The sequence below is a fragment of the Streptomyces sp. NPDC057287 genome, assembly GCF_042667905.1.
Lineage (GTDB): Bacteria > Actinomycetota > Actinomycetes > Streptomycetales > Streptomycetaceae > Streptomyces.
In genome coordinates this window covers 101,419-156,068 of record NZ_JBHUYV010000011.1, presented here as the reverse complement: position 1 = coordinate 156,068, position 54,650 = coordinate 101,419, and the positions used below count along the sequence as shown (strand labels likewise).

Here is a 54,650-nt window from a genome sequence, read left to right as displayed (position 1 = left end):
CGAGCGGCGCGAGCGCGTCGAGGCGACCCTCGACACCTACCTGGCCGCGATCGAGGCGCGCCCGCAGGTCTACCGCTTCCTGATGCACCCGTCCGACGACGCCGCCCCCTCGCCGGAGCAGGGTTTCGACGTCGGCAGGCACTCGGCCCCGCTGCTGCGCCGCCTGGGCGAAGAGCTGGGCAAGGTGATCGCGGAGCGGGTCGATCTCGGTCCGGACAGCGAGCAGATGGCCCGCATCTGGGGTCACGGCATCGTCGGCATGATGCACGCGGCGGGCGACTGGTGGCTGGGTGACCGTCCGTGCTCACGCGAGCAGCTGGTGCGCAGCCTCGCGGACCTGCTCTGGGGCAGGCTGGCCGAGGCGGGCGACAGGCCCGGCGGCCAGGGGTTCTGAGACGCCTCGCCCGCCGGACCGCGGTTCAGGCGGTGTCCCCGCGCCCCCAGGGCGCCCGCCGGGCCGCGCGCAGCGCCCTGGCCCGGCGCAGGCCCGTCAGCCGGTCCGTGTAGATGCTGCCGTCGAGATGGTCGCACTCGTGCTGAAGGCAGCGGGCGAACCATCCGGTGCCGGTGACCCGAACCGGCTCCCCCGTCACCGTCCGGCCCTCGACCACCGCGTGGTCGAAGCGCGGGGTACCCGCCTCGAGCCCCGGAAGCGAGAGACAGCCCTCCGGTCCGCGTACGGTGATGCCGTCGGCCTCGACGAGCACCGGATTGACGAGATGGCCCAGGTGCCGGACCTCGTCGTCGTCCGGGCAGTCGTATACGAACACCTTGAGCGGGACGCCGATCTGGTTCGCGGCGAGCCCGACACCGTTCGCGGCGTACATGGTGGCGAAGAGGTCCTCCACCAGCCGGGCGAGCGACGGGCCGAAATCGGTGACGTCGTCGCACGGGCTGTGGAGCACCGGGGCGCCGAACAGACTCATGGCACGAACGCGTCCGGAACTGCCGGGGATCGGGCGGTTTCGCATGGGGAGAAGCGTACGTTCCACGTGACCTCCACGTTCCCCGTGGTGCCGAGGTGCGGGCGGCGGGCCGGACATCGATAGGCTGGGTGCGGACTTACGCAAGGAGGATCTAGGACGATGGCAGGCAACACGGAACCGTTGTCGCCGCGGGCCAAGCTCGCCGTGACGGCGGGCAAGGCCGCGGCGGCGGTGTCGCGCGCTGCGGGGCGCGGCAGCGGATCGGTGATCGGCGGCCGGGTGGCGCTCAAGCTCGACCCCGACCTGCTCGGGCGGCTGGCGCAGCACCTGGACGTGATCCTCGTGTCGGCGACGAACGGCAAGACGACGACGACCCGGCTGATCGCCGAGGCGCTGCGGGCCGCCGGGCCCGTCGTGTCCAACGCACTCGGAGCCAACATGCCCGCGGGGATCACCTCCGCGCTGGCGGGCGGCTCCGACGCGCGGTACGGCGTGATCGAGGTCGACGAGAAGTACCTCGCCGGCGTGGCACGCGACACGACGCCGAAGGTGATCGCGCTTCTCAACCTCTCCCGCGACCAGCTGGACCGCGCGGCGGAGACCCGGATGCTGGCCGAGAAGTGGCGTGAGGGCCTGTCGGGCTCCAAGGCCGTGATCGTGGCCAACGCCGACGACCCGCTGATCGTGTGGGCCGCCTCGTCCTCCCCCAATGTGGTGTGGGTCGCGGCGGGACAGGCGTGGAAGGACGACGCCTGGTCGTGCCCGTCCTGCGGCGGTGTGATGCAGCGCCCGGGTGACGACTGGTTCTGCGGCGAGTGCGGCTTCCGCCGCCCCGCCCCCAGCTGGGCACTGAACGGCGACTACGTCCTGGACCCGCACGGTTCGGCGTGGCCGATCCACCTGCAGCTGCCGGGCCGGGCCAACAAGGCCAACGCCACGAGCTCGGCCGCCGTGGCCGCCGTCTTCGGCGTGCCGCCGCAGGTCGCCCTGGAGCGCATGTACCAGGTGCAGGCCGTGGCGGGCCGCTACGACGTCGTCACCTTCCTGGGCCGCGAGCTCCGGCTCCTGCTGGCGAAGAACCCGGCGGGCTGGCTGGAGACGTTCTCCCTGATCGACCCGCCGCCCACTCCGGTGATCCTCTCGGTGAACGCCCGCGGCGCGGACGGCACGGACACCTCCTGGCTGTGGGACGTCGACTACACCCAGCTCTACGGTCACCCGATCTTCGTGCTCGGCGACCGCAAGCTGGACCTGGCGGTCCGGCTCGAGGTGGCCGGACTCGACTTCCGTGTCTGCGAGACCCTGGACGAGGCCGTCCAGATGGCTCCGCCGGGCCGTATCGAGGTCATCGCCAACTACACCGCCTTCCAGGATCTGCGCCGTCGTGTCGGCAACTGACCCCCGCGCGGGCTCCCCCCGGAGAGGACGAAGCATGAGCAACAACAGCCTGCGGCTGGTGTGGGTCTACCCCGACCTCCTCAGCACCTACGGCGACCAGGGCAACGCCCTGGTGGTGGAGCGCCGGGCACGCCAGCGCGGTCTCGACGTGTCGCGCGTGGACGTGCGCAGCGACCAGCCCGTCCCGACGTCGGGCGACATCTATCTGATCGGCGGCGGTGAGGACCGGCCGCAGCGTCTCGCCGCGGAGCGGCTGCGCCGTGACGGCGGACTGAGCAGGGCCGCGGCGAACGGCGCGATCATCTTCTCGGTCTGCGCCGGCTACCAGATCCTCGGCCACGAGTTCGTCAACGACCTCGGCGAGCGCGAGCCCGGCCTCGGGCTGCTCGACGTCGTCTCGACCCGCGGCGAGGGCGCCCGGTGCGTCGGCGACGTGCTCGGGGACATCGACCCGAACCTGGGCCTGCCGCCGCTGACCGGTTTCGAGAACCACCAGGGCGTCACCCATCTCGGCCCGTCGGCGCGCCCGCTCGCCCGGGTGCGGCTGGGGCGTGGCAACGGCACGGGGGACGGCACGGAAGGCGCGTACAACGACACCGTCTTCGGCACCTACATGCACGGGCCGGTCCTGGCACGCAACCCGCTGATCGCGGACCTGCTGCTGAAGCTGGCCCTGGACGTGAACGCGCTGCCGCCGAGCGACGACCGGTGGTACGAGGCACTGCGCGCCGAGCGGATCGCCGCGGCGACCCAGCCGGCCTGACGCATTCCGGACGGACCGGCCCCCTCCCGGGGGCCGGTCCGTGCGCGTCGGGGCCGGTGTACATCCGGTGGCCGTCCAGCAGTCGGACAGTGGGTTCGGTCCGGCCACCCCGCGCCGGTAGGGTGGCGGGGTTCCAACCGGACGACGTGGTCCGGCGTCGGCCCACGTTGCAAAGGTTTCCCGGGCAATGCGAATTGGTGTGCTCACCTCCGGCGGCGACTGCCCCGGCCTCAACGCCGTCATCCGTTCCGTCGTGCACCGCGCGGTGGTCGACCACGGCGACGAGGTCATCGGCTTCCACGACGGCTGGAGGGGCCTCCTCGAGTGCGACTACCGCAAGCTCGACCTCGACGCGGTCGGCGGCATCCTCGCCCGCGGCGGCACGATCCTCGGCTCCTCCCGCGTCCAGCCCGCACATCTGCGTGACGGCGTGGAGCGCGCGAAGGGCCATGTCGCCGATCTCGGCCTGGACGCGATCATCCCGATCGGCGGCGAGGGCACGCTGAAGGCGGCCAACCTGCTCTCCGACGCGGGGCTGCCCATCGTCGGTGTCCCCAAGACCATCGACAACGACATCGCCTCCACCGATGTGACCTTCGGCTTCGACACGGCCGTCGGGGTCGCGACCGAGGCGCTCGACCGGCTGAAGACGACGGCGGAGTCGCACCAGCGGGTCCTGATCGTCGAGGTCATGGGGCGGCACACGGGCTGGATCGCGCTGCACTCGGGCATGGCTGCCGGCGCACACGCCATCGTCGTTCCCGAGCGGCCCTTCGACATCGACGAGCTGACCGAACTGGTCGGTCGGCGCTTCTCGGACGGCAAGAAGTTCGCGATCGTCGTCGTGGCGGAGGGCGCCAAGCCCCGCGAGGGCTCCATGGACTTCAACCAGGGCAAGACGGACATCTACGGTCACGAGCGCTTCGCCGGTGTGGCGACGCAGCTCTCCGGTGAGCTGGAGCACCGCCTCGGCAAGGAGGCCCGCCCGGTCATCCTCGGCCATGTACAGCGGGGCGGGACCCCGACCGCGTACGACCGCGTCCTGGCCACGCGCTTCGGCTGGCACGCGGTGGAGGCGGCGCACCGCGGTGAGTTCGGCATGATGACGGCGCTGCGCGGCACGGACATCACGATGGTTCCGCTGGCCGCGGCCGTGGAGACCCTCAAGACGGTCCCGGCCGAGCGCTACGCCGAGGCCCAGGTCGTGCTCTGACCGTCACGACGCCCCGAGAACCGCCCCCGGCCGCACCCGCGGCCGGGGGCGGTTCTAGTCTGGACCGGACAACCGGCACGAAACGGGGACGTCCCCAGCGGGAGTGAACAGATGGATCACAGCGGGCACGGCATGAACATGGATCTGCCGCCGTTCACGCTGGGACGTGGGCTCGAGTTCTCCGCGGACCCGTTCTTCCTGATCGGCTGCGTCGTCGCCCTCGCCCTGTACGGCTACGGGGTCCTGCGACTGCGCGCGCGGGGCGACGGCTGGCCGGTCAACCGGACCGTGTTCTTCGTCCTCGGTGTGCTGTCCATCGCCCTGGTGATGTGCACGGGTCTCAACGACTACGGCATGGTCATGTTCAGCGTGCACATGGTGCAGCACATGGTGATCAGCATGGTGTCGCCGATCCTGCTGCTGCTGGGCGCCCCGGTGACCCTGGCGCTCCGGGCGCTGCCGGTGGCGGGGCGGGACCGCACGGGCCCGCGCGAACTGCTGCTCAAGCTGCTCCACAGCCGCTACATGAAGATCGTCACGCACCCGGCGTTCACGATCCCGCTCTTCATCGCGAGCCTGTACGGGCTGTACTTCACCCCGCTGTTCGACTTCCTGATGGAGTCGAAGACGGGCCACATCGCGATGATGGTGCACTTCCTCGCCGTCGGCCTGGTGTTCTTCTGGCCGATCATGGGCGTGGACCCAGGCCCGCACAGGCCCGGATACGTGATGCGGATGCTGGAGCTGTTCGCGGGCATGCCGTTCCACGCGTTCTTCGGGATCGCGCTGATGATGGCGACCCAGCCGATGGTGAAGGCGTACGAGGATCCGCCCGCCTCGCTCGGTATCGACGCGCTGGGCGACCAGTCCGCTGCGGGCGGGATCGCCTGGGCGTTCAGCGAGATCCCGTCCGTGCTGGTGCTGATCGCCCTGGTCTTCCAGTGGTACCGCTCCGAGCAGCGGACGGCCAAGCGCTCCGACCGGGCCGCCGACCGGGACGGCGACCAGGAGCTGAAGGCGTACAACGCCTATCTCGCCTCATTGCAGGCACGCGGACAGTAGCGGTGGGCACGCCCGAGGGGTGACCATGGCTTCAACGGCCGTGCGGCCGATGAGGAGCGTGCGCTCATGCCTGGATCCACGAAAACCATGGGAGTGCTCACGGTCGGCGCGCTGGTCGCGGTGACGGCGTACACGGTGGCGCTGGGGAGCAACGGCTGGCTCTGGTTCGGCTGGGTGGTGCTGGGGCTGGCCACCCTGGGGATGGTCGCCACCCGCGACACCTGAGGCGTGAGCCTCCCGGTCCTCGGCACTGCCGGGGACCGGACCGCCCGGGCGGCGTACGGCTGCGTGCGGGGGCGATCCGGCGGTGCCAGCATGGTGGCGAGGTGTGGCGCGTGGCCCGCCGGCTCCGGCCGGTCCGGTCTGTCGCGTGTCGTCGTCGTCGGCGGGAAGTGGGTGCTTCGCATGGACAGGTCCGGGCTGATCGAGGCGATCGGGCGCAAGACGGCGGGCGGCGGCGGGCTGCCGGACGACGAGATCGGCCGGGTCGTCGACGCCCTGTTCGGCACGGTGGCGGAGCCGGGTGTGATCGCGGAGGCGCTCAGAGCGGGCAGGGCGGTCACCCTGGTGGGTTTCGGCAGTTTCCACGACGTGGGCGGCGAGGCCTCGCTGCGGCCGGGCAAGGCGCTCAACGAGTTCGTCCACGACCGGGCCGGGTGAACGGGGCACCGGTCCGATGGCCGTCCTGACCTTGCGGGCCGAAGGCGCCGCGCCCCCCGAGGAGGTCTGGCTGCGCTACGTCACCCCTGCCTGCTGGCCGTCCTGGTCGCCGCAGATCAGGGGGGTACGCGTGGACGGGGAACGCATCGCGGCGGGCACACGGGGAGAGGTCGTCTCGCTGTTCGGTGTCACCGCGGCATTCGTCGTCGAGTCCGTGGACGACGAGCGGTGGCGGTGGGCGTGGAGGGTCCGGCTCGGCCCGGTGCGCCTGCGGCTGTGCCATGAGGTCCGGCGCCTGCCGGGCGGATCGGCCACGGTCCTCCGGATCGAGGGCCCGGCCGCCGCTCTCGCCGCCTACGCCGGTCCGGCACGGTGGGCACTGGGGCGCCTGGTCCGGGGGTGACTGCCGGCGGCTGCCCGGTGCGGCACGTGCGGACCGCGTGTCCGGATGTGACAGGAAGCCGTCATTGCGGCCCCGGGACCGGGACGGCGAGGATGAGGACATGCCCCTCACCCACCGTGTCGTGATCGCGGTCTTCCCGGGCGTCGACCTCCTCGACGTCACCGGCCCGGCCGAGGTCTTCGCGCTGGCCAACCGGGAGACCGAAGGCCGCGGCCCCTACCAGGTCCTGCTCGCGGGCCAGGTCGCCGGAGCGGTGCGGACGTCGGCGGGCGTACGGCTGCTGACCGATCTCGCCTTCGACGAGGTCGGCGACCGGGCGGACACACTGGTCGTGCCCGGCGCCGCCGACATGACGGACGAAGGCCCCACCGCACGCGTCGACCCCGAGGTCGTGGCGTGGGTGAAGGCGACCGCCCCGCACGTAGGAAGGGTCGCCTCGGTGTGTGTGGGCGCCCATGTACTGGCGGCGGCCGGTCTGCTGGACGGGAAGACGGCGACGACCCACTGGTCGACGGCCGCTCAGCTCGCGGCGGACCACCCGGCCGTGACCGTCGATCCGGACCCGATCTTCGTCCGGGCCGATCACGGCCGGCTGTGGACGGGTGCCGGCATCAGCGCCTGCCTGGACCTCGCGCTCGCCCTGGTGGCCGAGGACCTCGGGGAGGAGGTCGCGCTGGCCGTCGCACGCCAGCTGGTGATGTTCCTCAAGCGGCAGGGCGGGCAGAGCCAGTTCTCCGTACCCCTGAGCCGCCCCGCGGCCTCCCGTCGCGACATCGACGAGCTGCGGTCGTGGATCGCCGGTCATCTGGACGCGGATCTGTCCGCCCGGGCGCTGTCGGCCCGTATGCGTCTGAGCGAGCGGCACTTCGCCCGTGTCTTCACCAAGGAGACCGGGGCAGGTCCGGCCGCCTACGTCGAAGCGGCCAGGATCGAAGCGGCCCGACGTCTCCTGGAGAGCACCGACCACACACTCGGCCAGGTCGCGGCAGCAGCCGGGCTCGGCTCGACGGAGACCCTGCACCGGGCGTTCAGGCGGCAGCTCGCCACCACGCCCTCCGCCTACCGCCGCCGGTTCAGGACCGGGGCGGCCTGAGTTCCACCCCCGATGAGACCGGCCCCGGTGCACAGGCACCGGGGCTCGCACAGCCATGCCGTTCACCCAGGGAAGGACCCCCGATGACCCCGAACCAGCCCTCCACACCTCTGCGCGCTCTCCTCGGGCTGGACGACCAGCCGCCGCGCCTGGACGAGTCCGCGCTGATCATGATCGATTTCCAGAACACCTACCGGGACGGCGTGATGGCCCTGGAAGGCGCCGAGCAGGCCCTCGCGGCCGGTGCGCGTCTCCTCGGGCGGGCGCGCGCGGCGGGTTCGCCCGTCGTCCACGTCGTCCACGACGGCGGCGAGAACTCACCGTACGACCTCGGTGCCCATGTCGGTGCCATCAGCGACGAGGTCGCCCCGGTGGAGGGTGAAGCGGTCGTGGTCAAGGAGCACCCCGACGCCTTCCACGCCACCGAACTGGAGAAGACACTGTCCGGGCTCGGCTTCGGGGCGGGCAGCGGCCGGAACCTCGTACTGGCCGGCTTCATGACCCACATGTGTGTCAACTACACGGCGCAGGAGGCCTTCAACCTCGGGTACCGGCCCACCGTCGTCGCCGAGGCCACCGCGACCCGGGCGCTCACGGCCCCGGACGGCACCGTCGTGCCCGCGGCCACGCTCAAGACCGCCGCGCTGACCATGCTCACCGACGTGTTCGCGACGGTGGTCCCGACCTCGGACGCCCTGCCGGGCTGACCGGGGGCCGGCCCGGCCGTCACCGGGTCGGCCGTCACGCCGGACCGGGCGTCGCACAGGCGGCGTTCCTCATCGGTGACTCGGCGACGCAGATGACCACACCGCTCCGGCACAGCCCCGGAGGGCCGCTTCCGCGCGAGGTGCCGGGTCGCGAGGGCCGGGGTCCGTGCCGAGCGGCTTCAGCGCGCCAGGACTTCGTATGCACTGGAAACAAAGCTACGATCGATCACCGACGAGCAGACGGGTCGTACAGGCTATCGACTGATGCCACATCAGATGAGACGACGAGGAGCGGGTACCCGTCCGAGGAGGGCCGGGCCGCGGTCGACCGCACGATCGGGTCGGCCGGGAGACGACACCACGCGTGACCTGACAGAACGCGGCCACCGGCCCGGTCCGGAAGGCCAGGAGGGAAGCTGTGTTCTATTACGTCCTGAAGTACGTCGTGCTGGGCCCTCTGCTGCGGCTGGCGTTCCGGCCACGCATCGAAGGCCTGGAACACATCCCCGACGACGGCGCGGCCATCGTGGCGGGCAACCACCTCTCGTTCTCCGACCACTTCCTGATGCCGGCGATCCTCAAACGCCGCATCACGTTCCTCGCGAAGGCCGAGTACTTCACCGGCCCTGGCATCAAGGGCAAGCTGACCGCGGCGTTCTTCCACAGCATCGGGCAGATCCCCGTGGACCGCTCCGGCAAGGAGGCGGGACAGGCCGCCATCCGTGAAGGGCTGGGGGTGCTGAGCAAGGGTGAACTGCTGGGCATCTACCCGGAGGGCACCCGCTCGCACGACGGACGGCTGTACAAGGGAAAGGTCGGGGTCGCCGTGATGGCGATCAAGGCAGGAGTACCGGTCATCCCCTGCGCGATGGTCGGCACCTTCGAGATCCAGCCGCCCGGACAGAAGGTGCCCAGGATCAAGCGGGTCAAGATCCGCTTCGGGGAACCGCTGGACTTCTCGCGCTACGCCGGCCTGGAGGACCAGAAGGCGGCGATCCGCGCCGTGACGGACGAGATCATGTACGCCATTCTCGGGCTCTCCGGCCAGGAGTACGTCGACGAGTACGCGGTCAAGGCGAAGGCGGCGCAGGGCGAGGAGTCCAGGAAGTTCCCCCGTCGGCCACGCTGAGCGGGGAATCTGCTGAGGGCCGATTTCCCTGGCCCGACCGCCGAAGCGACCGTAGCGTCTTCCGTATGAGCAGAGGACGAGCGTTCGTGCTGGGCGCGACGGGACAGATCGGCCGGGCCGCTGTGAGGGCTCTCGCCGAGGACGGCTGGGACGTGACCGCGGCATCCCGCAGGGGCGGCAGGGACGATGCCTGGGGCGACGACGTCCGCGCGCTCGCACTCGACCGCGAGGAGGAGGGGGCTCTCGCCTCCGCTCTCGGCGACGGGTGCGACGTCCTGGTCGACATGGTCGCCTTCGGCCCGTCCCACGCCGCGGAGTTGACGGGTCTCGCGGACCGGGCCGGATCCGCGGTCGTCATCTCCAGCGGCGCGGTGTACGAGGACGGGCGGGGGCGCAGTTTCGACACACAGGGCGATCCGGACGGTTTCCCGGAGTATCCGGTGCCCATCCCGGAGACGCAGCGCACGGTCGCCCCCGGGGACGCGACGTACGGGACACGGAAGGTCGCCCTGGAGCGCGAACTGCTGGCGGCCGGGGAGGCATTGCCGGTGACGCTGCTCCGGGCGGGCGCGATACACGGGGCCCACTGCCGTACGCCGCGCGAGCTGTACTTCGTCAAGCGCGCGCTGGACGGGCGCGGGCGGCGGGTGCTCGCGTACGACGGGGCGAGCCGCTTCCACCCGGTCCATGTGTCCAACCTCGCCGAGCTGATACGGCTGGCCGCGCTGCGGCCGGCTTCACGGGTGCTCAACGCGGGCGACCCGCAGGCACCCACCGTCGCCGAGATCGGCACAGCCGTCGACGGCGTGCTCGGCACGGAGAGCGAGACGGTGCTGGTGGCGGGCGCGCCGCCCCGGGACCATGTCGGCGACACACCGTGGTCCGGTGCGCATCCCGTCGTCTACGACATGGCGGCCGCCGAACGGGAGCTGGGCTACCGCCCGGTGACGGGGTACGAGGAGTCCCTGCCGGAGACCGTCGGCTGGCTCGCCGCGCAGCTCCACGCACGCGACTGGAGAGAGGCCTTCCCGAAGATGGTCCGGGCCTACGGCGAGACGCTCTTCGACTACGCGGCGGAGGACGCCTGGCTGGAGCGGTTCGACCGGCGCGGGTGAGAGCACGGCACCGGGACGGGGTGGCCCCGCACCGGGAGGGGTGAACGGGCGGCCGCCGGGAATCATCGGCCGCCCGCTCACGTTCAGGTGGTGATCACGGCATCGGCGTGGCGTGCGGGGTGCACGTCACATCGCGCCGGTCGGTCTCGCCCGTGAGCAGGTAGGTGTCCACCCGCTCGTTGATGCAGGGGTTGACCAGCCCGGTGACGCCGTGCGAGCCGGCACCCTTCTCGGTGATGAGACGGGAACCCTTGAAGCGCTTGTGCAGCTCGACGGCGCCCTCGTACGGAGTGGCGGCGTCACGCGTGGACTGCACGATCAGTACCGGAGGCAGCCCCTTGCCCGTACGGACGTCCAGGGGTGTCTGCTGCTTGGACGGCCAGGTCGCACAGGGCAGGTTCATCCAGGCGTTGGCCCAGGTCATGAACGGGTGGTCCTTGTGCAGCCGGGTGTTGTCGCGGTCCCACTTCTTCCAGCTGGTGGGCCACTGGGCATCCGCGCACTCGACCGCCGTGTAGACGGCGTTGCCGTTCTCCGAGCTGATGTTGCCCGCGGTGTCCGACAGGTCGGGTCCCGCGGCGTCGATCAGGGTCTGGGTGTCGCCGCCGAGATAGTCGCTCCAGATCTGGGCGGTGGGCGCCCAGGCGGAGTCGTAGTACGGCGCGCTCTGGAAGAATCCGATGAGCTCGGCGGGGCCGACGACGCCGCCGATCGGGTTCTTCTTCGCCGCCGCGCGCAGCGTCAGCCACGCCTGCTCGACCTTCTCGGGCGTGTCACCGATGTGGTAGGCCGCGTCGTTCTTCGCGACCCACGCCTTCCAGTCGTTCCAGCGGGTCTGGAAGGCGATGTCCTGGTTGAGGTTGGCCTCGTACCAGATGTTGTCCTTCGCGGGGTCGACCACGCTGTCGACGATCATGCGGCGTACGTGCGACGGGAAGAGCGTGCCGTAGACCGCGCCCAGGTAGGTGCCGTAGGAGACGCCCAGGAAGTTGAGCTTCTTCTCACCGAGCGCGGCGCGGATGACATCCAGGTCGCGTGCGGTGTTGGGCGTGGTCATGTGCGGCAGCATGTCGCCGCTGCGCTCGGCGCAGCCGTCGGCGTACTCGGCCGCGAGCTTGCGCTGGGCCCGCTTGTCGGCCTCGCTGTCCGGGACCGGATCGGCCTTCGGGGCCTTCACGAACTCCTGGGGGTCGATGCAGGAGATCGGCGCCGAGTGGCCCACCCCGCGCGGGTCGAAGCCGACGAAGTCGTACGCCTTCGCGGCCTTCGTCCAGAGCGGGTTCTTGGTGACGATGCGCTTCGGGAAGGCCATTCCCGAGCCGCCGGGGCCACCGGGGTTGTAGACGAGTGCGCCCTGGCGCTCGTCCTTCGTGCCCGTGCTGACGTGCCGGTCGACCGCGAGCTTGATCTGCTTGCCGTTCGGCTTGCTGTAGTCGAGCGGGACGCTCACCCATCCGCACTGGATGGGTGCGGCGATCGCCCAGTCGGCCGGACAGTCCGTCCAGTCGATACCGGTCCGCGCGGCCCGGGCGGCCGCGGTCTGGACGCCGCGTGCCTCCTGGTCCCCGTGGTGCCGGCCGGCTGCGCCGGCGGCAGGTGCGGCTATCGCCCCCGCTATGAGCGTGCCCGCGATCAGAGTGCCGGCCGAGCCGAGCACCGCTGTGCGCTTCAAGTGGAACCTCCCCCTGTGTGATGCGCCGCCCGCAGCGGCGCGTTGGTTCATGTGTCCAGGCGAAACCTTTCGTCTGTGAGGTTGCTGAGAACAAGGCGTACGCATGTTTCTTTACCGAACCAATAACCGGTGCCCGGTGCCCGCTGAGCGAACTCAGCTCCTCGGCACGGCCCTTGGCTCCTTCAGAAGCCCCTGCAGCGCTTCGTCCAGCACCGCGCGCAGCAGCCTCGCGTCTGCGGCGAGCGCCGTCACGAGGACGGCGGGGCCCGCCAGCGGGGTGAGGGCCGCGGTGGGCCCGAGCAGCCTCGGCGCGGGAAGGCCGTCCTCGAACGCGGGGTCGACGAGGAGCAGCTGCCCCACGGCCCGGTGGCCGCCCAGCACGGCGGCTCCGTCCCACCCGCCGGGCGCTCCGGGCCCGTACGCCAGCTGCTGGTCGAGCAGCGGCCGTCCGGCCCTGCGAACCGTCAGGCGGGTCGAGAGCCGGCCGGTGCTCTCGCCGTGGCGGCCGAGGATCAGCTCCTCGCGGAGCACCAGGCGTGAGGTGCGGGCGAGTTCGGCCCGGGTGGTCATGTCGAGGGCGCTGCCGCACGCGGAGACGAGCTGTTCGGGGAGCCAGTGGAGCTCGGCCTCCTCCCCCACGCTCAGCCGCACGTCGTACGCCGCGGGGCCGGTGTCCGGGCCGGCGCCCGGGAGCGCCACGGTGGCGGCGGCGGAATCCACCGTCATCCGAGCGCCCTCATCGGCCCTGACCTCGACCGCGAGCCGGTCCCCGCCCAGGGGTGCGCTCATGGCGCCGACCACGGTGACGCGCGCGCGGGCGGTGTCCGGAGATCTGGTGCGGCGCAGGGCGAGCGGCCCGTCGCTCTCCAGCACCGGAAGTGACGTGGATCCCCGTCCGTCGGCGACCGCTGTGATCCGCGCGGTGGCCGTGACGCTCATGCGGCCCAGTCCGCGAGCCGCGCCCGCACCCAGTCCGCGACGGGTGCGACGCCGTCGGGACCGGTCAGCGAGGTGAACACCACGGGCAGCTCCCCGCGCTGCGCGGCGGCGTCGCGGGCCATCCGGTCCAGGTCGGATCCGACGTAGGGGGCGAGGTCGGTCTTGTTGATGACGAGGAGGTCGGCGGTGGTCACACCGGGGCCGCCCTTGCGCGGGATGTCGTCGCCACCTGCGACGTCGATGACGAAGACCTGCGCGTCGACGAGTCCTTTGGAGAAGGTGGCGGTGAGGTTGTCGCCGCCGGACTCGACGAGGATCAGGTCGAGGGGGCCCACGGCGTCCTCCAGGTCCTCGACGGCTTCGAGGTTGGCGGAGATGTCGTCGCGGATCGCGGTGTGCGGGCAGGCGCCCGTCTCCACGGCCTGGATCCGCTCGGGCGGCAGTACGGCGTTGCGGAGCAGGAAGGCGGCGTCCTCGCGGGTGTAGATGTCGTTGGTGACGACGGCGATGGAGATCCGGTCACGCAGAGCACGGCAGAGGGCGGCGACGGTGGCCGTCTTCCCCGAGCCGACCGGTCCTCCGAGGCCGATGCGCAGGGCGCGGCGCGTGCCGTCGGGGCGTGCCGCGTCCGCGCTGACTGCCGCGGGGCCGTTGTGTGCGTGGTCGAGGTGCATGGGTGCGACTCCTGATGCTGACGGGTGGGGTGAGGTAGGCGGGTTCAGGACGCGAACAGGCGGACCGGCCAGGCCGCGTGGGCCTCGGCCGAGATGTCGAGCAGCGGCGCGGAGGCGGCGGGCAGCGCGTCGATCCCCTGCAGTGCCGCCTCGGCCGCCTGCTCGGCGACCCGGTCGAGGGCGGGCGCGAGCCCGGCCAGCACCGCCGTCGCTTCGAAGGGGTCCAGGGAGAGCAGGCGGACCACGGCGGTGGCCGGGCCGCTGACCGCTTCGTACGCGACGCAGTGCGCGGCGTCCGCGGGGCCCAGGCCCGCCGCTCGTGCCGTCAGGCCGAGGACGACGGGCTGGTGGGCACCGCGAGGCCGGGCTTCGGCGAGCGCGGCCAGCTCGGGGCTGGGCCAGGTGGCCCGCGCCGCCCTCATCAGCTGCCGGCCGAGCTTGCGCGCGACGTTCCTGAGCGCGGGTGAGGGAGTCCGGGCGTCGGCGGCCTCGTCGAGCGCGAGCGGGTCGAGGCCGTGGGCCGCCGCCGCGGCGAGTGCGGCGGAGGTGAGTCCGGTGGTGTGGAGCCTGCCCAGGCAGAACTCCGACAGGTCCTGGGCGTTGCGGATGTGTCCTGCCTTGACGGCCGGTTCGGCGCCACCGGAGTGGGCGTGGCCACCGGCGGGGAACCGGCCGTCGGCGAGGACGAGCAGGGCTGCGCGCGTCGTCATGAAGTGCTGTCCTGTCCTCAGAAGAGGAAGTAGCGCTGAGCCATGGGAAGTTCAGCGGCGGGGGCGGGTTCGACCGGATCGCCGTCGATGGTGACGGCGAAGCTGTCGGGGTCGACCTCGACACGGGGCAGGGCGTCGTTCTCCCGCATGTCCGCCTTGGTGACGCCCCGGGTGCTGGTGATCGGCACGAACGCCTTGCCGAGCCCCAGGCGTCCGGGCAGGCCGGCCTCGATGGCGGCCGAGGACACGAAGTTGATGGAGTTGGACGCGGGGGCCCGGCCCACGGCACCGAACATCGGCCGGGGCATGACCGGCTGCGGGGTGGGGATCGAGGCGTTGGCGTCACCCATCTGCGCGTACGCGATCTGTCCGCCCTTGATCACCGTCTGCGGCTTGACACCGAAGAAGGCCGGGTCCCACAGCACGAGGTCGGCGAGCTTGCCGGTCTCGACGGAGCCGATCTCCTTGTCCAGCCCCTGGGCCACCGCGGGGTTGATGGTGTATTTGGCGACATAGCGACGTGCCCGGTGGTTGTCCGCGGCACCGTCGCCCGGCAGGGCGCCCCGTCGTCGCTTCATCACGTGGGCGGTCTGCCAGGTACGGAGGATGACCTCGCCGATGCGGCCCATCGCCTGGGAGTCCGAGGAGATGATCGAGATGGCCCCCAGGTCGTGGAGGATGTCCTCGGCCGCGATGGTGGAGGGCCGGATGCGGGACTCGGCGAAGGCGAGGTCCTCCGGCACCGTCGGGTTCAGGTGGTGACAGACCATCAGCATGTCGAGGTGTTCCTCGATCGTGTTGACGGTGTGCGGCCGGGTCGGATTGGTGGAGCTCGGCAGGACGTAGGGCTCCGAGACGACACTGATGATGTCGGGAGCGTGCCCGCCGCCCGCCCCCTCGGTGTGGTACGCGTGGATCGAGCGTCCCGCGATGGCGGCCAGGGTGTCCGCGACGAATCCCGCCTCGTTGAGCGTGTCCGTGTGGATGGCGAGCTGGGCGCCGGTCTCCTCGCAGACGCTCAGGCAGGCGTCGATGACGGCGGGGGTCGCACCCCAGTCCTCGTGGATCTTGAACCCCAGCGCTCCGGCGCGCAGTTGGGAGTGCATCGCCTCGCGGGACATCGTGTTGCCCTTGCCGAGCAGACCGATGTTGACCGGGTAGCCCTCCAGCGCCTCGAACATCCGGGCGAGATGCCAGGGCCCCGGGGTGATCGTCGTGGCCTTGGTGCCTTCCGCCGGGCCCGTGCCGCCACCGACGAGGGTGGTGATCCCGGAGGACAGCGCCTGGTCGACCAGGGTCGGCGAGATGAAGTGGACGTGCGCGTCGATGGCTCCGGCCGTGACGAACTTGCCGTTGCCCGCGATGATCTCGGTCTCCGGTCCGATCACCAGATCGGGGTGCACGCCGTCCATCGTGTCCGGGTTCCCGGCCTTGCCGATGCCGGTGATCCTCCCGTCCCGGATGCCGATGTCCGCCTTGACGATGCCCCAGTGGTCGATGATGACGGCGCCGGTGATGACCGTGTCGGGGGCCCCTTCGGCGCGGGTGGTGCGCGCCTGGCCCATCGATTCACGGATCACCTTCCCACCGCCGAACACGGCTTCGTCCCCGGCACGTCCGGGGCCGCCGGAACGGTCCTCCTCGATCTCGACGAGGAGATCGGTGTCGGCGAGCCGGATGCGGTCACCCGTGGTGGGCCCGAACAGGTCTGCGTACACGGGGCGGCTGAGCTCAGGCATCGAGGGGACCTCCGGTGTCGCCGCGCAGTCCGGGGACGATGCGCAGGCCTGCGAGCGGGACGAGTTCGACGTCGAGGGGGATACCGGGCTCGAAACGCACCGCGGTGCCGGCGGCGATGTTGAGCCGCAGCCCGCGGGCCGCGGGGCGGTCGAAGTCCAGGCCGGTGTTGGCCTCGGCGAAGTGGTAGTGCGACCCCACCTGGACGGGCCGGTCCGCGGCGTTGAGGACGGTGAGGCGGGTGACGGGGCGTCCCTCGTTGAGCGGCACCGTGCCCTCCGCGTACAGGATCTCTCCGGGAATCATCTGCTGCTCCCCCGTCAGACGATCGGATCGTGGACGGTGACCAGCTTGGTGCCGTCCGGGAAGGTGGCCTCGACCTGGACGTCGTGGATCATCTCCGGGATGCCGTCCATGACGTCGTCGCGGGTGAGGACCTTCCGGCCGGAGGCCATCAGTTCAGCCACGGTCCGGCCGTCGCGGGCGCCTTCCAGAAGGTGCGAGGTGATCAGAGCGATCGCCTCGGGGTGATTCAGCCGCAGTCCGCGCGCCCTGCGCTTCTCTGCGACATCGGCCGCCACATGGATGAGCAGGCGTTCCTGTTCGTGCGGAGTCAGTTGCACGCTTCCACCCTCTTCTCTTCCGCCCGGTACCTGCCCCGGGCGCAGCGGGACCCTATCCCGCCTTCAACACTCTGTTGAACGATGAAGAGGATTCCGCGGTCAGGTATTGCACGTTAGGGCGGAAGTTTTTCCGGCGCGTTAACTGATCTTTTGCGGATCCGTGGATATCGGGCCGCGCAACCGGTTCCCCGGGACCTCGGCTGCGTCGCGGCCGAACAGCACCTCCTGCGCGACGAAGCTCCGGGCGGTGGCGTTCCTCGTGCGGGCTGCATCGCCGCCGGGCACATCGGAGTGCGTGACACCGGCCGACCGGTGGTGGCCGTCCCGCTTCCACGCGAGTTCACGCTCCGGCTCTTCTCCCTGCCGACGGACAGGGCGCGCCGGGCGGCCGGCCCGCGGGCATCGCAGACGCGGCTCCGGCCTCCGATCAGCTGCGGAAACGGTCCGTACGCCGCGGGGGAGCCATCGAGATCACCGGCACGAGGACGCGCCCCGCAGCACGCACCGCGATCGATGACGGGGTCGTATACGGCGCGTCACGGGCCGTAGGCCGTACCTACCCGAAGCTCGCCTCGGGCGGCACCGGGCCCGGCGTCCTTGAGCGTGCACCGGGCCTCAGCGGCCGGACGGCTCGTCACGGTCGTGACCGCGGTGCTCCGCCGCGATGCCGAACCGGCTCCGTTCGCCCGCAGTGGAAGGCACCGAGTGGATCGAGGACACCGAGCGGATCACCTGCTCCTCCGATGCCGGCTCCTCGTTCTCGAGTCGCTGCAGATCAGCAGCCGACACCAGCGCCACGAGCGGCTTGCCGTGGCGGGTGACGACCACCCTCTCCCCGCCGTAGACAACGCGGTTGATGAGCTCGGCGAGCTCTGCGCGGGCTTGCGTCACCGGAATCTCGTAGGCCATGGTCCCCATCATAACCTTCTGTACGTCCTGTACATTTTTTACGTACGAGTCGCACCGGTTCGCTCCTGCTGAGGATTCCGAGGAAAGGCATCGTCATGTTCCGACCCGCCGCCCGCCACGTCCTGCCCGAGTTCACCGAGCGCACCGCATACGGATCCCGGAGCACGGACCCGTACTCGAAGCTGCTGTCCGAACGGATCGTCTTCCTCGGCACACCGGTCGACGACACCGCGGCGACCGATCTGATCGCACAGTTCATGTACCTGGAGCACGCGGACCCCGACCGGTCCCTCTCCCTCTACATCAACTCGCCGGGCGGCTCCTTCGGCGCGATGACGGCGATCTACGACACCATGCGCTTCCTCGCCTGCGAGGTGGAGACGTTCTGTCTCGGCCAGGCCGGTTCCAGCGCAGCGGTACTGCTCGCGGCCGGCGCTCCGGGACACCGACATGCCCTGCCGGGCGCCCGGGTAGTCATTCAGCAACCCGCCCTGGACGAGCCGGTGCAGGGGCAGCCCTCCGATCTTGAGATCAGGGCCCGTGAGTTGACGCGCGAGCGCGAGCTGCTCACGGACATGCTGGCCCGTCACACGGGTCGCTCCACGAGGGAGATCAGCGCCGACATCGAACGGGACACCATCCTCGACGCCCCGGCCGCCCTGGCGTTCGGACTGGTGGACCACGTCGTGGAGAACCGCACGCCGTCCCAGCCGCCGCATCCCGCGAGGTGAACGCCAGATGCTCCCACCCCAGCTCCCGCCGCTTCCCGCACTGACCCGCGCGGAGGCCGAGTTCATCGACTGCTACCTGGAAGTGCTCGACCAGCTCGGCCGCATCAATCCCGCCCGGAGCAGCGACACGTACGGAGCGCTCCGGGCGGCTCAGGCCCTCGCGTCCCGGGCCACCGCCCTCCGCGACGCGCTCGTACTGATGCACGACCGGGGTGAGTCACAGATCCACGCGGACACCCTGGCCAGGGCGCTGCGACTGCTGGACGGCGAGCGCCGCGCGGGGCGCGTCGCCGTGCCTCCCGCCTCGACGGGCTGAGCGGTCCAGCCGTCCGGCTCGGCAAGGGACCGCTCCTTCGGCGCTCCTTTCCGACACGCCCGGCGGGCCGATGAGTTTTTCTCGCTCGTTCGGCGTAGAAGCTCCCCCGCCCGAGGGACAGCCCAACTTGCGCAACGGACGCGGACGCTGAACGGAATGCATCGTTCCGCTGCTGGTACGCGGCTGGTCGGACCCGGCCGTCACGGCTCGCGGCCGGGTGCGTCCACCCGATCGGATCAGTCGTGACGACTCTCACATATCGCTACTTCAACCAGGAAATCCGGCAGTGCGTGCGTAAAGATCCCTGGGACGACAAGCCCCCGCCACCGCGGCGGGGCGGTCCGGGCGGACGCCGAGTCCTGCCGCTGTCCGGATGCCTGGTCGACAGAAGTGGATCGGCAGGAGTGGAGGACCCGAGCACAACGGGCCGACCGGAGATCCGGGCGGCCCTCGGGGTGAAGCCGCTTCGCGCGGCCGGGCAACTTCGCCAGCCCGAACCCGACAGGTCATCCTTCACAGGCGGCTGACGAAGGGTTGCGCATGACTGCGCAGGTTCATGTCCCGTCTCTGTTCGCCCGGGTCGGCACGGCCTCGGCTCTGACATTCGCCGTAGGCACCACCGTGCTGGCCCCCGGTTTCGTGAGCGACGCCGAGGCCGCCACCCGATCGGCGACGGCACTCAAGGTCGCCGCTTCGAAGAAGGGGGCGCCCTACAGATGGGGTGCCACAGGCCCTCACCGGTTCGACTGCTCCGGCCTCACGCTCTACTCGTTCAAGAAAGCGGGCAAGAAACTACCCCGCACGGCCCAGCAGCAGTACAACAAGACCCGCCATATCTCCAGGTCGCAGCGGAAACGCGGCGACCTGGTCTTTTTCCACGCGGGCCGCAGTGTGTACCACGTCGGCATCTACGCCGGCAGCGGGAAGATCTGGCACTCACCGAAGACCGGGGCCGTGGTCCGGCTGGAGAAGATCTGGTCCGGCAGCGTCTGGTACGGGAGGGTCCGCTGACCCTCCCTCCCGCCAGGTTCAGCGCAGCAGGGGCCCTGCCACCAGCACGAGTCCCAGTGCGGTGAGCGCCGTGCCGCTGCCGCCCTCGATCGCACGGGCGGCACGCGGCCGGCGCAGCCACCGGCCCAGGCGGTCCACCAGGAGGGCCACGGCCGGGAACCAGACGAGCGCGAGCAGCACGACCACCGAAGCGAGCAGCAGGGTTCTGGGCAAGGGCGGCTGTCCGTCGGGAACGAACTGGGGCAGCAGGCTCAGGAAGAGGACGGGCGCCTTCGGGTTCAGGGCGTTGGTCAGGAAGCCCTGGCGCAGCGAACGCCGGAGCCCCGGCCGCGCTCCGCCCCCGTCCTCCACTTCGGCACCCGGGCCGGCGGCGGCCCGCCGCCGCATCGCGAACAGGCCGCTGAGGCCCAGGTAGAGCACGTACGCGCCGCCGAGCAGCTGAACGGTACGGAAGAGGACGGGCATCGTCACGAGCACGGCGGCGAGTCCGGCGACGGCCAGGGCGGTGTGCACCACGAGTCCTCCGGCGACTCCGACCGCGGTGGCCAGCCCGGACCGGCGGGATACGAGCGCGTTGCGTACGACCACGGTGAAGTCGGCGCCGGGCAGCGCCACCATTCCCGCGGCCACGGCGACGAAGGCGAGCAGTTGTGCGTCCATGGGGTACACCCTGACCGCACGAGCCCTTTAGCGTGTACTTGCAATCTTCTTGGTCTGCCAAAAGGAACGCTTAATGTACGACCCGACACGGCTGGCCGCACTGGTGGCGGTGGCCGAGGCAGGCTCCATCACGCGGGCCGCCGCCCGGCTCGGTTACACCGCGCCCGCACTCTCGCAGCAGCTGGCCAAGCTCGAACGGGAAGCGGGGGCAGCTCTCCTCGTCCGTCACCACCGGGGGGCGCGGCTGACGGCCGCCGGTGAGCTGCTGGCGGGGCGGGCGCGCCGTGTTCTGGACGAGATGGACCAGGCACGGCACGAGCTGGCCCGGCTCGCGGGGCTGTCGGGCGGCCGGTTGCGGGTCGGCACGTTCGTGACGGCCGGGATCCACCTGCTTCCGCCGGTGCTCACCGCGTTCCGACGCGCCCACCCCGACGTGGAGCTGACCGTCACCGACTACGAGCCTCCCGCAGGGGTCGCCGCCGTGGCGGCGGGTGACGTGGACCTGGCGCTGACGCATGCGTACGAGCCGGCGGCAGCCGCGCCGATGCCGGCGGGGCTGTCCGCCGAGCCACTGCTCGTCGAGGAGCTGGTGCTGGTCACCGCGCCCGGGCAGATGCTGTCCGAGGGCAGCGGGCCGCTGCCCGTCGCCGAACTGGCGGGCCGCCCGCTGATCAGCAGCGCGCCGGAGCACCCGCCGCGGCGCGGGGTGGAGCGTGCGCTGGCAGAAGCGGGGGCCACCCCCGCCGTGGTGTGCGAGTCACCCGGCTACGCCCTGGTGTGCGCCCTGGTCAGCGCGGGCCTCGGCGTGGCGGTGGTGCCGGAGATGGTGGCAGCGATGTCGCCGGCCCCGCTGGCGGTGCGGCGCCTGGAGCCGGCCGCTTTCCGGCGGACGATCTCCGTGGTGCACCGGGGGGACAGGAACACCCCGGCGGCGCAGACGCTGATGGCGCTGATGCGCAGCGGCTTCGGGCGGGCCTCTGCTCCGTAGGGACCTCGCCGGGCAGCATCAGGCCTGTGCGGGAACCGGCCAGGGAAGCGCGATCGACACGGTCTTGCCCCCGTCCGGGGTGGGGCTGACGCCGAGGCGGCCGCCGTACTCCTTCGCGAGCGCCCGGATGATCACCATGCCCCGGCCGTTGTCCTGCCGGACGGCGGCGGGAAGCCGCTGGGGCCAGCGCGGGTGGCTGTCCGTCACCCCGAGGAAGAACTCCACGTCCCGGTCGAGGCGGAGGTCGACGGTGAAGGTGGGCGACAGGCCGAAGGTGTGCTGGACGGCGTTGGTCGCGAGCTCCGAGACGATCAGCCGGATGGTGTCGGCCGTGTCGCCGCCCTCGGCCAGGCCCCATTCGGTGGTTACGCGGGCCACGAATCTGCGGGCCGCGGAGACCGAGGCCGGATCGCTCGGCAGAGTGACGGTTGCTTCCTGATGGTCTGCCATGGCGACGCCGTCCCTTTCCCGCCCTGACCGGCCCACGGCCGGCCTGGATTGTGCTTCGCGCCAGACTGCCACCGATGCCGCCCTCCATGACGGCGATCCACCAAGATATGCATATATCTATCGCTCATTACGGTGAACTCCGCCCCCCGACCCGCATACCGGCGCAACACTGGCCCCTTTCCGAGCCGGACCCGCCTGGGCGGCTCTCCGTACAACGGGAGGAGTCCGCGATGCGGAACGGCCCTGTGGTTCGCCGTCGCAAGCTCGGCGAGGAGTTGCGCAGCCTGCGCCACACCTCGGGACTCACGAGCCGGGACGTCGCCGGGGTGCTGGGCTGGCACCAGTCGAAGGTGAGCCGGATCGAGACCGGGGCCAGCGGGGTCACGCCCGGTGATGTGACGCGCCTGCTGGACGCCTACGGCGTGGACGACAGGCAGCTGCGGTCGCTGCTCCAGGCGCTCGCCGGTTCCGCGGGCGGCGGTGGAAGCGGCTGGTGGCACGCCTATCGCGGGCTGATCCCGCCCCAGTACCGCGACTTCATCAGTCTGGAGTCCCAGGCGGATGCCGCCCGCACCCTCGAGACGTCGGTGGTGCCGGGGCTGCTGCAGACCGCCGACTACGCGCGAGCGGTGACCCGGTCCTCGCTGGACGGGTTGCCACCCGCACAGCTCGATTCCCTGGTCGAGGTCAGGCTCGCGCGGCAGAGCGTCCTTCAGTCTCCCCGTCCGCTGCGGCTCAGCGTCGTGCTCGACGAGGCCGTACTGCGGCGGGAGGTCGGCGGCGCCCGGGTCATGGAGCAGCAGCTGCACCATCTGGCCCAGGCCGCTCAACTCCCTCACGTGACACTCCAGTTACTGCCGTTCAAGGCGGGCAGTTACATCGGCCTCACCGGACCTTTCGTAATCTTCTCTTTTCCGAGCACTTCTGATCTGGATGTGGTCGTTCTTGACCATTTGACGAGTAGTCTCTATCTGGAGCGGAGAGAAGACCTTGAGGCGTACAGCTCGGCCTTCCGCACGATGCAGGCCCACGCGCTGTCGCCGGAGCGTTCGCTGGACCTCATCGCCGCACTGGGACGCGGCGGTCAGGCGGAGCCTTCAGACTGCCCGAGGGGGGCACGATGTCCGACCGTCTCGCACAGCCCGCACCCAGGTGGCGGCGCAGCAGCCGCAGCACCGGGATGAACAACTGCGTGGAGACCGCGCCGCTCGGCGGTGATCAGCTCGCCGTACGGGACTCCAAGGACACGGGCCTGCCGCCGCTCCGTTTCTCGGCGCCGGCATGGACGTCCTTCGTCGCGGGACTCCACGGCCTCCCGGTCGGCTGACCTCCTGGGCCGACCTCCTCGGCCGACCGGGAGGGGCGCCGCCTTTCCCGGTCGGAGGAGGCGGTCAGCCGACCGGGAGGGGCGCCGTCGCGACGAGCGTTCCCACGGCGCTCCCGATCTGCCCTTGCGTCAGGTCGGCCCGGGCGGTCAGCCTCAGCCTGGAGATCCCGTCCGGCACCGACGGCGGCCGGAAGCACCCGACCGCGAGACCTGCCGTCCGGCAGTCCGCCGCCCAGCGGACCGCGGACTCCGCCGAGGGCGCGCGGACCGATACGACGGCGGCGTCGGGACGTACGGCGGTCAGACCGGCCGCGGTCAGCCGGCCGTGCAGTTCGACGGCGACCGCCCCGGCCCTGGCCGCGAGCCCGGGATCGCGGCGCAGCAGCCGCAGAGCCCCCAGCGCCGCGCCGGCGGCCGCAGGCGCCAGGCCGGTGTCGAAGATGAACGTACGGGCCGTGTTGACCAGATGGCTGATGACCCGGGCGGGCCCGAGCACCGCTCCGCCCTGGCTGCCGAGCGACTTGGAGAGCGTGAGCGTGGCGACGATGCCCTCCTCACCCGCGAGTCCGGCGGCCGCGAGCGCGCCGCGCCCGCCTTCGCCCAGGACCCCGAGTCCGTGTGCGTCGTCCACCAGGAGGGCGGCACCCGCGTCTCGGCAGGCTCCGGCGAGTCCGGCCAGCGGGGCGGCGTCGCCGTCCACCGAGAAGACGGAGTCGGTCACGGCCAGCGCCCGCCCGCCGTGCGTGTGGAGCGCCTTGCGCACCGCCTCGGGGTCCGCATGCGGCACGACGGCGGTGGCGGCCCTGGAGAGCCGGCAGCCGTCGACGATCGAGGCGTGGTTGCCGGCGTCGGACACGATCAGCGAGTCGTGTCCGGTGAGCGCGGTGAGCGCGGCGAGGTTGGCCGCGTACCCGGAGGAGAAGACCAGGGCGGCTTCGAATCCGCAGAAGTCGGCGAGTTCGCGTTCGAGCTCGGCGTGCAGCGCGGTGGATCCGGTGACCAGCCGCGAGCCGGTGGCACCCGCGCCCCACGTCCGTGCCGCCTCGGCCGCCGCCGCTGTGACCTCGGGGTTCCTGCTCAGGCCCAGGTAGTCGTTGCTCGCGAGGTCCAGCAGTTCGGTCTCGGCGGGGCGGGGGCGCAGCGTCCGGACGAGTCCGGCCTCGGCACGGCGCCGGGCCTCGTCGTCGATCCAGTCGAACGGGGCGTAGGACATGGGCGGGTCCCTTTTTGTAGGCAGCTCACAGACCCTAACCGGGTGCGCAACAGGCCAGGGTGTGGCAATACACACAGCATCGACCGGTCCTACTGTCCGGTTCCTCCTTGGCCGATGGTGGTGCGGTACGTCAGGATCAACGCCATGGACCTGCTGAATACGCTGGTGGAAAAGGGGCTGCGGCGCGAACTGCCGACCCGTGACGAAGCGCTCGCCGTGCTGGCGACCTCCGACGACGAACTGCTCGACGTGGTGGCCGCAGCCGGAAAGGTGCGCCGCCAGTGGTTCGGGCGGCGCGTCAAACTCAACTATCTGGTGAACCTGAAGTCCGGGCTCTGCCCCGAGGACTGCTCGTACTGCTCGCAGCGCCTCGGCTCCAAGGCCGAGATCCTCAAGTACACCTGGCTGAAGCCGGACGAGGCGAAGAAGGCCGCTGCCGCGGGGGTGGCGGGCGGTGCGAAGCGGGTGTGCCTGGTGGCCAGCGGGCGCGGCCCGACCGACCGGGACGTCGACCGGGTGTCGCAGACGATCGAAGCCATCAAGGAGCAGCACGAGGGCGTCGAGGTGTGCGCCTGCCTCGGGCTGCTGTCGGAGGGCCAGGCCGACCGTCTGAGGTCCGCGGGCGCCGACGCGTACAACCACAACCTCAACACGTCGGAGGGGACGTACGGGGACATCACGACCACGCACACGTACGCGGACCGGGTGGACACCGTGCAGCAGGCCCAGGCCGCCGGGCTCTCGGCGTGCTCCGGTCTGATCGCGGGCATGGGCGAGACCGACGCCGACCTGGTGGACGTCGTCTTCTCGCTGCGGGACCTGGATCCCGACTCGGTGCCGGTGAACTTCCTGATCCCCATGGAAGGGACTCCGCTGGCGAAGGACTGGCACCTCACGCCACAGCGATGCCTGCGCATCCTCGCGATGGTCAGGTTCGTGTGCCCGGACGTCGAGGTGCGCCTCGCGGGCGGCCGTGAGGTCCATCTGCGTTCGATGCAGCCGCTAGCCCTGAACCTGGTCAACTCCATCTTCCTGGGCGACTACCTGACCAGCGAGGGGCAGTCCGGGCAGACCGACCTCGACATGATCGCGGACGCCGGTTTCGAGGTGGAGGGAGCGGCCACCACGACGCTCCCCGAGCACCGCGCGCCCACGGCCGGGGGCTGCGGGTCGCACGAGGGCGGTTGCGCTCCCTGCGGCGAGACCGCCGAGACCGTACCGGAGCCGTCCGAGGTGTCGGCGGCGCGTACCGATCTGGTGGCGGTCCGCCGTCGCGGCGCCGGGACGGATCTCGCACCCAATGCCTGATCCGCTCACCCCTGCGGAACTCCGCGCCCTGGACCGGGCCCACGTCTGGCACCCCTACGGCCCCATGCCGGGCAGGCAGGAACCCCTGGTCGTGGAGTCCGCGTCCGGGGTGCGGCTCCGTCTCGCCGAACCCGTTCACGGGCGGAGCGAGTTGGTGGACGGCATGTCGTCCTGGTGGTCCGCGGTCCACGGTTACAACCACCCGGTGCTCAACGAGGCCGCCCGCGGCCAGCTGGACCGGATGAGCCATGTGATGTTCGGCGGGCTCACGCACGAGCCCGCCGTCCGGCTGGCGACCCGGCTGGTGGAGATCACTCCGGAGCCTCTGCAGCACGTCTTCCTCGCCGATTCGGGGTCGGTCTCCGTCGAGGTCGCGGTGAAGATGTGCCTTCAGTACTGGCGTTCGGCGGGGCGGCCTGCCAAACACCGGCTGCTGACCTGGCGCGGCGGGTACCACGGGGACACCTGGCAGCCGATGTCGGTGTGCGACCCCGAAGGCGGGATGCACGAGCTCTGGTCGGGGTCCCTCCCCAGGCAGATCTTCGCGGACGCCCCTCCGGACGGCTTCGACGCCGAACCGGACGCGGCGTACGCGGAGCATCTGCGCGAGCTGGTCGCCGCCCATGCCGATGAGCTGGCGGCGGTGATCGTGGAACCCGTGGTGCAGGGCGCGGGCGGGATGCGCTTCCACTCCCCCGCCTATCTGCGGGTGCTCCGCGAGGCCTGCGACGCCAATGACGTACTGCTGGTGTTCGACGAGATCGCGACGGGTTTCGGCCGGACCGGGCAGTTGTTCGCAGCCGGGCATGCCGGGGTGTCACCGGACGTCATGTGTGTCGGCAAGGCGCTGACCGGCGGCTACCTCACACTGGCAGCGACCCTGTGCACCTCTCGGGTGGCGGAGGGCATTTCGAGCGGGGACGTCCCCGTGCTGGCGCACGGGCCGACGTTCATGGGCAATCCGCTCGCCTCGGCGGTGGCCTGCGCGTCCGTCGACCTGCTGCTGGGCCAGGACTGGGAGCTGGAGGTGAAGCGGATCGGCACGGGGCTGCGGGCCGGTCTGGCCGAGGCCGCCGGTGTGCCGGGCGTCCAGGACGTCCGGGTGCTGGGCGCGATCGGGGTCGTGCAGCTCGACCACGAGGTGGACATGGCGGCCGCTACGCGTGCGGCGGTCCGCGAGGGCGTGTGGCTGCGCCCGTTCCGCGACCTCGTGTACACGATGCCGCCCTACGTGACCGGTGACGACGATGTGGCACGGATCTGCCGCGCCGTGTGCGCGGCGGCAAGGGAAGGCTGAGATGAAGATCCTGGTGGTGACCGGTACGGGCACCGAGATCGGCAAGACGATCGTGACCGCGGCGGTGGCTGCCGCCTTCCGCGACCTCCGTGTCGCGGTTCTCAAGCCGGCGCAGACAGGTCTCGCCCCGGGGGAGCCGGGAGACGCCGCAGAGGTGGCCAGGCTGGCCGGCGCCCATGTGACGGCGGTCGAACTGGCCCGCTTCCCGGAGCCGTTGGCACCCGAGACCGCGGCCCGCCGAGCCGGCCTCGCGCCCGTACGTCCGTACGAGATCGCCGACGCCGCTCAGAAACTGGCGACCGAGCACGACCTCGTGCTGGTCGAGGGCGCGGGCGGGCTGCTCGTGCGCTACGACGGACAAGGGGCCACACTCGCGGACGCCTCGCGGCTGATGGCGGCGCCCGTGCTGGTGGTGGCGCCTGCGGGCCTGGGGACCCTGAACGCGACCGCGCTGACGACGGAGGCGCTCCGGGCGCGTGGACTCACCTGTCCCGGCGTGGTGGTCGGAAGCATGCCCGCCGACCCCGACCTGGCGTCCCGGTGCAACATCGAGGACCTCCCGGTCTCCGCGGGAGTCCCGCTGCTCGGCGCGGTGCCGGCCGGGGCGGGTGCCCTGTCCCCGGCCGACTTCCGAGCGCGGGCGGCGAGTTGGCTCCTGCCGGAGCTCGGCGGGAATCGTCAGGCCGGATGAGCGGCTGAGCGGGCCCGTACGGGGGAGAATCGAGGTAGAGCCGTATCCACGTGCCCTCCGAGGAGGTCCGATCATGCGACGGCGCAGCACACCTGTCCCCCGTGACACGGTGCAACATCCGGTATTCGCCCGTTTCTACGCCCGTATGAGCGTGACGGCCGATCTCAAGGGGGGTGTTGCTGCGCATCGCGACGAGCTCCTCGCAGGTCTCTCGGGTCGGGTCATCGAGATCGGCGCGGGGAACGGCCTCAACTTCGCGCACTATCCGGGGGCCGTGTCCGAAGTGGTCGCCATCGAGCCCGAGCGCAGCCTGCGGCAGCTGGCGGCCGGTGCCGGCCTGCGCGCTGAGGTGCCGGTCGACGTGGTGCCGGGCACGGCCGAGGCGCTGCCCGTCAAGAGCGAGGCGTTCGACGCGGCGGTGGCCTCGCTGGTGCTGTGCACCGTACGGGACCTGCCCCGGGCCCTGGCGGAGATCAAGCGGGTGCTGAGGCCGGGCGGCGAGCTGCGCTTCTTCGAGCACACGCTGGCCCCCGGCGGGGCTCTGGCGTCGGCACAGCGGGCGGTGGACCGCACATTCTGGCCGACGCTCTTCGGGGGCTGTCATACGGCGCGGGACACGGTCGCCGCGATCGAGAGTGCGGGCTTCGAGCTGGGGGTGTGCCGCAGATTCCGTATTCCGGAAAGGGGCGTGCAGGTGCCGAGCTCCCCGTGTGTCATCGGCGTCGCCCGCCGGTCCGTCGTGGTGGACGGCCCGGCGGGAGCGGGCTGAGGAACCGCGGTCAGATGCTCCACCGGCGCAGCTCGTCGGCGATGGACCGGACGTCGGCCTTGCCCTCCTTCACCAGTCGGGCCAGGTCCCGCACCTGCTCCGGAGAGGTGATGACCTTCAGCCCCGAGGCGACGAGGTAGCCGTAGGCGACGGCGGAGGCGAACATCGCGTTGGAGTGCTCGAGCGCCGGCACGTGCAGGAGGAGCTGGAGCATGGCGGCCGCGCGGGAATGCGGGTCGCTGTAGACGGGGCTGCCGAAGATCTCCGCCTCGTGCCGGCTGACGGCGGCCACGAGCGCGCCCCAGTCGACGACCTGTGGATCACCGGGCGTCTTGTGCTCGGCGACCATGAGCAGCCAGGAAAGGTCGATCTGCAGGTTCAACGGGTGCCTTTGCGCTCCGTGCCGAACTCCTCGGCGAACACCGACTCGTACTGCTTCATGAAGTCGGCCGCGGCCTCGACGAAGGTGTGTCCCACCTCGCCCGCATCCTGTTTGACGAGCTCCTCTATGTAGCGGTTCACGCTCATCCCCCGCTGCAGGGCGCGCTGTCGCGCCGCCTCGGCGGTGGCCTCGTCCACTCGAACGTTCAGCTGAGTCTTGGGCACGCCATCACGCTAGCGCGTGTGCGCTAGCACTCGCAAGGGGAGCGGCACGGCATGCCGTACTGCCACGGGCGGGAGGCGTACGGCAGGCGGCGCGCGGCATGAGGCATGCGGCTGCGGCTGCGGCTGGCCATTGCAGCGGGCCACCGGCGCCTGCGGCACGTGCGTGACGCGCGGCGTGGCGGAAAATCGCGCCCTTGCGCCTGGGCTCTCTGGTTGGCTCGCACCATGACTGATCTTGAGATCCGCTGCGCCGCCCTGCCGGACATCGATGCCGTACTGCGGTTCTGGCGCGAGGCGGCGGAAGGCACCAGCATCACCGACGACCACGACGGCGTCTCCCGGCTGATCTCGCGGGACCCGGAGGCGCTCCTCCTCGCGGAACGCGACGGCCGGATCACCGGGACGGTCATAGCCGGCTTCGACGGGTGGCGGTGCTCCGCATACCGGCTCGCCGTGCACCCCGACTGCCGTCGGCAAGGCATCGCCACCGCGCTGCAGGACGCCGCTGAGCGGCGGTTCGCGGCCCTCGGCGGTCGACGTATCGACGCGATGGTGCTGGAGTCCAACACCCGGGCACACCGCACATGGGGCGCGGCTGGCTACCATCGCGAGGACCACTGGAGGCGCTGGGTCAAGTCCTTCTGAGCGCCACGCGGCCGCCACCAAGGGCCTCCGACAGCCGCAAGCCCTCCACCGACCATGCAATTTTGCCGATCCTTTACTATGGATCCCCAACCGTCCGATCCTTTCGAAAGGTGTGAGCGTCCGCCCATGGGCGAGCCCCCCAGTAGTCGACTGCGCCGGTATCACGCGATCCGTCCCTCCCTGCCCGACCACGGGGCGGAGGTGAACCGATGACCGAAGTGCTCCTGCTCCTCGTGGCGGTGCTGCTCTCCCTCGCCTGCGGCGCGTTCGTGGCGGCCGAGTTCTCTCTGACCACCGTGGAGCGCGGCGAGCTCGAACGGTCCGTCGAGCGAGGGGACCGTGGTGCGGCGGGAGCGCTCAAGGCCGTACGCAGCCTCACCTACCAGCTCTCCGGCGCGCAGCTCGGCATCACCGTCACCAACCTGGTCGTCGGCATGCTCTCCGAGCCGTCCATCTCCAAGCTGATCCGCGGGCCGGTGGAGGCGACCGGGCTGTCGCCCGCCGTGTCGTCCTCCGTCGCGCTGGTGATCGGTACCGCGCTGTCCACCGTCGTCCTGATGGTGGTCGGTGAGCTCGTCCCGAAGAACTGGGCGATCTCCTCCCCGCTGGCGGTCGCGAGGGCGGTCGCGGCACCGCAGCGCGCCTTCACCGCGGTCTTCAAGCCTTTCATCAGCCACCTCAACAACACCGCCAACCGGATCCTGCGGCGCTTCGGCCTCGAGCCGGCCGAGGAGCTGGCCTCGGCGCGCAGCCCGCAGGAGCTGGTGGCCCTGGCGCGCCACTCCGCCAAGGAAGGCGCTCTCGAGGCGGACACCGCCGAACTCTTCGTGCGCACCCTCAACCTGTCCGAGCTGACCGCGGAGAACGTGATGACGCCCCGCGTCCAGGTCACCGCCCTCGAGGTCCAGGCGACCGCCGAGGACGTGGCGAACGCCACCCGTGCCACCGGCCTCTCCCGGTTCCCCGTCTACCGGGGCAGCCTGGACACGGTCGTGGGCGTCGCTCACATCAAGGACGTCCTGGCCATTCCCGCGGACCAACGGCCCCGCAAACGGGTGTCGGACATGCTGCGCGAACCGCTGCTCGTACCGGAGACCCTCACCGTGGACCGCTTGCTGGACCGGCTGTCCGGAAAGCTGGCCATGGCCGTCGTCATCGACGAGTACGGCGGCACGGCGGGAGTCGTGACGCTGGAGGACATCGTGGAGGAAGTCGTCGGGGAGGTGCGGGACGAGCACGATCCGCACGAGACCCCGGATCTGGCGGCCGCGGGTGAGGACGCGGACGGACGCACCCTGTGGTCCGCCGACGGAGCGGCCCGTACGGACCAGCTCCGCACCATCGGGCTCCGGGTGCCGGACGGCCCCTACGAGACGCTGGCCGGGCTGATCGCAACGGAGGTCGGCCGCATTCCGGTCGTCGGCGACACGGTGGAGCTCACCGGCTGGCGGATCGACGTGGTGGACGCCTCCGGGCACCGCGCCGCGCGGGCGCTGCTGCATGCGCCGCTGCCCGGCAGCGACGAGCCTGCGGAGGACGAACGATGATCGCCGTCCAGCTCTTCATCGGCTTGCTGACCCTGGTCGTCAACGCCTTCTTCGTCGGGGCGGAGTTCGCGCTGATCTCCGTACGCCGCAGTCAGATCGAGCCTGAGGCCGAGGCCGGTAACCGGCGTGCGCGCAGCGTCATCTGGGGGCTCGAGCACGTGTCGGCGCTCCTCGCGGCGGCACAGTTGGGCATCACGCTCTGCACGCTGGTGCTGGGCATCGTCGCCGAACCCGCCATCGCCCACCTGCTGGAGCCGGCCTTCGACGCGGTGGGGGTGCCGCACGGCCTCGTGCACCCGATCTCGTTCGTCATCGCCCTGACCGTGGCGACGTACCTGCACATGCTGCTGGGCGAGATGGTGCCGAAGAACATCGCTCTGGCCGAGCCCGCCCGCACGGCGCTGTTGCTCGGCCCTCCCCTGGTGACACTCGCCAGGGCACTGAAGCCGGTGATCTTCGCGATCAACGCCTTCGCGAACGCGCTGCTCAAGCTGTTGCGGGTGGAGACCAAGGACGAGGTCTCGGCCACCTTCTCCGACGACGAACTGGCACGCCTCGTCAAGGACGCCGAGGACTCCGGGCTCGTCGACGACCGTTCGGCGGAACGTCTCCGCCACGCGCTGGAACTGGGCCGACGTCCGGTCCAGGACGTGCTCCTCCCGGTCGACCGGGTCCTGTACACCAGGGTCGGGACGACACCGGAGGAGCTGGAGCGGCTCTCGCACGAGTCGGGGTTCTCGCGATTCCCGGTGATGGACAGCGAGCAGCGCATCATCGGCTACCTCCACGTGAAGGACGCTCTGGACGCCGCGCCGCGCGACGTGCCCTTCCCGGTGACGGCTCTGCGGCCGATCGCCAGGGTGCGGGCGGCGACCCCGCTGGACGACGTGCTGACCGCCCTGAGGCGGAGCCGCACGCATCTGGCGGCCGTGCTCGACGAGGACGGCCGGCTGGCCGGCATGATCACGATGGAGGACGTCCTGCGTGAGCTGGTGGGCAGGCCCCAGACCCGCTGACCCGGGCGCGGACTGAGAGCAGGAGGGGCGCGGCCACGGTCGCGCCCCTCCTCCGTGCTCCGAGGCCACCGTCCCGGCCGTTCCTCCCGCCCGCGACGCCCCTCCGGCGTCCTCCTTCGCGGTACGATCGGCGACGTCATGGAATTGAATGCCTCCTACACCAGTTTTGTCGCGGTCGGCGACTCGTTCACCGAGGGCATGTCGGATCTGCTGCCCGACGGTTCCTACCGCGGCTGGGCCGACGTCCTCGCAGGGCGCCTCGCGGCCCGCACGCCGGATTTCCGGTACGCCAACCTCGCCGTACGCGGGAAGCTCATCGGCCAGATCGTGGACGAGCAGGTAGCCGTCGCCGCCGCGCTGCAGCCGGATGTGATCACGCTCGTCGGCGGACTCAACGACACCCTGCGGCCGAAGTGCGACATGGGCATGGTGCGCGGCCGGCTCGAGGAGGCGGTGGAGCGTCTCGCGCCGTCCTGCAAGACCCTGGTCCTGATGCGCAGCCCCGGCCGGAACGGTCCGGTGATGGAACGCTTCCGGCCACGCATGGAGGAGCTGTTCTCGCTGGTCGGCGACTTGGCCGAACGCCATGGCGCCCTGGTGACCGACCTGTACGGCGCACCGTCGCTGGCCGATCCCCGGATGTGGGACGTCGACCGGCTGCATCTCACGGCCGAGGGACATCGCCGGGTCGCGGAGGCGGTCTGGCAGACGCTGGGGCTGCCCGCGGAGAGCGACTGGCAGACCGAGATGGCCGCGTCCGCGCCCGCACGGTGGGCGCAGCGGCGGATGGACGACGCCCGGTTCGCCCGTCAGCACCTGATGCCCTGGATCGGGCGGCGCCTGACCGGGCGCTCGTCCGGCGACGGCCGGGCCGGCGCACACTTCGACGCCGGTCTGGGAAAGGCCTTCTGGATCACTCCCGAGGACGTGGCCGCCCCCGGACCGGTGACCGGCTGGCGTCGGCTGGACGGCTGACCGTCCTACCGGGCCCCCGAGGTCTTTCCGCCAGGTTGGCGCAGTTGCCACTGTTGCGTGTGTGCCTGGTGAGTCAGCATGGATCTTCACCGCGCAGGAGCATCCTGGGCACCGGACGGGGACGGCCCATGAGCGACGAGCAGCAGATCCCGGTGGACCGGATCGACACGAGCACGCCCCACTCGGCGCGGGTCTGGAACTACTGGCTGGGCGGCAAGGACCACTACGAGGTCGACCGCCGGCTGGGCGCGACGATGGCCGAGCTCTACCCACAGATCATCGACATCGCTCGTGCCTCCCGTCGCTTCCAGGCCAGGGCAGTGCGTCATCTGGCCGTCGAGGCCGGGATACGGCAGTTCCTCGACCTCGGGACCGGTCTGCCGACCGCGAACGCGACACACGAGGTCGCGCAGGCGGTGGCCCCCGACGCCCGTGTCGTGTACGTGGACCACGACCCGATCGTGCTGGCCCACGCCCGGGCACTGCTCACCAGTACCCCCGAGGGCGCCACGGACTACGTGCACGCGGACCTGCGGGATGCCGGGACGGTTCTTCGGGAGGCAGCCAGAACTCTCGATCTTCAGCGACCGGTCGCGCTGATGGTGCTCTCCACCCTCGGACACGTCGCGGACTCGGGTGAGGCGGCCGAGCTGCTGCGCACCTACCTCGACGCCGTTCCCGCCGGTAGCTTCCTGATGCTGTGCGACACCATCGAGACGGACGAGACCCGGGCGGCATCCGACGAGTACGCCGACGGCGGCGCCATGCCGTACATCTCGCGGCCGCGCGAGACCGTGCGTTCCTTCGCGGACGGTCTCGATCTCGTCGAGCCCGGATTCGGGTCGATCAGCCTGTGGCGACCGGAAGAGGCCGAGGCCGGAGTGCCGGTCGACCAGTGGGGGTTCGTGGGCGCGAAGCAGTAGGGGCCGGACCGGCATGGTTTCGTAGGAATCCACATACCGGCCCTCGGCGCGGACCTGCAGAAACCGCCAGTAGAATCGGTACACGTGACTGCTGTGTCTGCGAAGCCTCGCATCCCCAATGTCCTGGCCGGCCGCTATGCCTCTACGGAGCTGGCCGTCCTCTGGTCCCCCGAGCAGAAGGTGAAGCTGGAACGTCAGCTGTGGCTGGCGGTGCTGCGCGCTCAGAAGGACCTCGGGATCGAGGTGCCCGACGCGGCGCTGACCGACTACGAGCGTGTGATCGACCAGGTCGACCTCGCCTCGATCGCCGAGCGCGAGAAGGTCACCCGGCACGACGTGAAGGCCCGGATCGAGGAGTTCAACGCTCTCGCCGGCCATGAGCAGGTCCACAAGGGCATGACCTCCCGGGACCTGACCGAGAACGTCGAGCAGCTGCAGATCCGGCTCTCGCTGGAGCTGATGCGCGACCGGACCGTGGCGGTTCTGGCGCGACTGGGCAAGCTCGCGGCCGAGTACGGCGAGCTGGTCATCGCGGGCCGTTCGCACAACGTCGCCGCGCAGGCGACGACTCTCGGCAAGCGCTTCGCCAGTGCCGCCGACGAACTGCTGGTGGCCTACGGGCGGCTGGAGGACCTGCTGGGCCGTTACCCGCTGCGCGGCATCAAGGGCCCTGTCGGCACGGCTCAGGACATGCTGGACCTGCTCGGCGGCGACGCAAGCAAGCTCGCCGACCTGGAACAGCGCATCGCCGGTCACCTCGGCTTCGCGCACGCCTTCACCTCCGTCGGCCAGGTCTATCCCCGTTCCCTCGACTACGACGTGGTGACCGCGCTTGTGCAGCTTGCGGCCGCCCCCTCGTCGGTCGCCAAGACCGTCCGGCTGATGGCTGGCCACGAGCTGGTGACCGAGGGCTTCAAGCCTGGGCAGGTCGGCTCGTCGGCGATGCCGCACAAGATGAACACCCGCTCCTGCGAGCGCGTGAACGGCCTGATGGTGATCCTGCGCGGCTACGCGTCGATGACGGGTGAACTGTCGGGTGACCAGTGGAACGAGGGCGACGTGTCCTGTTCCGTGGTCCGCCGGGTCGCGCTGCCGGACGCCTTCTTCGCGTTCGACGGCCTGCTGGAGACCTTCCTCACCGTGCTCGACGAGTTCGGTGCCTTCCCCGCGGTCGTGGCGCGTGAGCTGGACCGCTACCTCCCCTTCCTCGCCACGACCAAGGTGCTGATGGGCGCGGTGCGTGCCGGTGTCGGCCGCGAGGTCGCCCACGAGGCCATCAAGGAGAACGCGGTCGCCTCGGCTCTGGCCATGCGGGAGCAGGGTGCGGAGCGCAACGAGCTGCTGGACAAGCTGGCTGCCGACGAGCGGATCCCGCTCGACCGCGGTCAGCTGGATGCCCTGATGGCGGACAAACTCTCCTTCACCGGTGCCGCGGGCGATCAGGTCGCCGCGCTGGTGTCCAGGATCGAGGAGATCGCCAAGCAGCACCCCGAGGCTGCCGCGTACACCCCCGGCTCGATCCTCTGACGGCCGGCTCCGCTGCCGGATGACTCCCGAAGAAGTCCGGGCCGCCCGCGACCGCCTCGTCCCCGACGTGGTCGCGGGCGGCTTGCATGTGCTGTTCTGCGGCATCAATCCAAGCCTCATGACGGCTGCAACGGGTCATCACTTCGCCCATCCGGGGAATCGGTTCTGGCCGGTCCTGCATCTGTCGGGCTTCACGCCCAGGCAGCTGAAGCCTTCGGAACAGGGCCTGCTTCCGGGATACGGCCTGGGCATCACCAATGTGGTCGCCAGGGCCACGGCGCGGGCGGACGAGCTGGGACGGGAGGAATTCCGTGAGGGCGGAAGAGTGCTGTCGGCCAAGGTGGCGGAGCTGAGCCCGGTGTGGTTGGCCGTCGTCGGCGTCACCGCCTATCGCACGGCCTTCGGTGAACGCGGTGCCCGGATCGGCCCCCAGGAACGGACGATCGGCGGGGCCCGCGTCTGGACGCTGCCCAACCCGAGCGGCCTGAACGCCCACTGGACCGTGAGCACCATGGCGGAGGAGTACGCGCGACTCCTGGCCGCGGTCCGTCACGACACCTCCGAGCAGTCCCGGCAGTAGGTCCGTCCGGAAGCCGCGTTCCGGAGCCGCGGCGCCGACACGGCATCGGATGGTTCCGGGGCGTTCGAGCAGCACCCTGGATCGCTCAGGGCGGGTCGACCACGGTGACCAGGACACCCAACTCGCAGCCCGGTCCGTCGTCCTCCAGATGGAGGACGACGGCAATCCACCGGTCGTCCGCCCTCCACAGCGGAAGATGCTCGCAGCTGGCGACGGGATCGGCCCAGGGTTCGGCTATCACCTCCCCTGCCGTCATCCTTTCCTGCGCGCTCCACAGGCTGACCGTCTGCGGCTCGCCCCAGCGCAAGGTCAGGAGGGCGAGCAGCGCGTCGTGTTCAGCCATGCATTGCGCCCGGTGTTCGAGAGGGTCCGCTCCGTCCCCGTAGTCGTACTCGCCGCGGAGGAGCGTCGTGTGATAGCCCGGTCCGCTGATTCCCGAGCCCGACGGAACGCGCTCCCGGGGGAAGTCCCTGGTGCGCATCCCGTCGATGAGGCGGAGGTGATGTGCGGTGGTCATACCGTCAGTAAAGCGCCTCGCACTGACACATGGCCTCCGACGGAGCCTCCCCGGCCTTGCCCCTCGCACTCGAGACTCTGGGCCCGAGAGGCCAGGCCCTGAGCCCGAGGCCCGTGCCACGGCGTGCCGTTGACCGAACCCTGCGACTTCACATCCTGCCGTGCGTGTCAGGCGTCTCTCCTCCAGATGCTCCACCAGCCCGCGCAGAGTGCCGTCCCGGCCCATGCGGCAGTCACCGCCAGTCCTGTCCAGGCGCCGAGGTCACCTCCTGGATTCTGGTGCAGCACCAGCTGCCCTGCTTGTGAGGGCAGATACTGGGCAGCGTCTCCCGCGATGTCTCCGAGCACGAAGGAGACGATGAGGATGAAGGGAATCAACACGGCGAGCACCGCGACGGCGCTGCGCAGCACCGCCGTGAGCCCTGCGGCGAGCAGCGCCATCAGCATGAGATAGACGCTGCCCCCGACCGCGGCGCGGACCGCACCGGGTTCCCCCAGCCCTATCGCGTACTCGCCCATGAGGGCCTGCCCCACGAGAAAGGTGGCGAAGGTGGTGATCAGCCCCACGGCGAGCGCGACTCCGCCGATGACCGACATCTTGGCACCGTAGAGAAGGCCTCGTCGCGGGACGGCCGAGAACGATATGCGCAACGCCCCGTTCAGGAACTCCGAGGACACAGCGGTCGCCCCGAAGCTGATCGCCGCGATCTGCCCGAAGTTCAGTGCGTAGAAGGCGGAGAACAGCGGTTCGTAATCCGCGCTGTCCGCCTCTGCCTGCCCCACGGTGGCGAACACGAGCATCGTGACAGCGAGTGTGGCGGCGAAGACCGCCACCAGCGATCCCGCGACGGACCGCACCGATTTGATCTTGATCCATTCGGAGCGCATCACCGAAGCGATGGACATGTTCATGGTGTTCACTCCTCTCGTCGTGTCGTGGCGACCGCCGCGGCGGCGAACTCCGACTCCTGAGCGGTGAGGTCCAGATAGGCCTGCTCCAAGGTCGGCTGCAGGTCGGTGAGTTCGAGCAGGGGAATGGCTTCACCTGCGGCCACCAGGCCGACTTCCCCTGCCCGTGCCCCGTCGACCGTCCAGCATCCGTCGTCCCCCCGCACGGGCATGTATCCCTCGCGGATCAGGGCGTCGCGAAATCGGCCTTCCTCGGTGGTACGGACTCTGACGCAGGGGCGGCTGCGGGAGTCGAGGAATTCCTTCATGGGAAGGTCCGCGAGGAGCCGGCCTCTGCCGAGGACGATCAGATGGTCGGCGAAGGAGGAGGTCTCGTTCATCAAGTGGCTGGAGACCAGGACGGTGCGGCCCTCGCGTGCCATGCCGCGCATCAGTTCACGGATCCAGACGATGCCTTCCGGATCCAGTCCGTTCGACGGTTCGTCCAGCATCACCGCATCCGGCTCACCCAGCAGTGCCGCCGCGATACCGAGCCGTTGCCGCATTCCGAGCGAGAACGTCCTGATCCGCCGGCGCCCGACCGCTGCCAGCCCGGTCTCCTCCAACACCTTCCCGACCCTGCTGCCGGCTATGCCGTTACTCGTGGCGAGAGCGAGCAGGTGACTGCGCGCGGTGCGTGAGCCGTGCGCCGCCTGGGCGTCGAGGAGAACGCCCACCTTGCGCAGCGGGTTTCCGAGCGCGGCGTAGGGCCGTCCGTCGAAGGTGGCGGTGCCGGCGGTCGGACGGTCAAGCCCGAGAGCGAGCCGCAGGGTGGTGGACTTGCCCGCGCCGTTGGGACCGAGAAACCCCGTCACACGGCCAGGTCTCACACTGAACGTGAGCTGGTCCACAGCTCGTGTGGACCCGTAGTCCTTCGTGAGTTCGTGCACGTCGATGCTGGTCATGAGAGAAGCCTGGCTGGCGGGCCCCGGCCACGGCCTCCCCCGCCGGGGTGGACCATCTCCCTCGCTCGGGGGAGCCGCCCCGAGCCCGGCGCTGACACGATGACGACATGCGCCACCTTCTCGGACCGCTGGCCGCTCCCGTCACATACAGCCGCTGGCTCCATCTGCTGATTCCGTCCGCAGCCGTCAGCATATGGATGTTCATCTCCATCGACACCCCGTGGATGCCCTGCGTCTTCGCTGTCCCGGTCGGGCTGCTGCCCGCCATCCGGCTCGCCGAAGGGGTGCAGGCACAGCTTCTCCTCACGCCCGCGGAGCGTGGCCGGGCGGACGCGTCGATCGCCGCCGCACCGGCGGCCACATGGGCGGACCGGTGGCGCACCGTCGCCTGGCTCGAGGTCAGGCTGTTGCTCGCGGCGGCGGCAGGCTCCTCCACCGTCTGGCTGTTGGCGACGACCTTCGACCTGGTCAGCGTCTCGGTCGGTGCGAGGCCGAGCATGGACTGGCTGACGGGCTTTCTCGAAGTGCGGTGGCTCTGTGCGCTGCTCGCCCCGCTGCCGATCCTGGTACTCCTCGGGCTTGTCGTCCTGTGCGGTGAAGTGGCCACGGCAGCCGCCCGCGGTCTGCTGCCACCGTCACCGACCGAGCGGATGACCGCTCTGGAGGAGCGCACCGAGCAGTTGCTGGAGCGCAACCGGATCGCGCGCGAACTCCACGATTCGATCGGTCACGCGCTGACGGTCGCGGTGATCCAGGCCGGCGCCGCCAGGACTGCCGGCAGCGCGGAGTTCACCGCGCGGGCACTCGCCGCCATCGAGGAGACCGGACGTAACGCACTGGACGATCTGGAGCGTGTCCTGCGGGTGCTCCGGGAGTCGGACCGGCCCGTCAGCGCACGTCCGACCATGGTCGAAGCCGATCGGCTGCTGGAATCGGCCCGCGGCTCCGGGGCGAGGATCGACGTGGAGACGACCGGGCCTCTGGAGCTGGTCCCCGGCCCGGTGTCCCGCGAGGGCTACCGGATTCTGCAGGAGTCGCTCACCAACGTGCTGCGTCACGCCGGCACCGTCCCCGTACGGGTGAGGATCGCGGTGGCCGAGGAACAGCTGGAGCTGGAGGTGACCAACCCGCTCCCGGCGTCGCCGTACGGCCCCGGCAGCGGTAGCGGGCTGAGGGGCATACGGGAGCGGGCCGCCCTTCTGGGCGGCAGGGCGAGGACCGGTCCGCACGGAGGCGAGTGGAGAGTGCACGCGAGCCTCCCGCTGGACCGCATACGCTGACCGGATGCCGGTTACCGTTCTTCTGGTCGACGACGAACCCCTGGTACGCGCCGGACTCCGTGCGGTCCTGGAGGCTCAGCCCGATATCGAGGTGGTGGGTGAGGCGGCCGACGGCGCCGCGGTGATCCCGCTGGTACGTCAACTGCGCCCGGATGTCGTCGCCATGGATGTGCGGATGCCGCTGATGGACGGGATCGAGGCAACGCGCGTGGTGCTGCGCACCGTCACGGATCCACCGAAGATCCTCGTGGTGACCACGTTCGAGAACGACGAGTATGTCTACGAGGCGCTGCGGGCCGGGGCGGACGGATTCCTGCTCAAGCGTGCCCGGCCGGCCGAGATCGTGCACGCGGTGCGGCTGGTGGCGGAGGGCGAATCACTGCTGTTCCCCGCCGCGGTCCGGCACCTCGCCGCGGAGTACGGCACGAGCGAGGCGCGGGAGGCCATGGGCCGGGCCGCGCTCACGGACCGCGAAGCAGCGGTGCTCCGGCTGATGGCACGAGGCTTGTCCAACGCGGAGATCGCGGCCGATCTCGTCGTCGGAGTGGAGACCGTGAAGACACATGTCAGCTCCGTTCTCGCCAAGTTGGGCGCCAGGGACCGCACGCAAGCGGTGATCGCCGCCTACGAGTCCGGATTCGTGTCTCCGCGCTGACCGGGTCCACGTCCGGCCGGTGCCACTCCGGCGCCCGCTCCGGCAGGGGTTCACTTCGGCCCCTGCAGGGGTTCCGGTTACCTGTCCCCGGGTGCTGGTCGCCGCGGCCGGGGTCAGCGAGTACGATCCGCAGACATGCGCGCGACCTGGGAGGACACACGGTGGGCCGGCTGACCGGTGGGGACCCGTCTCTGCTGCGGAGGATCAACTCCGCAGTGGTGCTGCACGCGCTGCGAGGGGCGGATTCGCCCACGCTCACGGACCTCACCCGGATCACAGGTCTGTCGCGTCCTACGGTCGAAGGCGTCGTCGAAGGGCTCTTCGGAGCCGGGCTCGTGACGGAGGCGCTGCCGGACGAGAGCGGGACCAGGCGCCAGGGCCGCCCCGCCAGACGGTTCCGGTTCCGCGCCGAGGCCGGATACCTGCTGGGGGTCGAGATCGGCTCGCACCGCGTCTCCGCCCTTCTGTCCGGCCTGGACGGCCGTATCGTCGGCGCAGGCTCACGCGATGTCTCCGAGAGCCTGAGCGCGGACGACCGGATCGACCAGGTCAGAGCCGTGATCGCCGATGTGCTGAGGCGTACGGGGGTAGCCAGGAGCAGTCTCCGTGCCGTCGGGGTCGGCAGTCCGGGCATCGTCGAGGCCGACGGCACCGTGCGGCTGGGCACGGCGCTGCCGGACTGGACGGGGCTCGCGCTCGGCGAGAGGCTGCGGCGTTCGTTCAGATGCCCCGTTCTGGTGGAGAACGACGCCAATGCCGCCGCGGTGGCCGAACACTGGAAGGGCGCGGCCACAGAGTCGGACGACATCGTCTTCGTCCTGGCGGGCTTGAGCCCGGGCGCGGGTTCCTTGATCGGCGGGCGGCTGCACCGCGGCTTCGGTGGCGCCGCCGGGGAGATCGGCGCACTGCATCTACTGGGTCGCGATGTCACACCGGAGCACCTGCTCTCCACCACGGACACCCCTCTGGACCCGTTGGACGAGCACGCCGTCGCCGCCGTCTTCGCCAAGGCCAAGGACGGTGACGCCGGCGCGCAGGCCGCCGTCGCACGGTTCATCCAGCGACTGGTGCACGATGTCGCGGCTCTGGTTCTGGCGCTCGATCCGGAGCTCGTGGTGATCGGCGGGTGGGCGGCCGGCCTGGACGGTGTCCTCGATCCGCTCCGGGACGAGCTCGCCCGCTACTGTCTACGGCCGCCGCGGGTCGCCCTCTCCCTCCTCGGGGAGGCGGCCGTGGCCACCGGTGCGCTGCGCCTGGCCCTCGACCACGTGGAGGAGCAGCTCTTCGCCGTGGAGGGTACGGTGACGGCCCGCCGCTGAGAGCGACGGGCCGTACGGTGGACCGCCCCGGAGCTTCGCGCCGGCCGGGGCAGGAAGCCCGGCCGCGGAGCAGGTCGAGGGGGCCGGCGAGCACGTCAGGAGGCTTTGCGCTCCTGCTCGTCGTGGCTGATCTCCAGCGCTCCGGCATCACCGAAGGTCAGCCGGCACGTGTCGGCCCGGTAGGTGGCGACGGAGACGGCAGCCGTACCGACGGCGGTGAAGTACCGGGTCGTGACCACGAGGACCGGAGCACCCGGGAGCCGGTCCAACTCCTTGGCGTCGTCCGCGCGCGCGGACCCGAGCTCGACCGAACGGTCCTGGCCGTCGAGCCCGACGCGGTGCAGTTCCCTCAGGACGCTCCGCGCCCGGGCGGGCCCGGACGGCGCCTCGATGGCGGAGAGTTCGGGGACGGACGACGACGGGATGTACAGAAGCTCCGCTGCCACCGCCTGCCCGTGGGCGACACGGATACGGCGCACCACATTCACGGCCTCTTCGGCGTCAGCGTCGAGCATGACGGCGACGGCGGCGGGAGCGGCCGCGGTGGTGCACTCGATGGGCTGCCATGCCTCGTCCGTGTCACCGCCGGCCCAGCCGTGCTGAGCGGTGGCGACGGCCACACCGAGTCGGGGCGGGGCCACGGTCGTGCCCACACCGCGACGCCGCTGGAGCCTTCCTTCGAGTTCGAGCTGCTCCAGCGCCTGGCGGAGCGTGGCCCTGGCGACGCCGAAGCGGGCAGCGAGGTCCCGCTCGTTGGGCAGAACCTCTCCCACCGCGAAGTCCGAGTCGAGCGCCTCACTGAGCACGGTCTTGAGGTGCCAGTACTTCGGCTCCTGCACCGATTCCAGCTGCGTGGTCCCCACCCTGTCCTCCGCATCCGCCCGGTGGCATTTTCCGCGACGTTATTTATTAAAGGTTCCTGCCTTATCGTTCAGACCTTAGGGCGGCGAACCACCTTGGTCAAGACCAATCCTCGCCCCGTGACACAGCGGAACAGCCCGCTGGCGCAGAGCGTTCACGGGACGTTCGCACGACCGGAAGCCCGGGCAGCAGGAAGCCCCACGGCGGGTACCTTCCGTGGGGCCTGCCCGCAGGGCCTCCTCAAGGCCTGACTGATCGGCCGACGAGCGCGCGAGGTCGGGGGTCGCAAGGTGGCGGAGCCGCGGACTGGCGGAGTGGCGAGGGTTCACCGTTGCGGAACTGCCGGGTTGCGGAACCGCCGGGTTGCGGAACGCCTCGAGCACCAGGGGCGCGTGTAGATCGCTGGACCGGACCGGACTACCGCCCCGCCGCTAACCCAGCAACACTCCAGCCAGTTTGTCCGGGTTACGAATGACGTAGACGCATCGGATGACCCCGCCGCTCACGTCCGCCTGGAAGACCGTGTCCACGGTCCCGTCCAAGCTGAACACCAGGGCGGGCCCTCCGTTGAGCTCCAGGACCGTCACCTCCGTGGCGGAGGGCACCTCGCGCCCCACGGCCATGAGGAAGCGGCCCACCTTGTCCGCGGTCTCGATGATCCGGCGCGGCGCCTTCGCCTTGCCCCCGCTGTCACTGACGAGGCGCACGTCGGGAGCCAGCAGGACGAGCATGCGCTCCAGGTCCCCGCCCGCAGCGGCCGCCAGGAAGCGTTCGGTGAGATCGCGCCGGACGGCCGGATCCACGTCGTACCGCGGCTTGCGCTCCTCCACATGGCGCTTGGCCCGGCCGGCGAGCTGACGCACCGCCGCCTCGGACCGGTCGAGGGTGGCGCCGATCTCCGCGTAGGGGAAACCGAAGGCTTCACGCAGGACGAAGACCGCGCGCTCCAGCGGGGAGAGGGATTCCAGCACGACGAGCACGGCGAGGGAGACGGAGTCGGCCAGCACCGCGCGCTCCGCGGAGTCGGGGACGGCCGGACCGAATCGCGTGACCACGGGTTCGGGCAGCCAGGGGCCCACGTACGCCTCGTGGCGGGACCGCAGATGGCGGAGCCGGTCGATGGCCAGGCGGGTGGTGATCCGTACGAGAAAGGCCCGCGGTTCCCTCACTTCCCCGCGCTCGGCCGAGGACCAGCGCAGCCAGGCGTCCTGCACGACGTCCTCGGCGTCGGCGACGCGGCCGAGCATGCGGTAGGCGACCCCGGTGAGGAAGGGCCTGTGTTCTTCGAAGAGGTCGGTCACGGCGTCCGCTGTCACCCGCCCATCCCAGCCGACCGGCCCGAGGGTGTCCAGCAGGACAGCGACCTGCCCGCCCATCGAACCCCAGGCCGCTCGCACTCCGAGCCCCTCGACCCTTGAACTGCAAGCTACTCGACGGTAATTATTGTTGACGAGGCGTCTCATTACCCACCGCCCAGACCCAAAGGTCCGTCCCGAGGAGCAGCATGGCCACCACGGTCTCGTTCGCAGTCGACTCCCCCGCCGGCAGCAGGACGGTCGAAGTAGCGTACGAACGAACCGGCGGTGGCGCTCCGTTGGTGCTGCTGCACGGCATCGGGCATCACCGCCAGGCCTGGGACCCGGTTCTGCGCATCCTGGCGGCGGAACGGGACGTCATCGCCGTCGACCTGCCCGGATTCGGCGCCTCACCCGCGCTTCCGGACGGGTTCACGTACGACGTCGGGACGATGGTCCCGGTGCTCGGCTCCCTCTTCGAGACGCTCGGCGTGGTGCGCCCGCACGTGGCCGGGAATTCCCTGGGAGGCCTGTTGGCCCTGGAGCTGGGCCGCGAGAAGCTGGTGCGTTCCGTGACGGCGCTGTCCCCCGCGGGCTTCTGGACACCGAGCGAGCGCCGCTACGCCTTCGGAGTGCTGCGGGCGATGCGCGCAGCCGCACGCTCGATGCCGATGCCACTGATCGAGAAGCTCTCGGAGAGTTCACCCGGCCGCACCGCGCTGACCAGCACCATCTACGCTCGCCCCGGCCGCCGTTCGCCCGGCGCGGTCGTGGCCGAGACCGTCGCCCTGCGCGAGGCCACCGGCTTCCGCCAGACTCTCGAGGCAGGCCTGACCGTCGCGTTCACCGACGACGTGCCGGACGTCCCCGTCACCGTCGCGTGGGGCGTCAAGGACCGTCTTCTCCTGCGCCGGCAGGGTGTCAGGGCCAAGCAGGCGATCCCTGGTGCCAGGCTCGTCCGCCTTCCGGGCTGCGGCCACGTCCCGATGAACGACGACCCCGCCGCCGTGGCGCGGGTCGTCCTCGACACGAGCCGCTGACGCCCCGGTACCGCCACGGTTCAGAAGACCCGAGCCCAGCACCACGCCCAGACCCACCAGGAGGCTCCCCGCTCCCTGCCCCACGCCGTACGTCCCCGTTCCGGCCAGTGGCGCGGTCAGCGCCGCGGACACGGGGATGAGCCCGGAGAAGAGCGTGGCGCGCTCGGCACCGATGCGCCGCATGCCGCTGTACCAGCACACGAAGCCGATGACGGTGACCACCACCGCCTGCCAGAGCAGTGCGAGCGTCTCCACCGGAGTGGGCACCCGCAGGAAACCTCCCCCGTCGAGGAGGACGCCGAGCAGCACGGACTCCGCGGCCGCGGCGCCGCAGACGGCTGCCGACAGCCGCTTCGGCCCCAGGCGGCGCAGCAGCGGCACGGCGAGGACCGCGAAGCCGACCTCCCCGCCGAGCGCACCGACCGAGTAGAGGACTCCCGCAAGGTCGGTCCGGCCCCAACCCTGGACGGTGAACGCCCCGACGGCCACGAGGCCCGCCGAGTACAGGACCGCCCGGGTGGGACGGCGCCCCTCCAGGGCCGGGACGAGAACGCCGACCACGATGGGCGCACAGCCGACGAGCACCCCCGGGACCGCGGGTTCCGCCGTGCGTTCCGCTGCCAGGACAGCCAGGTTGAAGCCGACCATGCCGATGGCGGCGAGGGCCCCGAGCCGCCCCCACTCCCGCCGGGTGAGCATCGTCGGTGCGACGGCGGGGCCCGGGCCGCGCCCCGGGCGCAGGAGCGGCAGGAGCAACAGGGCGGCGAGACCGTACCGCAGTGCCTGGCCGCCTGCGTACGGGTAGTCGCCGAGGACGCTGTTGGCCGTGAAGGAGGCGCCGACGAGGGAACAGGCGAAGGCCGCGAGCAGGGCTCCGCGCAAAGGAGTTGCGTTCATGAGGACGACGCTAGGTTTCGCCGCGGTCCGGTTTAAGGTCCACTTCCATGACGTCATCGGGGACCAGTTCAGCGCCAGGGCCTGCCTCTGAGGAAGGGCGCCCGAGCGCCTCCGCGGCTTGGGAGCTGCTGCTTCCCGCCGCCTCCGCCCCCGCACGCGGGCGGGGGCGCGCCCTGCAGTCGGCCCTGCGCGACGCCGTCCGTTCGGGCCGTCTGGCGGCCGGGACCCGGCTGCCGGCCAGCCGCGAGCTCGCCGCCGATCTCGGGGTCTCCCGCGGTCTCGTGACCGAGGCGTACGAGCAGCTGACGGCGGAGAGTTATCTCCGCTCGGGCCGGGGCGCGGGCACCTGGGTGAGCGCGGCGGTGCGGCCCGCCGTCCGGGCGGTGCGGGATCTGTCACCCCGTGCGCCCGGCGCACACGTGGACTTCCGTCCGGGCACCCCGGATCTCTCGCTCTTCCCGCGGAGCGCCTGGGCCGCGGTTCATCGCACGGTCCTGGACCGGATGCCGCACAGCGCCCTCGGCTACCCGGATCCCCGCGGCCTGCCCGAGCTGCGGGTGGCGCTGGCCTCCCTGCTCACGCGGCGGCGCGGCGTGGTGGCCGATCCGGAGCAGGTGGTGGTGTGCTCGGGCGTGGCGCAGGCGACGGCCCTGCTCGGGTTGGTCCTGCGCGGGCGCGGGGCGACGACGGTGGGCGCCGAGGATCCCGGAAGCCCTGAGCACGCCTCGCTGTTCGCCTCAGCAGGCCTGACGACGGTTCCCCTGCCGCTCGACGACGAGGGTCTGGCCCTGGAGCCGCTGCAGCGCTCAGGCGTACGCGCCGTCGTCACGACCCCGGCCCATCAGTTCCCCACCGGCATCGCGTACACCGCCGATCGGCGCGGGGCCCTGCTCGACTGGGCCCGCGCCACCGCCGGGGTGATCCTGGAGGACGACTACGACGGCGATTTCCGCTACGACCGGGCACCGGTCGGGGCTCTGCAAGGGCTGGACCCGGAACACGTCGTCTACACCGGTTCGGTCAGCAAGTCCCTGGCGCCCGGTCTGCGGCTCGGCTGGCTGATCGCTCCGGCGTCGATGACCGACGAGATCATCGCCCGTAAACGCACCATGGACCTCGGCAATCCGTCGGTCGACCAGGCGGTCCTGGCGGACTTCGTCACCGGCGGCGGCTACGACCGGCAGCTGCGCCGCTGCCAACGCGCCTACAGGGAGCGCAGGGACTCCATGACGGGCGCTCTGGCCGCGCACTTCCCCGGGGCGGAGGTCAGCGGCATCTCCGCGGGCCTGCACATCATCGCCCGGCTGCCCGACCGGTTCGGCCCTCAGGACGAGCTGCTGCGGCGTGCGACCGCCGCGGGCATCGCGCTGCGCCCGCTCAGCAGTTGCACGGCGGACGGCGCGGACGACGGCACAATCCGACTGGTTCTCGGCTACGCGCATCTGGCACCGACGGCGATCGAGGACGGCATCCGCCTCCTGGCCGAGGCGGTCGGGAAGGGCCGCACCGCCCGGACGTAGACCCCACCTGGCCAAGCCCCTCCGGGAAGCCGCGCCGGGGACGTAGGGCCCCACCTGGCCAAGACCGTCCGGAAAGCCGCGCCGCGGACGTAGACCCCACCTGGCCGAGGCGGCCCGGAGAGCCGGCGCCTCCCGGGCGTCGGCGTCGGCGGACCCGGTTGTTCATCCGCGGTTGGGGTGCGCGCCGCTGCCGGGGACTAGGTATGGGGTCCGCAACCTGCCTGCCCGGACTCGCTGTTCCGGCAGCCCCGCTCGCACTGGAGGCGCATCGATGCCGAACCGTCCCCTCGTCCCGGCCCCGGGACGCCGCTCCGTCCTGCGCGGCTCACTCCTCGCCTCGGCCGCGGCCGCGGTACCCGCGGCGTTCGCCACAGCGCCCGCGTTCGCCCTGTCGGGCCGCCCGAGCGCGTCCTGGGGAGTCCAGGCCGGTGATGTGACGGCTTCGTCCGCCCTCGTGTGGGTGCGCTCGGACCGCCCCGCCCGGATGGTGGTCGAGACGTCCGCGACAGAGTCCTTCCGCCGTGCCCGGACCTGGCACGGTCCGCTCATCGAGGCCGGCACGGACTTCACCGGGGCGACCCCGTTGCACGGGCTGCCCGCCGGTCAGCAGGTGCACTACCGCGTCACACTCGCCGACCCGTACGACCCCCGGCGCACGGGCAAGCCGGTCCACGGCACCTTCCGCACGGCTCCCGCAGGCCGCCGTGACGGGGTACGGTTCCTCTGGTCGGGCGACATCGCGGGGCAGGGCTGGGGCATCAACCCCGACATCGGCGGCTACCGGGTGTACGACGAGATGCGCCGCCTGGATCCGGACTTCTTCCTGTGCAGCGGGGACAACATCTACGCGGACGGAGTGCTCGAGCCCAGCGTGACGCTGCCCGACGGCAGGGTCTGGCGCAACATCACGACCCCGGAGAAGTCGAAGGTCGCCGAGACCCTGGACGAGTACCGGGGGAACTTCCGCTACAACCTGCTCGACGACAATCTGCGGGGGTTCAACGCCCAGGTGCCCTCCATCGTCCAGTGGGACGACCACGAGGTGCGCAACAACTGGTACCCGGGACAGATCCTCGACGACGTGCGCTACACCGAGAAGAACGTGGATCTGCTCGCCGCGCGCTCGATGCGGGCGTTCCGCGAGTACTTCCCCGTACCCACCCTGCGGGCGGCGCCGGACGAGCGGCGCATGCACCGCGTCGTGCGCCACGGCCCGCTGCTCGACGTGTTCGTGCTCGACATGCGGTCGTACCGCGACGCCAACTCCCCCGGCCGGCAGCCCGACGACACCACCGGCATCCTCGGCGCCGAGCAGCTGGGGTGGCTCAAGCGCGAACTGTCGCAGTCGCGTGCGGTGTGGAAGGTGATCGCCGCGGACATGCCGCTGGGGCTCGTGGTCCCGGACGGAGCCACGGACTTCGAGGCGGTCGCGCAGGGCGACCCGGGGGCGCCGCTGGGCCGGGAGCTGCAGATCGCCGAGTTGCTGCGCCACATCAAGCACCGGCGTATCACCGGCACCGTCTGGCTGACGGCCGATGTGCACTACACCTCTGCCCAGCACTACTCCCCCGAGCGTGCCGCCTTCCAGGACTTCGCACCGTTCTGGGAGTTCGTCTCGGGGCCGCTCGCGGCAGGTGGCTTCCCCGCCAACGCGCTGGACGCCACGTTCGGCCCGGAGCGGGTCTTCGTGCGGGCACCGGACCGGGCGAACGTGTCCCCCATGGAGTCCCCGCAGTTCTTCGGGGAGGTCGACATCGACGGCGGGAGCGGGGAGCTGACCGTACGGCTCCGGGCACAGGGGGGCACGGTCCTCTTCAGCAAGGTGCTGCAGCCCGGACGCACCGGCCAGTGAGCGGACCCGGGTCCCCTGACCACCCGGCAGCGACGGAAAGCGGTTCCGGACCGCCGGAAGGCGACGGGACAGGGGCGTCGGCGGCAGGCCCGCGCGAGGGCAGGGAAAAGGTGCTGAAGACGACCAGATCCACACGTAACCCATCAGTCACAATGCGTTCGCGATCAGGCAACACCGTTCGGTCACAGTGAGGGCATGACTGATGTGACATCCGCGAAGAGTGCCCGCCGTCCGCACCACTGGCGGCGGGACCTGATCGAGCTGGCCGCCCTCTTCACCGCCGTCGCCGTGGCCGACGCGATCGCCAACCTGATCGGACACCAGCCCGACGGCCCCTATCTGCTCATCGCCTCGGCCGTGGCCCTCGTCGCCACGGCCGCGTTCCACACCTGGTGGGCTCGACGGCACAGCCACGCGCCGCCCCCGGGCACCGATACCGGCGCCGGCCCGGCACTCCCTCCGGCCGACGCCGACCAGACCGTCGAAACGGTGCTGTGGCGGATGCGGACGACCGTGCGGGACGCCCCCGGGACCCTGGCCGCCCTCTGCACCGCCCTCGCCCGTCACCGCGTGGACATCCTCACCCTCCAGACCCACCCGCTGGCCGAAGGCACCGTCGACGAGTTCCTGCTGCGTGCTCCCGCGTCGCTGTCGGCCCAGGAGCTCACCCGGGAGATCTCCGCCGCCGGCGGGTCCTCCACCTGGATCGAACGCGCGGACGCGCACGACCTGGTGGACGCGCCCACCCGGATCCTCGGCCTCGCGACGCGCACCGCTCTGGACACCGCCGAACTCCCCCTGGCGCTGCGCCAGCTCCTGGGCCGGTGCACCATCCACTCGCTGCCCGCCCTGTCGGTCAACGGCCGCCCGACCGGGGAGAGCGCGCCGGTGGAAGGCGTCCTGGAGGACACCGTGATGAGGCTGCGCGATCCGTCGGGCGGTGTCATCACCGTCGAGCGCCCCTATCTCCCCTTCACCCCGACCGAGTTCGCCCGCGCACGGGCCCTGGTCGAGCTCGACGCCCGGCTCGGCCCGCGTGTACCGCGCAGCGAGGACGTCCTCACCCTGCCCGAGGGCAACGAGATCACCGTGCGCCGGGCGGACCGGGACGACCTCGCCGCGGCCCTCGCCATGCACGGCCGCTGCTCCGAGCGCACCCTCGGCCTGCGCTACCACGGCCCGGTACGTGACGCCGACCGGTATCTGGACCACCTGCTGAGCCCGCGCTTCGGCCGCACGCTCGCCGTTCAGACCGCCTCCGGACGAATGGTGGCCCTCGGCCATCTCCTCTGGGACGGGGACGAGACCGAGGTGGCGCTCCTCGTCGAGGACGACTGGCAGCGCCGCGGGATCGGCTCCGAACTCCTCGGCCGGCTGGTGGCCCTGGCGGTCGAAGCGGGCTGCGAGAGCGTGTACGCGGTGACGCAGGCCCACAACACGGGGATGGTGGCCGCAATGCGGGCGCTCTCCCTGCCCCTCGACTACCAGATCGAGGAGGGCACCCTGGTCATCACGGCCCGGCTGTCCGCGACTCCCGCCCAGCAGTCCGACCTGCCGGCTACGGAACCGGCGACCCGGTCGGGGGCGCCGTCGGCGTCCCGGTCGCTGCCCCTGACCGGGCCGGCGGAACAGCCCTCCGGTCGCTGAGCGCCTGACAGAGATCGGCCCAGAGGTCCTCGACGTCCTCGAGACCGACCGACATGCGCAGCAGACGGTCGCCGACACCCGCGGCCCTCCGGTCTCCCTCACCCACGATGCGGTGGCTGATGGAGGCCGGATGCTGGATGAGGGTGTCCACGCTCCCGAGGCTCACCGCGGGGGTGATCAGCCGGACTCCGGCGATGATCCGGTGGGGGTCCCCGTACACCTCGAAGGACACCATCGCGCCCCCGATCTCCGGGTAGTGCACCCGGGCGACCCGGGGGTCCGCCGAGAGCCTGCGGGCCAGTTCCGCCGCGGCGCCGGACGCGGCCCTGATCCGTACCGGCAGCGTGGACAGCCCGCGCAGCAGCAGGTATCCGGCCATCGGGTGCAGCACGCCCCCGGTGGCGAACCGCACCTGCCGCAGGGTCGCGGCGAACTCCTCGTCACAGGCGACGACCCCGCCCATCACATCGCCGTGACCGCCCAGGTACTTGGTGGCGCTGTGCAGCACGATGCGGGCGCCGTGTTCGAGCGGCCGCTGCAGCACGGGCGTCGCGAAGGTGTTGTCGACGAGGAGCGGCACCGAGCCGCAGGAGTGGGCCACGGCCCGGATGTCCAGCTCTGCCAGCGTCGGGTTGGCGGGTGTCTCCACCATCACCAGGCCGGTGTCCGGGCGGATCGCGTCGGCGATGCCCGCGGGATCCGTCCACGTCACCTCGGTGCCCAGCAGGCCGGCGCCCAGGAGGTGGTCGCTGCAGCCGTAGAGCGGGCGTACCGCGACCACGTGGCGCAGCCCCAGGCTCGCGCGGGCCAGCAGGACCGCGGTGAGTGCCGCCATTCCGCTGGCGAAGGCCACGGCGCTCGCGGCGCCCTCCAGCCGGGCCAGTGCCGTTTCGAAGCGGGCCGTCGTCGGGTTGTCCAGCCGTGCGTACACGGGCGGTCCGTCGGGCCTGGCTCCGGTGGCGGCGAAGGCGTCGATGCGCGCGGCCTCGCCCCGGGAGTCGTACGAGGGGTAGGTGGTGGACAGATCGATCGGTGCGGCGTGCAGACCGAGAGAGGCGAGATCGTCGCGTCCGGCGTGCACGGCTTCGGTGGCGAGGGCCCTGGACCGGAAGGAGGGCTGGGATGTCAGCGAGGAGGCTTCGGTGTCCATGTCACCAGACTGAACAGCGACCGGGTAGAGGTGGCCGGATGCCGTGCTACGTTCGCCGGATGTCTGAATCCGTCGCACTGGATCCGGTCGATCTGCACATTCTGCGTCTCCTGCAGAACGATGCCCGGACGACGTACCGGGAGCTGGCCGCCGAAGTCGGAGTGGCTCCGTCCACCTGCCTGGACCGCGTGGCACGGCTGCGCCGCTCGGGCGTGATCCTCGGGCACCGGCTGCGGCTCGACCCGGCACGGCTCGGCCGCGGCCTGGAGGCGCTGCTGCTGGTGCAGGTCCGCCCGCACCGCAGGGAGCTCATCGGCCCGTTCGTCGAACGGATCAGGGCGCTGCCGGAATCCCGGGCGTTCTTCCATCTCACGGGGCCCGACGACTATCTGGTGCATGTGGCCGTCGCGGACCCGACGGACCTGCAGCGTCTGGTGCTCGACGAGTTCACCTCGTGCCGCGAGGTGGCGCGCGTGGAGACCCGGCTCATCTTCCAGCAGTGGGAGTGCGGCCCGCTGATGCCGGCCACGAAGGGCGCGCGGCATTCCGCAGACCCCGCGGACGCGTGACCCGGATCGACCGCTCCGTAAGGGGTCTTCCCGGGACGAAGTCCTGTTCCCCGTGACGTGAGGGCCTCCGCCGTACGAGGATGTCCACATGTCAGACACATCGAGCAGCGCACTGCCGCGCCAGGTCGCCGACGCATACGTCGACGCATACATCGAACTCGACCCGATCACCGGTACCTATCTCGGTGTCGCGGAAAGCTCCCGCCGGCTGCCCGATTTCTCGCCGGCCGGCCATGACGCCATGGCCGGGCTCATCCGCAGGACGCTCGTGGAACTCGACGCCGCGGAGCAGGTGCCGGGCGCGGACACCGACGAGGAGAGGCGTTGCGCCCGACTGCTGCGGGAACGCCTGACGGCCGAACTCGCCGTCAACGAGGCCGAGGAGGGGCTGCGGGCCGTCTCCAACATCCACTCCCCAGCGCACAGCCTCCGCGATGTGTTCTCGGCGACGCCGACGGCGACCGACGAGGACTGGGCCGCCGTCGTGGACCGTCTGCGTGCGGTGCCGGCCGCACTGGAGGGGTACCGCGACTCACTCGCGCTCGGCCTGGAGCGCAAGCTGTACGGCGGTCCCCGCCCCACCGCGACGTTCATCGGGCAGCTGGGGGCCTGGGCGGGAGAGGGTGACGGCCCGGGGTTCTTCCAGGGCTTCGCGGCCGACGGACCCGAAGCGCTGCGGGCGGAGCTCGACGAGGCAGCCGCGCAGGCAGCTTCGGCCCTGGTCGCGCTGAGGGACTGGATGAGGGACGTGTACGCCCCCGCGATCGAGGGCGCCCCGGACACCGTGGGCCGGGAGCGTTACGCCCGCTGGGCACGGCACTTCAACGGCACGGATCTGGACCTCGACGAGGCGTACGCCTACGGCTGGTCCGAATTCCACCGGCTGCTCGGCGAGATGAAGACCGAGGCGGACAAGATCGTTCCCGGTGCGGGCCCTTGGGAGGCGCTCGCCCATCTCGACGTGCACGGCAAGCACATCGAGGGCGTGGACGAGGTCCGGGTCTGGCTGCAGAGCCTGATGGACGAGGCCATCGAGGCGCTCGACGGCACCCACTTCGAACTCGCCGAGCGGGTACGGAAGGTGGAGTCCCGGATCGCTCCGGCGGGGGGTGCCGCAGCTCCGTACTACACCGGGCCCTCCGAGGACTTCTCCCGGCCGGGCCGCACCTGGCTCCCCACCATGGGCGAGACCCGTTTCCCCGTCTACGACCTGGTGTCCACCTGGTACCACGAGGGTGTGCCCGGCCACCACCTGCAGATCGCGCAGTGGACGCATGTAGCGGACAGCCTCTCGCGCTACCAGGCGTCGGTCGGCCAGGTCAGCGCCAACGCCGAGGGCTGGGCCCTGTACGCCGAGCGGCTCATGGACGAGCTGGGCTATCTGCCCGACGCCGAGCGCCGCCTCGGTTATCTGGACGCGCAGATGATGCGTGCCTGCCGGGTGATCGTCGACATCGGCATGCACCTGGGACTGGAGATCCCCGCGGACTCGCCTTTCCACCCGGGCGAGCGGTGGACACCGGATCTGGCGCAGGAGTTCTTCGGCAGCCACAGCGGCCGGCCCGCGGACTTCGTGGAGAGCGAGCTGACCCGCTACCTGTCCATGCCGGGGCAGGCGATCGGCTACAAGCTGGGTGAGCGTGCCTGGCTGCTGGGCCGGGAGAACGCCCGGAAGGCCCACGGCGACGCGTTCGACCTCAAGGCCTGGCACATGGCTGCCCTTTCGCAGGGGTCGCTCGGTCTGGACGACCTGGTGGACGAGCTGTCCAGGCTCTGATGCCGTCGGTGCCGGGGCGGGGGGGGACCCACCCCCCCGCCCCACCCCCCCGCGCCGCCCCCCCCCCCCAGGACCAAACCCCCCATGCAACGCCCCGGGGACAGTT

General features: G+C 71.1%; 58 protein-coding genes, 1 pseudogene and 1 riboswitch (1 of these 60 running past the window's edge). Of the genes and pseudogenes, 38 read left to right on the top strand and 21 right to left on the bottom strand.

The window, feature by feature from the left end; genetic code table 11:
- Positions 1–394, top strand: the 3' portion of a protein-coding gene (locus ACFUNE_RS22385) for a TetR family transcriptional regulator (protein WP_383571018.1). The gene continues 257 nt to the left of window position 1, outside the view; 394 of the gene's 651 nt are visible here — the last part of the coding sequence; the start codon falls outside the window, past its left edge; it ends in the stop codon at positions 392–394.
- 25 nt (positions 395–419) lie between these two features.
- Here the strand turns inward: ACFUNE_RS22385 and def are convergent, their stop codons facing one another.
- Entirely contained in the window at positions 420–971 is a 552-nt protein-coding gene (gene def / locus ACFUNE_RS22380) for a peptide deformylase (RefSeq protein WP_383570703.1), read from the bottom strand.
- Between the two features lie 114 nt (positions 972–1,085).
- On the opposite strand from def, the gene ACFUNE_RS22375 reads away from it, so the two are divergent.
- The 11 genes from ACFUNE_RS22375 to ACFUNE_RS22325 all read left to right on the top strand — a co-directional run bounded on the left by ACFUNE_RS22375 (position 1,086) and on the right by ACFUNE_RS22325 (position 10,469).
- Complete coding sequence (locus ACFUNE_RS22375; protein WP_099172054.1) at positions 1,086–2,324, top strand: MurT ligase domain-containing protein; 1,239 nt, start codon at positions 1,086–1,088, stop codon at positions 2,322–2,324.
- A 34-nt stretch (positions 2,325–2,358) separates the two neighbouring features.
- On the top strand, positions 2,359–3,087 hold the full coding sequence (locus ACFUNE_RS22370; protein WP_383570699.1) for a type 1 glutamine amidotransferase: 729 nt from the start codon (positions 2,359–2,361) through the stop codon (positions 3,085–3,087).
- Positions 3,088–3,274: 187 nt separating this feature from the next.
- Positions 3,275–4,300 (top strand): 6-phosphofructokinase, encoded by a 1,026-nt coding sequence (locus tag ACFUNE_RS22365; RefSeq protein ID WP_383570696.1) that lies wholly within the window; start codon positions 3,275–3,277, stop codon positions 4,298–4,300.
- A gap of 111 nt (positions 4,301–4,411) precedes the next feature.
- Positions 4,412–5,362, top strand: a complete 951-nt coding sequence (locus ACFUNE_RS22360) for a cytochrome c oxidase assembly protein (protein WP_383570693.1) — start codon at positions 4,412–4,414, stop codon at positions 5,360–5,362.
- Positions 5,363–5,428: 66 nt separating this feature from the next.
- The gene (locus ACFUNE_RS22355) at positions 5,429–5,587 is read left to right on the top strand and encodes a hypothetical protein (RefSeq protein ID WP_164493765.1); all 159 of its coding nucleotides are present in this window, start codon (positions 5,429–5,431) and stop codon (positions 5,585–5,587) included.
- 3 nt (positions 5,588–5,590) lie between these two features.
- Complete coding sequence (locus ACFUNE_RS22350) at positions 5,591–6,022, top strand: HU family DNA-binding protein (protein ID WP_383570690.1); 432 nt, start codon at positions 5,591–5,593, stop codon at positions 6,020–6,022.
- A 16-nt stretch (positions 6,023–6,038) separates the two neighbouring features.
- Complete coding sequence (locus ACFUNE_RS22345) at positions 6,039–6,425, top strand: SRPBCC family protein (protein WP_383570687.1); 387 nt, start codon at positions 6,039–6,041, stop codon at positions 6,423–6,425.
- Positions 6,426–6,525: 100 nt separating this feature from the next.
- A complete protein-coding gene (locus ACFUNE_RS22340; RefSeq protein ID WP_383570684.1) occupies positions 6,526–7,518 on the top strand; it encodes a GlxA family transcriptional regulator in 993 nt (330 codons plus the stop codon).
- 83 nt (positions 7,519–7,601) lie between these two features.
- A complete protein-coding gene (locus tag ACFUNE_RS22335; RefSeq protein WP_383570681.1) occupies positions 7,602–8,225 on the top strand; it encodes a cysteine hydrolase family protein in 624 nt (207 codons plus the stop codon).
- A 418-nt stretch (positions 8,226–8,643) separates the two neighbouring features.
- On the top strand, positions 8,644–9,354 hold the full coding sequence (locus ACFUNE_RS22330) for a lysophospholipid acyltransferase family protein (RefSeq protein WP_383570678.1): 711 nt from the start codon (positions 8,644–8,646) through the stop codon (positions 9,352–9,354).
- 65 nt (positions 9,355–9,419) lie between these two features.
- The gene (locus tag ACFUNE_RS22325) at positions 9,420–10,469 is read left to right on the top strand and encodes an NAD-dependent epimerase/dehydratase family protein (RefSeq protein WP_383570675.1); all 1,050 of its coding nucleotides are present in this window, start codon (positions 9,420–9,422) and stop codon (positions 10,467–10,469) included.
- Positions 10,470–10,563: 94 nt separating this feature from the next.
- Here the strand turns inward: ACFUNE_RS22325 and ACFUNE_RS22320 are convergent, their stop codons facing one another.
- From ACFUNE_RS22320 to ACFUNE_RS22285, 8 genes are all read right to left on the bottom strand, one after another.
- Entirely contained in the window at positions 10,564–12,141 is a 1,578-nt protein-coding gene (locus ACFUNE_RS22320) for an alpha/beta hydrolase (protein ID WP_383570672.1), read from the bottom strand.
- Positions 12,142–12,294: 153 nt separating this feature from the next.
- The gene (locus ACFUNE_RS22315; RefSeq protein ID WP_383570669.1) at positions 12,295–13,080 is read right to left on the bottom strand and encodes an urease accessory protein UreD; all 786 of its coding nucleotides are present in this window, start codon (positions 13,078–13,080) and stop codon (positions 12,295–12,297) included.
- Positions 13,077–13,754: an urease accessory protein UreG gene (ureG, locus tag ACFUNE_RS22310; RefSeq protein ID WP_383570666.1), complete on the bottom strand. Its 678-nt coding sequence runs from the start codon at positions 13,752–13,754 to the stop codon at positions 13,077–13,079. Before ureG ends, ACFUNE_RS22315 begins: the two co-directional genes overlap by 4 nt.
- Before the next feature lie 44 nt (positions 13,755–13,798).
- A complete protein-coding gene (locus ACFUNE_RS22305; RefSeq protein WP_383570663.1) occupies positions 13,799–14,464 on the bottom strand; it encodes an urease accessory protein UreF in 666 nt (221 codons plus the stop codon).
- 17 nt (positions 14,465–14,481) lie between these two features.
- Complete coding sequence (locus tag ACFUNE_RS22300) at positions 14,482–16,203, bottom strand: urease subunit alpha (RefSeq protein ID WP_383570660.1); 1,722 nt, start codon at positions 16,201–16,203, stop codon at positions 14,482–14,484.
- The gene (locus tag ACFUNE_RS22295; protein WP_383570656.1) at positions 16,196–16,507 is read right to left on the bottom strand and encodes an urease subunit beta; all 312 of its coding nucleotides are present in this window, start codon (positions 16,505–16,507) and stop codon (positions 16,196–16,198) included. Before ACFUNE_RS22295 ends, ACFUNE_RS22300 begins: the two co-directional genes overlap by 8 nt.
- A gap of 14 nt (positions 16,508–16,521) precedes the next feature.
- Positions 16,522–16,824: an urease subunit gamma gene (locus ACFUNE_RS22290; protein WP_073750029.1), complete on the bottom strand. Its 303-nt coding sequence runs from the start codon at positions 16,822–16,824 to the stop codon at positions 16,522–16,524.
- A gap of 615 nt (positions 16,825–17,439) precedes the next feature.
- Positions 17,440–17,733: a type II toxin-antitoxin system Phd/YefM family antitoxin gene (locus ACFUNE_RS22285; RefSeq protein WP_383570653.1), complete on the bottom strand. Its 294-nt coding sequence runs from the start codon at positions 17,731–17,733 to the stop codon at positions 17,440–17,442.
- Positions 17,734–17,828: 95 nt separating this feature from the next.
- On the opposite strand from ACFUNE_RS22285, the gene ACFUNE_RS22280 reads away from it, so the two are divergent.
- The 3 genes from ACFUNE_RS22280 (at position 17,829) to ACFUNE_RS22270 (ending at position 19,791) form a co-directional block, all read left to right on the top strand.
- Positions 17,829–18,464: an ATP-dependent Clp protease proteolytic subunit gene (locus tag ACFUNE_RS22280; RefSeq protein ID WP_383570650.1), complete on the top strand. Its 636-nt coding sequence runs from the start codon at positions 17,829–17,831 to the stop codon at positions 18,462–18,464.
- Positions 18,465–18,471: 7 nt separating this feature from the next.
- Positions 18,472–18,780 carry a hypothetical protein gene (locus tag ACFUNE_RS22275; RefSeq protein WP_383570647.1) on the top strand — a complete coding sequence of 103 codons (309 nt, stop codon included), beginning with the start codon at positions 18,472–18,474 and terminating at the stop codon, positions 18,778–18,780.
- 364 nt (positions 18,781–19,144) lie between these two features.
- A riboswitch (cyclic di-AMP (ydaO/yuaA leader) is annotated at positions 19,145–19,317 on the top strand.
- Between the two features lie 3 nt (positions 19,318–19,320).
- The gene (locus ACFUNE_RS22270; protein ID WP_383570644.1) at positions 19,321–19,791 is read left to right on the top strand and encodes a C40 family peptidase; all 471 of its coding nucleotides are present in this window, start codon (positions 19,321–19,323) and stop codon (positions 19,789–19,791) included.
- 18 nt (positions 19,792–19,809) lie between these two features.
- Here the strand turns inward: ACFUNE_RS22270 and ACFUNE_RS22265 are convergent, their stop codons facing one another.
- Positions 19,810–20,451, bottom strand: a complete 642-nt coding sequence (locus tag ACFUNE_RS22265; RefSeq protein ID WP_383570641.1) for a LysE family translocator — start codon at positions 20,449–20,451, stop codon at positions 19,810–19,812.
- A gap of 73 nt (positions 20,452–20,524) precedes the next feature.
- Here ACFUNE_RS22265 and ACFUNE_RS22260 point away from each other — a divergent pair, with 73 nt between their 5' ends.
- Positions 20,525–21,439 (top strand): LysR family transcriptional regulator, encoded by a 915-nt coding sequence (locus ACFUNE_RS22260; RefSeq protein WP_383570638.1) that lies wholly within the window; start codon positions 20,525–20,527, stop codon positions 21,437–21,439.
- A gap of 18 nt (positions 21,440–21,457) precedes the next feature.
- Here the strand turns inward: ACFUNE_RS22260 and ACFUNE_RS22255 are convergent, their stop codons facing one another.
- Complete coding sequence (locus ACFUNE_RS22255; RefSeq protein WP_383570635.1) at positions 21,458–21,889, bottom strand: ATP-binding protein; 432 nt, start codon at positions 21,887–21,889, stop codon at positions 21,458–21,460.
- Between the two features lie 230 nt (positions 21,890–22,119).
- On the opposite strand from ACFUNE_RS22255, the gene ACFUNE_RS22250 reads away from it, so the two are divergent.
- Positions 22,120–23,073 carry a helix-turn-helix domain-containing protein gene (locus tag ACFUNE_RS22250; protein ID WP_383570632.1) on the top strand — a complete coding sequence of 318 codons (954 nt, stop codon included), beginning with the start codon at positions 22,120–22,122 and terminating at the stop codon, positions 23,071–23,073.
- Positions 23,010–23,216 (top strand): DUF397 domain-containing protein, encoded by a 207-nt coding sequence (locus tag ACFUNE_RS22245; protein WP_383570629.1) that lies wholly within the window; start codon positions 23,010–23,012, stop codon positions 23,214–23,216. Before ACFUNE_RS22250 ends, ACFUNE_RS22245 begins: the two co-directional genes overlap by 64 nt.
- Positions 23,217–23,280: 64 nt before the next feature.
- Here ACFUNE_RS22245 and ACFUNE_RS22240 read toward each other — a convergent pair whose 3' ends face one another.
- The gene (locus ACFUNE_RS22240; RefSeq protein WP_383570626.1) at positions 23,281–24,429 is read right to left on the bottom strand and encodes an 8-amino-7-oxononanoate synthase; all 1,149 of its coding nucleotides are present in this window, start codon (positions 24,427–24,429) and stop codon (positions 23,281–23,283) included.
- Positions 24,430–24,573: 144 nt separating this feature from the next.
- On the opposite strand from ACFUNE_RS22240, the gene bioB reads away from it, so the two are divergent.
- The 4 genes from bioB (at position 24,574) to ACFUNE_RS22220 (ending at position 28,494) form a co-directional block, all read left to right on the top strand.
- Positions 24,574–25,737 carry a biotin synthase BioB gene (gene bioB, locus ACFUNE_RS22235; protein ID WP_383570623.1) on the top strand — a complete coding sequence of 388 codons (1,164 nt, stop codon included), beginning with the start codon at positions 24,574–24,576 and terminating at the stop codon, positions 25,735–25,737.
- Positions 25,730–27,034, top strand: a complete 1,305-nt coding sequence (locus ACFUNE_RS22230; RefSeq protein WP_383570620.1) for an adenosylmethionine--8-amino-7-oxononanoate transaminase — start codon at positions 25,730–25,732, stop codon at positions 27,032–27,034. Before bioB ends, ACFUNE_RS22230 begins: the two co-directional genes overlap by 8 nt.
- Before the next feature lies 1 nt (position 27,035).
- Entirely contained in the window at positions 27,036–27,725 is a 690-nt protein-coding gene (gene bioD / locus ACFUNE_RS22225; protein WP_383570617.1) for a dethiobiotin synthase, read from the top strand.
- Positions 27,726–27,798: 73 nt separating this feature from the next.
- Positions 27,799–28,494 (top strand): class I SAM-dependent methyltransferase, encoded by a 696-nt coding sequence (locus tag ACFUNE_RS22220; RefSeq protein ID WP_383570614.1) that lies wholly within the window; start codon positions 27,799–27,801, stop codon positions 28,492–28,494.
- A gap of 10 nt (positions 28,495–28,504) precedes the next feature.
- On the opposite strand, the gene ACFUNE_RS22215 is transcribed toward ACFUNE_RS22220, so the two are convergent.
- Both ACFUNE_RS22215 and ACFUNE_RS22210 read right to left on the bottom strand, forming a co-directional pair.
- Positions 28,505–28,876: a fic family toxin-antitoxin system, toxin component gene (locus tag ACFUNE_RS22215; protein ID WP_103759995.1), complete on the bottom strand. Its 372-nt coding sequence runs from the start codon at positions 28,874–28,876 to the stop codon at positions 28,505–28,507.
- Positions 28,873–29,100: an antitoxin gene (locus ACFUNE_RS22210; protein ID WP_073750044.1), complete on the bottom strand. Its 228-nt coding sequence runs from the start codon at positions 29,098–29,100 to the stop codon at positions 28,873–28,875. The genes ACFUNE_RS22215 and ACFUNE_RS22210 overlap by 4 nt, the downstream gene beginning before the upstream one ends.
- 225 nt (positions 29,101–29,325) lie before the next feature.
- Between ACFUNE_RS22210 and ACFUNE_RS22205 the strand changes: the two genes are divergently transcribed.
- The 7 genes from ACFUNE_RS22205 to mug all read left to right on the top strand — a co-directional run bounded on the left by ACFUNE_RS22205 (position 29,326) and on the right by mug (position 36,313).
- The gene (locus ACFUNE_RS22205) at positions 29,326–29,745 is read left to right on the top strand and encodes a GNAT family N-acetyltransferase (RefSeq protein ID WP_383570609.1); all 420 of its coding nucleotides are present in this window, start codon (positions 29,326–29,328) and stop codon (positions 29,743–29,745) included.
- Between the two features lie 209 nt (positions 29,746–29,954).
- Entirely contained in the window at positions 29,955–31,292 is a 1,338-nt protein-coding gene (locus tag ACFUNE_RS22200) for a hemolysin family protein (RefSeq protein WP_383570606.1), read from the top strand.
- Complete coding sequence (locus ACFUNE_RS22195; protein ID WP_383570603.1) at positions 31,289–32,308, top strand: hemolysin family protein; 1,020 nt, start codon at positions 31,289–31,291, stop codon at positions 32,306–32,308. Before ACFUNE_RS22200 ends, ACFUNE_RS22195 begins: the two co-directional genes overlap by 4 nt.
- Positions 32,309–32,446: 138 nt before the next feature.
- Positions 32,447–33,283 (top strand): SGNH/GDSL hydrolase family protein, encoded by an 837-nt coding sequence (locus tag ACFUNE_RS22190; RefSeq protein WP_383570600.1) that lies wholly within the window; start codon positions 32,447–32,449, stop codon positions 33,281–33,283.
- A gap of 128 nt (positions 33,284–33,411) precedes the next feature.
- Entirely contained in the window at positions 33,412–34,206 is a 795-nt protein-coding gene (locus tag ACFUNE_RS22185) for an SAM-dependent methyltransferase (protein ID WP_383570597.1), read from the top strand.
- A gap of 84 nt (positions 34,207–34,290) precedes the next feature.
- Positions 34,291–35,733 carry an adenylosuccinate lyase gene (gene purB / locus ACFUNE_RS22180; RefSeq protein WP_383570594.1) on the top strand — a complete coding sequence of 481 codons (1,443 nt, stop codon included), beginning with the start codon at positions 34,291–34,293 and terminating at the stop codon, positions 35,731–35,733.
- 19 nt (positions 35,734–35,752) lie between these two features.
- Positions 35,753–36,313: a G/U mismatch-specific DNA glycosylase gene (gene mug, locus ACFUNE_RS22175; RefSeq protein ID WP_383570591.1), complete on the top strand. Its 561-nt coding sequence runs from the start codon at positions 35,753–35,755 to the stop codon at positions 36,311–36,313.
- Positions 36,314–36,398: 85 nt separating this feature from the next.
- Here the strand turns inward: mug and ACFUNE_RS22170 are convergent, their stop codons facing one another.
- From ACFUNE_RS22170 to ACFUNE_RS22160, 3 genes are all read right to left on the bottom strand, one after another.
- Positions 36,399–36,830, bottom strand: coding sequence for a hypothetical protein (locus ACFUNE_RS22170; RefSeq protein WP_383570588.1), 432 nt, complete (start codon positions 36,828–36,830; stop codon positions 36,399–36,401).
- 167 nt (positions 36,831–36,997) lie between these two features.
- Positions 36,998–37,741 carry an ABC transporter permease gene (locus tag ACFUNE_RS22165; protein ID WP_383570585.1) on the bottom strand — a complete coding sequence of 248 codons (744 nt, stop codon included), beginning with the start codon at positions 37,739–37,741 and terminating at the stop codon, positions 36,998–37,000.
- A gap of 5 nt (positions 37,742–37,746) precedes the next feature.
- Entirely contained in the window at positions 37,747–38,682 is a 936-nt protein-coding gene (locus ACFUNE_RS22160) for an ATP-binding cassette domain-containing protein (protein ID WP_383570582.1), read from the bottom strand.
- Positions 38,683–38,789: 107 nt separating this feature from the next.
- Here ACFUNE_RS22160 and ACFUNE_RS22155 point away from each other — a divergent pair, with 107 nt between their 5' ends.
- The 3 genes from ACFUNE_RS22155 (at position 38,790) to ACFUNE_RS22145 (ending at position 41,936) form a co-directional block, all read left to right on the top strand.
- Positions 38,790–39,962, top strand: coding sequence for a sensor histidine kinase (locus ACFUNE_RS22155; protein ID WP_383570579.1), 1,173 nt, complete (start codon positions 38,790–38,792; stop codon positions 39,960–39,962).
- 4 nt (positions 39,963–39,966) lie between these two features.
- The gene (locus ACFUNE_RS22150) at positions 39,967–40,617 is read left to right on the top strand and encodes a response regulator (RefSeq protein ID WP_383570576.1); all 651 of its coding nucleotides are present in this window, start codon (positions 39,967–39,969) and stop codon (positions 40,615–40,617) included.
- Positions 40,618–40,778: 161 nt separating this feature from the next.
- Entirely contained in the window at positions 40,779–41,936 is a 1,158-nt protein-coding gene (locus ACFUNE_RS22145) for an ROK family protein (protein ID WP_383570573.1), read from the top strand.
- A 95-nt stretch (positions 41,937–42,031) separates the two neighbouring features.
- Here the strand turns inward: ACFUNE_RS22145 and ACFUNE_RS22140 are convergent, their stop codons facing one another.
- Positions 42,032–42,799, bottom strand: a complete 768-nt coding sequence (locus ACFUNE_RS22140) for a GntR family transcriptional regulator (RefSeq protein WP_383570570.1) — start codon at positions 42,797–42,799, stop codon at positions 42,032–42,034.
- Positions 42,800–43,228: 429 nt separating this feature from the next.
- Positions 43,229–44,113: an RNA polymerase sigma factor SigJ gene (gene sigJ / locus ACFUNE_RS22135; protein WP_383571015.1), complete on the bottom strand. Its 885-nt coding sequence runs from the start codon at positions 44,111–44,113 to the stop codon at positions 43,229–43,231.
- 188 nt (positions 44,114–44,301) lie between these two features.
- On the opposite strand from sigJ, the gene ACFUNE_RS22130 reads away from it, so the two are divergent.
- A complete protein-coding gene (locus ACFUNE_RS22130; RefSeq protein ID WP_383570567.1) occupies positions 44,302–45,132 on the top strand; it encodes an alpha/beta fold hydrolase in 831 nt (276 codons plus the stop codon).
- A gap of 48 nt (positions 45,133–45,180) precedes the next feature.
- Here ACFUNE_RS22130 and ACFUNE_RS22125 read toward each other — a convergent pair.
- Positions 45,181–46,029: pseudogene (locus ACFUNE_RS22125) on the bottom strand (DMT family transporter); the annotation flags it as partial.
- A 47-nt stretch (positions 46,030–46,076) separates the two neighbouring features.
- On the opposite strand from ACFUNE_RS22125, the gene ACFUNE_RS22120 reads away from it, so the two are divergent.
- The 3 genes from ACFUNE_RS22120 (at position 46,077) to ACFUNE_RS22110 (ending at position 51,048) form a co-directional block, all read left to right on the top strand.
- A complete protein-coding gene (locus tag ACFUNE_RS22120) occupies positions 46,077–47,549 on the top strand; it encodes a PLP-dependent aminotransferase family protein (protein WP_383570564.1) in 1,473 nt (490 codons plus the stop codon).
- Between the two features lie 271 nt (positions 47,550–47,820).
- The gene (locus ACFUNE_RS22115; RefSeq protein ID WP_383570561.1) at positions 47,821–49,401 is read left to right on the top strand and encodes an alkaline phosphatase D family protein; all 1,581 of its coding nucleotides are present in this window, start codon (positions 47,821–47,823) and stop codon (positions 49,399–49,401) included.
- Positions 49,402–49,605: 204 nt separating this feature from the next.
- Positions 49,606–51,048, top strand: a complete 1,443-nt coding sequence (locus ACFUNE_RS22110; protein ID WP_383571012.1) for a GNAT family N-acetyltransferase — start codon at positions 49,606–49,608, stop codon at positions 51,046–51,048.
- On the opposite strand, the gene ACFUNE_RS22105 is transcribed toward ACFUNE_RS22110, so the two are convergent.
- Positions 50,960–52,198, bottom strand: a complete 1,239-nt coding sequence (locus ACFUNE_RS22105; RefSeq protein ID WP_383570558.1) for a trans-sulfuration enzyme family protein — start codon at positions 52,196–52,198, stop codon at positions 50,960–50,962. The genes ACFUNE_RS22110 and ACFUNE_RS22105 overlap by 89 nt on opposite strands.
- A gap of 59 nt (positions 52,199–52,257) precedes the next feature.
- On the opposite strand from ACFUNE_RS22105, the gene ACFUNE_RS22100 reads away from it, so the two are divergent.
- Together ACFUNE_RS22100 and ACFUNE_RS22095 are read left to right on the top strand one after the other, a co-directional pair.
- A complete protein-coding gene (locus ACFUNE_RS22100) occupies positions 52,258–52,767 on the top strand; it encodes an Lrp/AsnC family transcriptional regulator (RefSeq protein WP_383570555.1) in 510 nt (169 codons plus the stop codon).
- Between the two features lie 88 nt (positions 52,768–52,855).
- On the top strand, positions 52,856–54,544 hold the full coding sequence (locus ACFUNE_RS22095) for a DUF885 domain-containing protein (protein WP_383570552.1): 1,689 nt from the start codon (positions 52,856–52,858) through the stop codon (positions 54,542–54,544).
- Positions 54,545–54,650 lie beyond the last annotated feature (106 nt).

Bases quoted from the DNA above. Each gene is read 5' to 3' on its own strand.
- ACFUNE_RS22340 (WP_383570684.1), top strand. From the start codon at position 6,526: ATGCCCCTCACCCACCGTGTCGTGATCGCGGTCTTCCCGGGCGTCGAC.
- ACFUNE_RS22155 (WP_383570579.1), top strand. From the start codon at position 38,790: ATGCGCCACCTTCTCGGACCGCTGGCCGCTCCCGTCACATACAGCCGC.
- ACFUNE_RS22245 (WP_383570629.1), top strand. From the start codon at position 23,010: ATGTCCGACCGTCTCGCACAGCCCGCACCCAGGTGGCGGCGCAGCAGC.
- ACFUNE_RS22190 (WP_383570600.1), top strand. From the start codon at position 32,447: ATGGAATTGAATGCCTCCTACACCAGTTTTGTCGCGGTCGGCGACTCG.
- ACFUNE_RS22265 (WP_383570641.1), bottom strand. From the start codon at position 20,451: ATGGACGCACAACTGCTCGCCTTCGTCGCCGTGGCCGCGGGAATGGTG.
- bioB (WP_383570623.1), top strand. From the start codon at position 24,574: ATGGACCTGCTGAATACGCTGGTGGAAAAGGGGCTGCGGCGCGAACTG.
- ACFUNE_RS22095 (WP_383570552.1), top strand. From the start codon at position 52,856: ATGTCAGACACATCGAGCAGCGCACTGCCGCGCCAGGTCGCCGACGCA.
- ACFUNE_RS22375 (WP_099172054.1), top strand. From the start codon at position 1,086: ATGGCAGGCAACACGGAACCGTTGTCGCCGCGGGCCAAGCTCGCCGTG.
- ACFUNE_RS22205 (WP_383570609.1), top strand. From the start codon at position 29,326: ATGACTGATCTTGAGATCCGCTGCGCCGCCCTGCCGGACATCGATGCC.
- ACFUNE_RS22295 (WP_383570656.1), bottom strand. From the start codon at position 16,507: ATGATTCCCGGAGAGATCCTGTACGCGGAGGGCACGGTGCCGCTCAAC.
- ACFUNE_RS22230 (WP_383570620.1), top strand. From the start codon at position 25,730: ATGCCTGATCCGCTCACCCCTGCGGAACTCCGCGCCCTGGACCGGGCC.
- ACFUNE_RS22285 (WP_383570653.1), bottom strand. From the start codon at position 17,733: ATGGCCTACGAGATTCCGGTGACGCAAGCCCGCGCAGAGCTCGCCGAG.
- ACFUNE_RS22355 (WP_164493765.1), top strand. From the start codon at position 5,429: ATGCCTGGATCCACGAAAACCATGGGAGTGCTCACGGTCGGCGCGCTG.
- ACFUNE_RS22115 (WP_383570561.1), top strand. From the start codon at position 47,821: ATGCCGAACCGTCCCCTCGTCCCGGCCCCGGGACGCCGCTCCGTCCTG.
- ACFUNE_RS22160 (WP_383570582.1), bottom strand. From the start codon at position 38,682: ATGACCAGCATCGACGTGCACGAACTCACGAAGGACTACGGGTCCACA.
- ACFUNE_RS22185 (WP_383570597.1), top strand. From the start codon at position 33,412: ATGAGCGACGAGCAGCAGATCCCGGTGGACCGGATCGACACGAGCACG.
- ACFUNE_RS22255 (WP_383570635.1), bottom strand. From the start codon at position 21,889: ATGGCAGACCATCAGGAAGCAACCGTCACTCTGCCGAGCGATCCGGCC.
- ACFUNE_RS22305 (WP_383570663.1), bottom strand. From the start codon at position 14,464: ATGACGACGCGCGCAGCCCTGCTCGTCCTCGCCGACGGCCGGTTCCCC.
- ACFUNE_RS22280 (WP_383570650.1), top strand. From the start codon at position 17,829: ATGTTCCGACCCGCCGCCCGCCACGTCCTGCCCGAGTTCACCGAGCGC.
- ACFUNE_RS22360 (WP_383570693.1), top strand. From the start codon at position 4,412: ATGGATCACAGCGGGCACGGCATGAACATGGATCTGCCGCCGTTCACG.
- bioD (WP_383570617.1), top strand. From the start codon at position 27,036: ATGAAGATCCTGGTGGTGACCGGTACGGGCACCGAGATCGGCAAGACG.
- ACFUNE_RS22200 (WP_383570606.1), top strand. From the start codon at position 29,955: ATGACCGAAGTGCTCCTGCTCCTCGTGGCGGTGCTGCTCTCCCTCGCC.
- ACFUNE_RS22370 (WP_383570699.1), top strand. From the start codon at position 2,359: ATGAGCAACAACAGCCTGCGGCTGGTGTGGGTCTACCCCGACCTCCTC.
- ACFUNE_RS22100 (WP_383570555.1), top strand. From the start codon at position 52,258: ATGTCTGAATCCGTCGCACTGGATCCGGTCGATCTGCACATTCTGCGT.
- ACFUNE_RS22325 (WP_383570675.1), top strand. From the start codon at position 9,420: ATGAGCAGAGGACGAGCGTTCGTGCTGGGCGCGACGGGACAGATCGGC.
- ACFUNE_RS22300 (WP_383570660.1), bottom strand. From the start codon at position 16,203: ATGCCTGAGCTCAGCCGCCCCGTGTACGCAGACCTGTTCGGGCCCACC.
- ACFUNE_RS22130 (WP_383570567.1), top strand. From the start codon at position 44,302: ATGGCCACCACGGTCTCGTTCGCAGTCGACTCCCCCGCCGGCAGCAGG.
- ACFUNE_RS22150 (WP_383570576.1), top strand. From the start codon at position 39,967: ATGCCGGTTACCGTTCTTCTGGTCGACGACGAACCCCTGGTACGCGCC.
- ACFUNE_RS22120 (WP_383570564.1), top strand. From the start codon at position 46,077: ATGACGTCATCGGGGACCAGTTCAGCGCCAGGGCCTGCCTCTGAGGAA.
- ACFUNE_RS22315 (WP_383570669.1), bottom strand. From the start codon at position 13,080: ATGAGCGTCACGGCCACCGCGCGGATCACAGCGGTCGCCGACGGACGG.
- ACFUNE_RS22365 (WP_383570696.1), top strand. From the start codon at position 3,275: ATGCGAATTGGTGTGCTCACCTCCGGCGGCGACTGCCCCGGCCTCAAC.
- ACFUNE_RS22345 (WP_383570687.1), top strand. From the start codon at position 6,039: ATGGCCGTCCTGACCTTGCGGGCCGAAGGCGCCGCGCCCCCCGAGGAG.
- ureG (WP_383570666.1), bottom strand. From the start codon at position 13,754: ATGCACCTCGACCACGCACACAACGGCCCCGCGGCAGTCAGCGCGGAC.
- ACFUNE_RS22105 (WP_383570558.1), bottom strand. From the start codon at position 52,198: ATGGACACCGAAGCCTCCTCGCTGACATCCCAGCCCTCCTTCCGGTCC.
- ACFUNE_RS22170 (WP_383570588.1), bottom strand. From the start codon at position 36,830: ATGACCACCGCACATCACCTCCGCCTCATCGACGGGATGCGCACCAGG.
- ACFUNE_RS22240 (WP_383570626.1), bottom strand. From the start codon at position 24,429: ATGTCCTACGCCCCGTTCGACTGGATCGACGACGAGGCCCGGCGCCGT.
- ACFUNE_RS22335 (WP_383570681.1), top strand. From the start codon at position 7,602: ATGACCCCGAACCAGCCCTCCACACCTCTGCGCGCTCTCCTCGGGCTG.
- ACFUNE_RS22270 (WP_383570644.1), top strand. From the start codon at position 19,321: ATGACTGCGCAGGTTCATGTCCCGTCTCTGTTCGCCCGGGTCGGCACG.
- ACFUNE_RS22260 (WP_383570638.1), top strand. From the start codon at position 20,525: ATGTACGACCCGACACGGCTGGCCGCACTGGTGGCGGTGGCCGAGGCA.
- ACFUNE_RS22195 (WP_383570603.1), top strand. From the start codon at position 31,289: ATGATCGCCGTCCAGCTCTTCATCGGCTTGCTGACCCTGGTCGTCAAC.
- mug (WP_383570591.1), top strand. From the start codon at position 35,753: ATGACTCCCGAAGAAGTCCGGGCCGCCCGCGACCGCCTCGTCCCCGAC.
- def (WP_383570703.1), bottom strand. From the start codon at position 971: ATGCGAAACCGCCCGATCCCCGGCAGTTCCGGACGCGTTCGTGCCATG.
- ACFUNE_RS22250 (WP_383570632.1), top strand. From the start codon at position 22,120: ATGCGGAACGGCCCTGTGGTTCGCCGTCGCAAGCTCGGCGAGGAGTTG.
- ACFUNE_RS22275 (WP_383570647.1), top strand. From the start codon at position 18,472: ATGCTCCCACCCCAGCTCCCGCCGCTTCCCGCACTGACCCGCGCGGAG.
- ACFUNE_RS22165 (WP_383570585.1), bottom strand. From the start codon at position 37,741: ATGAACATGTCCATCGCTTCGGTGATGCGCTCCGAATGGATCAAGATC.
- ACFUNE_RS22220 (WP_383570614.1), top strand. From the start codon at position 27,799: ATGCGACGGCGCAGCACACCTGTCCCCCGTGACACGGTGCAACATCCG.